Here is a 55,872-nt window from a genome sequence, read left to right as displayed (position 1 = left end):
TGCCGACAGGCGCGCCAGGTTGCGGAACAGCGCGCCGCCCTGCACAAAACCTTCGACCCGGTAGCGCATGAGGTTGGCGCCCGCACTTTCCACCAGGTGGACGAAGGGCAGTTTGTTTTGCAGGGCGATTTCCTGCACGCGCAGGATTTTTTCCAACCCCATGGCCTGCACGGCGCCGGCTTCTATGCCGGAATCGCTGGCCACCACCATGCAGCGCACGCCGCTGACAAAACCTATGCCGGCCACCACACCGCCGCCCGGCACCGACTGGGCGGCATCCGTGCTGTCCTGCAGGTAGCCGGCCAGTGAACACAGCGGCAGCCAGGGCGCACCGGCATCGAGCAGCAAGGCGACGCGTTCGCGCGGCAGCAGCTGGCCGCGCTTGTCAAAGGCCGGCCGGGATTTCGCCGAAGCCGCCGCGCTGCGTTCCTCGAGCTCGCGCAGCGCCGCTATGCGCGCCAGCATGCCTGCGCGTCGCTGCACCGCTTGCGGCGACTGCGCGTTCCAGGCCGACTGGAACAGTGTCATGGCTGAAAGACTTTCGGCGTTGCTGCAAGGTGAAAGCCGTCAAACGGTTGGATCGCCTCACGCTGCAGCGCCTCGGCGTCGGGGCGCTCCATCGGCCAGCCCATGCGCACCTGGGGCCTGGCGCCATCCACGCGCAGCGTCGCGCCGCTGATGAAGTTCGCTGCCTTGCTGAGCAAAAACACGACGGCCGCCGAAGTTTCGCTTTCGGTGCCGAAGCGGCCCAGCGGCACAGTGTGGCGCATCTCGCGCAGCATGGGACCGGCCTCGGGCGGGTAGTGGTCCATGCCGCTGGAAGCAATGTAGCCCGGCGCCACCGCGTTCACACGCACGCCGCTTTTGGCCCACTCGGCGGCGGCGGTTTCGGTAAAGCTCACCATGCCGGCGCGCGCCGCGCCGCTGTGGCCCATGCTGGGCATGGAGCCCCACATGTCGGCCACGATGTTGACGATGCTGCCGCCCTTGCCCTGCATGGCCTGCACATAGCACTCGCGCGCCATGAGGAAGCCGCCGGTCAGGTTGGTGTTGATGACGGCCTCCCAGCCCTTGGCGCTGATGGCCTCCAGCGGCGTGATGTACTGGCCGCCGGCGTTGTTGACCAGGCCGTCGATGCGGCCCTGCGCCACCACGATGGCGGTGATGGTGGTCTTGACGGCTTCTTCCTGGCGTATGTCGCAGGGGTGGAAACTGACACGGCCGCCCTGGGCGACGATTTCGCCCGCCACGTCATGCAGCTTGGCGATCTGCCGGCCTATCAGCACCACGTGGGCGCCCAGGGCGGCAAGTTCATGCGCAACGCAGCGGCCTATGCCCGAGCCGCCGCCGGTGACGACGATGACTTTGCCGGCAAACAGGCCAGGCTGGAAAACCGATTGGTAGCTCATGGCAGGGCCTTTGTTGAGGAGGATTTTTTCCGCACGGGGCCGTGAACGAAAAGCGCCATGGCCGCGTCTGTCAGGTCGTCCAGCGTGGCGGGCTTTTTCGCGTCAAACCACTGCACCGACCAGTTGAGTGCGCCGAACATCAAGAGGCGCGCGAGCTTCACCGGCCCCTTGAGCTGGCCCGCCCCGGCCAGGGCCTGGAGCACAGGCTCCCAGACCGCCTCGTAATCGCTTTTCAGCCTGGCGAGCGACGCGCGCTGCCGGCTGGTGATGGAGCGCGACTGATACAGCATGACGGGGATGAAGTCGCTGCCAGGGCCCAGCAGCACGGCGAAATGGTTGCGAATCAACAGCCGCAGCATGGCCGGCGCGTCGCCGGTGGAGGCGCCGGCCGCCTGCAGCGCATCGGCCTGCCGCTGCAGGGCCGAGCGCATGCCCTCTTCCATCACCGCAAAGAGCAACGCGCCCTTGCTTTTGAAGTGGTAGAAGGGCGATCCGCTGTGCATGCCCACCGCCGCCGCGATGTCGCGTGTGCTGGTGGCGTCAAAGCCTTTTTTGTTGAACAGCCGGGCGGCGGCGTTGATGAGTTCGACCCGGCGGTTGCCGTCATCGCGCTCGTCCGGGGTTTTGCGCGGGCGGCCGCGCGGACGTTTTTCAGCGCGGTCGGGCTGGGTTTTTGAGGGGGCGGTGGCGCGTGCGGCTGAGCGCGAGCGCGCGGCGGGTTGATCCATAAAGACGGACCATAGCAAAACCCGATATTTTTAGCAAGCAAGTGCTTTGTAAAAATACCTGCGGCCGATAGCCCGGATTTGCCCGCAGGCCTACCTGCGGCCGCTGCCCGCCTTCGTGGAAGCCCCCACTTGTGGGTGCGCGCCATGAATATGCGCCGCGTGGCCCCGGTCCTTGTCGGCCGGCGCCTGTTCCCGGCTTTGCCGCAGGGCGGCTTTTTCGAGTTCGCCCAGGATGCCGCAGTCACCGGCCCGGCCGCTGGCGCACTGCTCACGCAGCAGCTTCAGGTCTTTTTCCAGCGCCTTGAGTTCGCGTATGCGCGTGGCGACGTGGTTGATGTGTTCGTCGAGCAAATTATTGACGTCGGCGCAACTGCCGGCAGGCGCATCCTTGAAGTTCAGCAAGGTGCGGATTTCGGCCAGCGTCATGTCCAGCGACCGGCAGTGGCGTATGAAGGCCAGGCGCTGCACATGGCTTTCGTCATAAATGCGGTAGTTCGCGTCGGTGCGCGCTGCCTCGGGCAGCAGGCCCTCGCGTTCGTAGTAACGGATGGTTTCCGTCTGGGTCTGCGCGGTTTTGGCCAGTTCTCCGATTTTCATGAAGACCTCCTTGAACACTGCCCAACATCGCTGTAGGGTCACTTGGCGAGCCGTGTTGACTCTAATGCCGCTACAGGGTTTCCAATTAAGCCATGAAACCAGAAAAAACCCTCGCTTTTGGCCCGGATGCCCCTACCGGCGACTGCTGCGGCAGCGCCCATGTGGCGCATACGCCAACACCTGTAACAAGCAGCGCCGCAGGGCGAACATTCCGCATCGCCACCATGGATTGCAGCGCCGAGGAATCGGACATACGCCGCGCGCTGGAGCCTATTGCCGGCATACGCTCGCTGGGCTTTCAACTCGGCGCACGCACGCTGCGCATAGACGCCAGCGAAGAAGCCTATGCACCCGCCCTGGAGGCGATTCGCAAAGCCGGGTTCGACCCGCAGCCGGCCGGCTCCGCCTCATCGCAAGAGCACAGCCATGAAGGGCATGACCATCGCCATGCGCACGACCACGACGGCGGTTTTGGCGGCGGCGCCACGCGCCTGGTTGCGGCACTGGTGCTGGCCGCGGGCGCCGAAGCCCTAGCCTTCTTCGCTCCTGAGCTGCTGGCCTGGAAGATCGCCGGCATGGCGGTGGCAGCCCTGGCGATCGCGCTGGCCGGCCTGGATACCTACAAAAAAGGCATGGCCGCACTGCTGCGCGGCAAGCTCAATATCAACGCGCTGATGTCGGTGGCCGTCACCGGCGCCTTTCTCATCGGCCAGTGGCCGGAAGCGGCCATGGTGATGGCTCTGTACGCGATTGCCGAACTGATCGAGGCCCGTGCGGTGGACCGCGCCCGCAACGCGATCAAAGGCCTGCTGGCCATGGCGCCGGAGCAGGCGCTGGTGCAAGGCGAAGGGGGCGCCTGGGCCGTCACCCCGGTCGCCGCAGTACCGCTGCAGGCGCTGGTGCGCATACGCCCCGGCGAGCGTGTGCCGCTGGACGGTGTCGTCGTCCAGGGCAGCAGCGCCGTCAGCCAGGCGCCCATCACCGGCGAGAGCATTCCCGTGGACAAGGAGCCCGGCGACGCGGTGTTTGCCGGCACCATCAATGAAACCGGCGAGATCGACATCCGCGTCACCGCCGCAGCCGGCAACACCACGCTGGCGCGCATCATCCATGCCGTGGAACAGGCCCAGGGCAGCCGCGCGCCCACGCAGCGCTTTGTCGACCGCTTCGCCGCCGTCTACACACCCGCCGTCTTCGCCATTGCCGTCGCGGTCGCCGTGCTGATGCCCCTGCTGGCGGGATTGACCTGGCAGGAGTCGCTCTACAAGGCACTCGTGCTGCTGGTGATTGCCTGCCCCTGCGCGCTGGTGATATCCACACCCGTCACCGTCGTCAGCGGCCTGTCGGCTGCCGCGCGGCGCGGCATCCTGGTCAAGGGCGGCACTTATCTTGAACAAGCGCGCCTGCTCAAGGCCGTCGCGCTGGACAAGACCGGCACCATCACCGAAGGCAAACCCAAACTGGTGGACTGGCGCGCCTGGGGCGACGCCGATGAGGCGCGCCTGCCGCAGCTGGCAGCCGGCATGGCCTCACGCTCCGACCATCCGGTGTCCAGGGCGATTGCGGCAGGCTTGAAAGCCGAAGCCGCGCAGGTTCAGGATTTCAAAGCCCTGCCCGGCCGCGGCACATCGGGTACGGCCGGCGGCCAGCGCCTTGTGCTGGGCAACCACCGCCTCGTCCATGAAATGGGCCTGTGCAGCGCGGAACTCGAGGCCGAACTGGCCCGCCATGAACAGCAGGGCCGCACCGTGAGCCTGCTGGCCGGCGAAACCCGTGTGCTGGCGCTGTTTGCGGTGGCCGACACCATCAAGGAAACATCGCGCCAGGCCATCACCGACCTCAAGGCCCTGGGCGTCACGCCGGTGATGCTGACCGGCGACAACGCCGCCACAGCGCAAGCCATCGCCGCCCAGGCCGGCATCCCAGACGCGCGCGGCGACCTGCTGCCCGAAGCCAAGCTCGAAGCGATTCGCGACATGCAGCAGCGCTACGGCGCCACCGGCATGACGGGCGACGGCATCAACGACGCGCCCGCGCTGGCCCAGGCCGATATCGGCTTCGCCATGGGCGGGGCCGGCGCAGACACCGCCATGGAAGCAGCCGACGTGGTCATCATGAACGACAACCTGGAGCGCGTGGCCGAAACGGTGCGCCTGTCACAACGCACACACACCATCCTGTGGCAGAACATCAGCCTGGCGCTGGGCATCAAGAGCATCTTCCTGGTCCTGGCCGTGTTCGGCACAGCCACGATGTGGATGGCGGTGTTTGCCGACATGGGGGCAAGCCTGCTGGTGGTGGGCAACGGCTTGCGGCTGCTGCGCCAGCAACGCAAGAAATCCTGAACAGCCACCCAAAGAAAAACCCGAAGCGGCAAGCCGGCTTCGGGTTTTGTTTTCTCTTCAGCTGCGAATCACGCTGGCCGGGGTGAATTCTCAGCGCTCGACCGTCTTGTTCCAGCGCGCGTTCCAGGCCGGGCGGTTTTCATTGATCGCGTCCCAGTCCACCGTGGTCGCGGTCTTCATGTACTCGTTCATCTGCGCCACCAGCGCGCCGGCCTTGCCACTCGATTTGGTCTTGGGGTTGGACGGGATCTGGTCGCCGAACTCCAGCGCTGCCGCCTGTGCTTCAGGCGAGAGCAGGTACTGGGCCAGCTTGTGGGCCAGCGCGGGTTCGCTGTTCTTGGCGATCACGCATTCACCGACGGTCAGCACGGCCGAGCCTTCCTTGGGCTGCACGTATTCCACGGGAACGCCCTTGTCCTTGAGCACGCCGACGGCCGTGGGCGTGAGCGGGAACATCGCGGCCTCGCCGGTCTGCACCATTTCAGCGAGCTTGGCCGAGCTCGGGATGTACTCCAGCACGTTGGGGCCAATGGTGGTGGGCCAGGCCTTGAAGCCGGGCTCCACGTTCTTGTCGTTGCCACCCTGGATGCGGTTGAACAGCAAAAAGCCGTGCAGGCCGAAGGTCGACGAAGACAGCGACTGGAACACCACTTTGCCCTTGTACTTGGGGTTGGCCATGTCCATCCACGAGGTGGGCGGCGCCCAGCCTTTTTCAGTGAACATCTTCTTGTTGTAGGCGATGCCGGTCATGCCGATGTTGACGCCGGCGGCCATATCGCCCTTGAAGCGCGCGGTGGGGAACAAATCGTTCAGCGCGGGGCTGGCCTGCATTTTTTCGCACAGGCCCATGCCGATGGCGCGGTACATGATGCCGTCGTCCAGGAACATCACGTGCATCTGCGGGTTGTCCTTGTTGGCCTGGGCCTTGGCCAGGATGTCCGAGGAGGTGCCGGGCACGACCACGACCTTGACGTTGTTGGCTTTCTCGAAGGCGCCGAAAACATGCTCGGTATAGGTTTTTTCCATGGTGCCGCCGTTCATGCCTATGTACAGCGTCTTGGTCTGGGCCATGGCATTGCCGCCGGCCAGGCCGGCAAGAATGGCAAGCGACACCGCGGTGGCGCGGGCGGTCAGGAATCGTGGGGAGATGGTCATGGAAAGCTCCTGGTGGCGTGGGTGAAGAAACAAACTAGACAACAGTGGAAGAGGAAGAGGCAGACCCGGTGGTTGCCGCACGCGGTCTGGTTGGCGAAAAGCGTTCAATCGAAAAAGCGTCTATCGGCGTGGCGCTGCGGCCCTCGCAGACCAGGTCGGCCAGCACCGCGCCCACGCCCGGCCCCAGCTGGAAGCCGCCGCCGGCAAAACCGAATGCATGAATCAGGCCCGGTGTGGTGGCGCTGGGGCCCAGCACCGGCAGGCGGTCCGGCAGGTAGCCTTCGGTGCCGCTCCAGGTGCGGATGATGTGGGCGTTCTTCAGCGCCGGCAGCAGCTCGACGGTCTGCTGCATCAGGCCGGCCAGGCCGCTGCGCTGCACGCGGGCGCGCTGGTCGTCCAGCGCATAACCCCGGCCGCCGCCTATGACGCAATTGCCGCGCGCCACCTGACGCGCGTAGACGCCGCCGCCTTCCACGCCCAGGCTCAGGTCCATGAAGACAGGCAGCGGCTCGGTCACCGCCATCTCGGGGTGGCCGGACTCCATGGGCACGGTTTCGCCGAATTGCGCGGCGATGCGGTCCGCCCAGGCGCCGGCGCAATTGAGCAAATGTTTGGCGCGCACTTCCAGCGCATCGCCCGAGCGCAGCACAAAAACCTCCCCGTCGCGCGCGACCTCGTCCACACGGGTCTGCTCGCGGATGTGGGCGCCCAACCTGTGCGCGGCCAGCGCGAAGGCCGGCGACACCAGGCGCGGGTTGGCCTGGCCGTCGCCGGGGCACAGCGAGGCGCCGACGGCGGCCCTGCCCAGCCAGGGGCAGCGCTCGCGCAGCGCTCGCGTGGACAGCATCTGTAAATCCATGCCGAAATCCAGCGTGCGCGCGCGGTAGCCTTCCAGCGATGCCAGGTCGGCCTCGCTGCGCGCGATCTTCAGGTGGCCGGACTGGATGTATTCGCCGTCCGTGCCTATCAGTTCGGGCAGGCGCGCCCACAGACCCTGCGCGCGCTGCGACAGCGGCAGCTGGCTGACCGGCCGGCCCTGGCGGCGCACGCCGCCGTAGTTCACGCCGCTGGAGCGCGAGCCGCAAAGGTCGCGTTCGAGCAGCACCACCGAAAAACCCATGCGGCGCAAAAACAGCGCGGCCGACGCGCCCATGATGCCGCCGCCCACAATCGCCACGTCAGCCGTGATGCGCTCCATCATGCGGCCTCCTGCCTGGGCGCCGGCGCGGCCATGGCTGAAAACGGCAAGGGCTTGATGGGCGACTGACCGCGCAGGCGGCCCACCGCATCGGGCTGTGCGGCGCAGGCCTGCGCAAGAATCTCGGCCGCCGCCACACCGCAGGTGCGGCCCTGGCAACGACCCATGCCGACGCGCGTCAACGCCTTGAGGCGGTTCATCTCGCGTGCGCCGGTGTCGGCCACGCAGCGGCGCAATTGCCCCGCCGTAATTTCCTCGCAGCGGCATACCACCAGCTCGTTCGGCGCGGCCGCGGCCCAGCCGCTCGGAAAGGGAAACGCGCGCTCCAGCCCCCGGCGAAACTCAGCGACGCGCGCCAGGCGCTGCTCCAGCCACAAAGCGCGCGATGTATCGGTGAGCTGCCCGGTGTCGTCCAGCAGAGCCAGTGCCGCGCGCTCGCCGGCCCACTCGGCGGCATCAGCGCCCATGATGCCAGCACCATCGCCGGCCAGGTACACGCCGGCCACGCTGGAACGCCCGGCCGCGTCGCGCTCGGGCAGCGCGCCGCGCTGCAGCTCGTTATAAGCAAAGCGGCAGCCCAGCAGGTCGGCCAGTTGCGTCTCGGAACGCAGCGCGTAGCCAAAACCCACAGCGTCGCAATCAATACGGTGTTCGCGGCCGGCCTTGCGCCAGTGCATGGCCTGCACACGTTCGCCGCCCTCGGCGGCCGCCAGCTCCACCCCCTGGTGCACCGCGACACCGTGCGCGCGCAGCCAGCCCAGGTAGTACATACCCTTGGCCAGCAGCGCCGGCTGACGCAGCATGGCCGGCATGGCGGCGACCTTGCCCGCGAAGCTGGCGGTGTCGAGTACCGCCGCAACTTTTGCGCCGGCCTTGGCATATTGGTAAGCGATCAGGTACAGCAGCGGCCCGGTGCCGGCAAAGACCACGCGCGAGCCGATCGCGCAGCCCTGGAACTTGAGCGCCACCTGCGCGGCGCCCAGTGTGTAAACGCCGGGCAATGTCCAGCCCGGAAAAGGCAGGACACGGTCCGTCGCGCCGGTGGCGACGATGAGGTGGCTGTAGGCCAGCGTGCTCATCATGCCGTTGTGCAGCAAGTCCAGCTTGCCGCCCTCCGCGCTCCAGACCAGGGTGTCGGGACGGTAATCGACCTTGTCCAGGATGGCCGCCATGGCGCCGTGCAGTGCATCGGCGCGCCCGGCTTCAAAACCATAGAGCGCCTCTTTGGGCCGCGTGAAACCCTCGGGCGGCTGGCGGTAGATTTGCCCGCCCCAGCGCGGCGCTTCGTCCACCACCACCGGCCGCAGGCCGTGCGCCACCAGGGCCTGGGCCGCGCGCACGCCGGCCGGGCCGGCGCCCACAATGACGGGCCGCACGCTCATGCCAGCCCCTCCGCACCGGTCACCAGCCGCATGCCTTCTTCGACAAAGGTGCCGCAGGCGCGCAGGCGCTTGCCCGACTCGGTGGCGACCCAGCAATCCTGGCAGGCGCCCATCATGCAAAAACCGGCGCGCGGCTCGCCGCTGAATTCGCTGAAGCGCAGACGCGCGCTGTGTGTGAGCACCGCCGTCAGCACGGTGTCGCCGGCCAGCGCCGTGAGCGGCTGGCCGTTGAGCACAAAGCCCACGGGCTTGCGGCCGCCTTCGGCCACGCGCTGCAGCAGTGCCCTGGGTTTCCCGGCTGCACCGGGGGTTTCGTCGGATGGTTTCATTTGTGCCCCACCAGAATCTTGTCAAGGCCGTAGATGCGGTCCAGCACCAGCATGGCCACTGCGGTCAGCGCCACCATGAGCGCGGAGACCGCCGCCATCAGCGGGTCTATGGACTCGGTCGCGTACATATACATGCGCACCGGAAGCGTCACGGTGGAAGGCGCGGTGACGAAGATGGACATGGTCACCTCGTCAAAGCTGTTGATAAAGGCCAGCAGCCAACCACCGGTGACGCCCGGCAAAATCATGGGCAGCGTGACGCGGGTGAACACCGTGGCCTGGCTTGCGCCCAGCGAGAGGGCCGCCTGCTCGGCGCTGCGGTCGCTGCCTTCCACCGAGGCCAGCACCAAGCGCAGCACATAGGGCGTGATGATGACCACGTGCGCCAGCGCGAGCCAGAAGAAGCTGCCGGTCGCGCCTATCAGCGAGAAGGTGCGCAGCAGGGCCACGCCCAGCACCAGGTGCGGAATGATGAGCGGCGAGAGAAACAGGCCGTTGAGGAAATCACGGCCGGGGAAGGTATGGCGCGCAATCGCCAACCCCGCGGGAACGGCCAGCACAGTCGCCAGCGTGGCCGAAATCGACGCCAGCCAGAGGCTGTTCTTGAAGGACTGCACAAAATCCGAATGCGCGAACACCGCGCGGAACCAGCGCAGGGAAAACTCCGTGGTCGGGATGGCCAGCGTATTGCCGGGCGTGAAAGCCACCACGCAGACAATGACCAGCGGCGCCAGCATGAAGGCGATGACGAGCGCGTTGAAGAGCAGCGCAATGGGGCCGTTTTTGGACATGGTGCGCTCCTTATCCCAGCGACTTCTTGTAGGAACGTTCGAGCACGCGGTTGTAACTCAGCATGATGGCCAGGTTGGCCAGCAGCAAGGTCAGCGCGATGGCCGCGCCCAGCGGCCAGTTGAGCTCGTGCAGGTATTCGTCGTACACAACGGTGGCCACCATCTTCAGGCGCCGACCGCCCAGCAGCCCCGGAATCGCGAAGGCGCTGGCGGAGAGGCCAAACACGATCAGGCTGCCCGAGAGCACACCCGGCAGCACCTGCGGAAAAATGATGCGGCGCAAGGTGGTGAAGTGCGAAGCCTGGAGTGACAGCGCCGCGTCTTCCACGCCCGGGTCCAGCTTTTGCAGCGAGGTCCAGACCGGGATCACCATAAAGGGCAGCATCACGTGCACCAGCGCGATGACCACGGCCGCTTCGGTATAGAGAATGCGCATGGACGGCAGGCCGACGGCGCGCATGAGCTGGTTGACCACGCCCTCGGGGCCCAGCAGCATGCTCCAGCCGAAGGCACGCACCACCACCGACACCAGCAGCGGCGCCAGCACCACCAGCAGCAAAATGGAGCGCCAGGGACTGCGCATGCGGCTCAGCACATAGGCCTCGGGCGCGCCCACCAGCACGCAGATCAGGGTGGTCAGCGCCGAAATCCACAGCGTGCGCCAGAAGATGCCGTGGTAGTAGTCGTCCGTCAGCACGGCGGCGTAATGCGCGAGCGTGAAGCTGTTCTTGACGCCGGTGGCGTGGTCAAAGACCTGGAAGGACAGCACCGCCGTGAGCGCCAGCGGCACCAGCAGCAGGCAGGCGAACAGCGTGAAAGCCGGCGCCGACAGCAGCCAGGGCGCGCGCGAGGCGCTTGCCCGGGGCGCAGCAGCCGCGGCGGCGCCGCTCATGCCGGCACCCCTTGCGCGCCGGGCAGCAGGCGCACCTGCTGCGCGGTCCAGTCCAGGCCCACGTTGGCGCCCTCTTCGGCCGGCGCCGTGCCGTCATTGGGGCAAACCACCGCAAGCTGGCCGGCGGCGGTGGACACCTGGTAAAGCCACTGGCTGCCCAGGAAAAAACGCTCCTTGACCGTGCCGCCCATGCGGCCCTGGGACTCATGTACCAGGCGGATTTTTTCGGGGCGCAGGCTCAGCACCACCGCGTCGCCCTGCGACACGCCGGCGGCCTCCACTTCGATCGGCACATCGCCAGCCACATTCACCGTGGTCCAGGGACCGGTGGCCGCCACACGGCCTTCCAGCAAATTGGCCTTGCCGACAAAGTTCGAGATAAAGCGGGTCTGCGGGTGTTCATAGAGCCGGTGCGGCTGGTCGATCTGCGTCACGCGACCGGCTTCCATGACGACCACGCGGTCGCTGATGGACATGGCCTCGGTCTGGTCGTGCGTGACCATGATGGTGGTAGTGCCGACCTTGCGCTGGATCTGCCGCAGCTCGAACTGCATCTCTTCGCGCAGCTTGGCGTCCAGGTTGGACAGCGGCTCATCCAGCAGCAGCACGGGCGGCGTGATGACCAGCGCGCGCGCCAAGGCCACGCGCTGGCGCTGCCCGCCCGAAAGCTCGCGCGGGTAGCGATGGGCGTGCCCCTCCAGGTGCACCAGGGCCAGCGCGGCCTTCACGCGTTCGGTGCGCTCTTCCTTGGGAACCCGCCGCATCTCCAGGCCAAAGCTCACGTTGTCGTACACGCTCATGTGCGGAAACAGCGCATAGCTCTGGAACACGATGCCCAGGCCGCGCGAATTGGGTTTGGCATGGGTGATGTCGCGGCCATCCAGCGTGACCTGGCCGGACGTCACCTCGCAAAAGCCCGCAATCATCTGCAAGGTGGTGGTCTTGCCGCAGCCCGAGGGCCCCAGCAGCGAGACGAATTCGCCCTTGTCCACCGACAGGTTCATGTCGGCCACGGCACGTGTCGCGCCATAGGACTTGTTCACATTCGCCAGGGTCAAAAAGGACATGGGGAGCACCTCTGCAACAGGGGTGGCCACCGCCGCACGTACCAAACGACGTACAAAACGGTGACACCTTGATGACTTCATGCTATGGCATGTACGAAAAAATCGTCAATAGGTTATTCCGTATAGAGATATCTTTATTTGATTTATTCCGTTTAACGGAATTTCTATACACTTATGCCAATACTGATTCCGCCAAAGGAGAGACTGTGAAAGACGAAGACAATAGCTCCAGCAGCGTGCAGCGCGCTTTTTCCATCATTCGGGCCTTGGCCGCGACACAGGCCAAGGGCGGGCGCATCACCCACATCGCCAAGGCCACGGGCCTGACCCAGGCCACCACCCACCGCATCCTGCAAAGCCTGGTGGCCGAGCGTGTGGTGGAGCAGGAAGCCGGCTCCAAGCTCTACCGTTTGAGCATCGAGTTTTTCGCGCTGGCCGCCCAGGCCGGCAATGCCATGGACCTGCGCGGCCTGTGCCGGCCGTCCATGCTGCGCCTGTGCGCCAGCCTGGGCGACACCATTTTTTTGCTGGTGCGCAGCGGTTTTGACGCGGTCTGCCTGGACCGCAGCGAGGGGCCCTTCCCGATACGCTCCTTCACCGGCGACATCGGCGGACGCGTGGCCCTGGGCATGGGCCAGGGCAGCCTGGCCATCCTGGCCTTCCTGCCCGAAACCGAACGCGAGGAAGTGATCCGCTACAACCTGCCGCGCGTGCGCGAGTTCGGCGTGTATGACGAGGTCTACCTGCGCACCGAGATCGAGCGCGTGCGCGAGCTCGGCTACGCCGGGCGCAACACCAACCTGCTGGACGGCATGGCCGGCGTCGGCGTGCCGGTGCTGGACCGCGACGGCCGCGCCGTCGCCGCCCTCAGCGTGGGCACGATTTCCTCACGCCTGAGCCCGGACCGCCTGCCCACGGTGGTGGAATTGCTCAAGCGCGAGGCTGCGGCCATAGGCGCGCAGATCAACCCTTTTGACAGCACCTTGCGGCGGCCCGCGCAAAGCTTGGCGCCGGCTGACAAGGTGTAACCCACCCCACCCCGTTCGGGCTGAGCTTGTCGAAGCCCTTCGACAGGCTCAGGGCGAACGGGAATTGAATGATCGGTCAGCTTTCACGGCAAAGCACGGCTTACGAGAGAGGCGCCGCCTGCTCGCGCAACCATTCCCGCAACTGCACCAGCGGCCGCCAGCTGGTTTTCTGCGAAGGCCAGACCAGGTAGTAGGCGAAGTCTGAACTCAGCGAGAGTTCAAACGGCACGGCCAGCGTGCCGTCGGCGATGTCGTCGGCCACCAGGAAGCGCGGCAGCACGGCCAGGCCCAGGCCGGCCTTCACGGCTTGCGCGATCATGGAAAACAGCTCGTACTTGGGACCGGTGCCCGCGCCCTGCGCATCGTCGATGCCGGCCAGCTGGAACCAATCGCGCCAGGCGTGCGGCCGGGTGCTCTGGTGGATCAGCGTGAACTTCAATACATCGACCGGCTTGCGCAACTGGCGCTTTTTGACCAGCGCCGGGCTACACACCACCACGCTGTCTTCGCCCATCAGGTATTCCGATTCCGTGCCCGGCCAGTCGGGCCGGCCGTAGTGGATGGCGGCGTCCAGCCCCGTCAATGAAAAATCAAACGGCTGCAGGCGCGTCGCCAGGTTCAGCGTCACATGCGGATGCGCCTTCAGGAAGGAGGGCATGCGCGGGATCAGCCACTTGGTCGCAAAGGTCGGCACCACGCCCAGCTCCAGCGTGCCGCCCTCGCCTTTGGACGAGACCAGGTCCAGCATCGCGGCTTCCAGCGCATCCAGCGCCGGGCTGACCCGCGCCAGCAGCGAACGGCCGGCGTCGGTCAGTTCCAGTTGGCGCGGCAGGCGGCGGAACAGGCTCACGTCCAGCTCCTGCTCCAGCCCCAGGATCTGGTGGCTGACCGCGCTCTGGCTCACCGACAGGTCTTGCGCCGCCAGGGTAAAGCTGCCGCGGTGGGCGGCCGCTTCAAAGGCCAGCAGGGCCTGGGTGGAGGGGATTTTGCGGCGCATCGCATGAATATATCTCATGCATCCATCGAAATTGATCCTTTGTCGCCATGGGCCAAATTGCCGAGAATCCAGCCTTCACCTGCCATAAATACGCCTGAAATGACCCACCTCCAGAAACTGCTTGCCGCCTGCCTTCCGCCCGAAGCCGTTCAAACCATCCATGAACAGATGTACGTTCATCCTGGCCTGCAGCAGGCTGCCTCGGGCAGCGTGAGCCGCGCGGAACTGGCCCAGGCACTCAATATGGCGCTGTTTCACGGCCTGGTGCAGCGGGTACCGGCCGGGCAGGACTACATCGCCAGCGACGTGCTGGGCCAGCAGCGCAAGGTGGTGTTTGACCACGGCGCGCTGCGCACCGTGCGCTGGCCCAGCGGCGCGCTGCCGGCCGGCGAAGCGGCCTTCACGCGTGTGCTGCGCCCGCTGGGTTTTGAACTGCAGGGCACTTACCCGCTGCCGCGCCTGAAGATGACGGGCCGGGCCTACAGCCACCGCGATTTCCCCGAAGAGATCGCGCAGTTTTTTGTCTCCGAGCTGCACCCCGAGCAGTTCTCCGCGCCCTTCCAGTCGGCCGTCACGCGCGTGCTGTCGACTTCGCGCGACCCGCTGGGCCCGCAGGATATTGCCGACCTCGAGCAGCTCACGCGCGACGGCGTGCTGCCGCTGGCGCAGGCGCTGCGCCTGCTGCCGCAGCTGCTGCAATGCTTTGACCGCCAGCACGGTGTGTTCGCGATGGACGATTACGAACTGCTGCTGGCCGAGTCCGCCGAGATGGCCTGGATTTCCACCGAGGGCAATGCCTTTAACCATGCGACCGATCGCGTGGACGACGTGGATGCGGTGGCGACTCGCCAGCGCGCGCTGGGCCGGCCCATCAAAGACAAGGTCGAGGTCTCGGCCAGCGGCCGCGTGCGCCAGACGGCCTTTCGCGCCGCAGGCGTGCAGCGCGACTTCATCACGCCCGAAGGCCGCGTCTCGCGCGAGGTGCCCGGCTCGTTTTACGAATTCATCACGCGCGACGCACTGCAAACCGCCGGCGCGGCCAACGACCCGGTGCAGCCGCGCCTGGACCTGGCTTTTGACGCCGGCAACGCCACCGGCATTTTTGGCATGACGGCCGCCCGCGCATGACCGCCGCGCGCGGGCCGCTGCGTCCGCTCTACGCGCAGGCCAGCGGCTCGCCGATACGTGCCATGCTGGCGCTGGCCGGCCGCGAAGGCATGGTGTCATTGGCCGGCGGCCACCCCGACCCGGCGCTGCTGCCGGCCGAGTGGCTGCGCGAATCGCTGCTCGAGGTAGCGGGCACGCTGCAAGGCCGCAGCCTGCAATACGGCGCGACCGAAGGCCTTGCAGAACTGCGTGAGGCCAGTGCGGCCTTGCTGACGCAACGCGGCCTGGCGGCGCAGGCGGAGGATGTGCTGATCACCACCGGCTCGCAGCAGGCCATAGACCTGCTCGCGCGCGTGCTGGTGGAGCCCGGCGAAGGCGTGGCCGTGGAATCCTTTAACTATCCTGCGGCGCTGCAGGCTTTCCGCTTTGCGGGCGCACGCCTTGTCGAAGTGCCGACCGATGCGCAAGGCATGGATGTCGACAAGCTTGAAGCCCTGCTTCAAGCCCAAAGCCCGCGCGTGCTTTACGTGGTGCCGAATTTCGCGAACCCGACCGGCGCCGTGATGCCGCTGGCGCGCCGCCTGCGCCTTCTGGAACTGGCCGCGCAATACCGCGTGACGTTGCTCGAAGACGACCCCTACGGCGAGCTCTGGTTTGGCGCGCCGCCGCCGCCTTCGCTCGCGCAGTTGAACCAGCAGGCCGGCTCGCCCGCGCAGGTTGCCTATATGACCAGCTATTCCAAAGTGGTGGCCCCGGCGCTGCGCCTGGGTGTGCTGCTTGCGCCGGCCGAGATCGCGCGCGGCGTGGTGCTGGCCAAGCAGGCGGCCGATGTGCACAGCGGCTCGCTGGAGCAATTGACCTTGACGGCCATGCTGGCCTCCGGACGCTTGGCATCGCACCTGGACATGCTGCGCCCGGCTTATGCCGCCAAAGGCGATACGTTGGACCAGGCATTGCGCACGCATTGCGGCGGCCTGCTTGAATTTGACAAGCCGCAAGGCGGCATGTTCATATGGGCAAAGCTCTCCAGCGCACTGCCGCTGCTGCCCACCCAGGCCTGGGTGGACTTCGGCCTGGCCAACCAGGTGCTGGTGGTGCCCGGCGCCGCCTTCAGCATCAGCGGCGCCGCACAGCCCTGGTTGCGCCTGAGTTTTGCCAACCCCGCGCACCAGGCGTTGCGGCAGGGCGCCGAACGCCTGGGCCGCGGCCTGCGCGAGCTCGCCAGCCCACACTGATTTCAAGACACACCAAGAAAGGACTTCATCATGAGTCACGCCAACGACGTTTCATTCCTCTTCAAAGCCCTGGGCCTGAGCGCCGACCTGGCCAGCAAGGCGGCCTCGGCCATCACGGTGGCCACGCCCGTAGACGGCAGCCAGCTGGCCCGCGTGGCCGTGCACAGCGCCGCCGAGGTGGACAGCGCGCTCAACGCCGCCCAGCAGCGCTTTCTCGAATGGCGCAATGTGCCCGCGCCCAAGCGCGGCGAGCTGGTGCGCGCCTTCGGCGAAACCGTGCGCCGCCATAAGGCCGAACTGGGCCAGCTGATCTCGCTGGAGACCGGCAAGATCCTGCAGGAAGGCCTGGGCGAGGTGCAGGAAGTCATAGACATCTGCGAATTCGCGGTCGGCCTCTCGCGCCAGCTTTACGGCCTCACGATTGCCAGCGAGCGCCCCGACCACAAGCTGCTGGAAACCTGGCATCCCGTGGGCGTGGTCGGCATCATCTCGGCCTTTAACTTCCCGATGGCGGTGTTCGCCTGGAATGCCGCGCTGGCCCTGGTCTGCGGCAACACCCTGGCCTGGAAGCCTTCGGAGAAAACACCGCTGTCGGCCATCGCGCTCAACGGCCTGCTGCTGCAGACGGCCAAAGACCTGGGCCTGGCCACCGAGGGCCTGAGCGAGCTGCTGATAGGCGAACGCGCCACCGGCGAGGCGCTGGTGAATCACCCACATGTGAAACTGGTCAGCGCCACCGGCTCCACCGCCATGGGTAAAAACGTAGCGATGGCCTGCGCGGGCCTCTTCAAGCGCTCGCTGCTGGAACTGGGCGGCAACAACGCGGCCATCGTCGCCCCTTCGGCCAACCTGGAACTCGTGGTGCGCGGCGCGGCCTTCGCGGCCGCCGGCACCGCCGGCCAGCGCTGCACCAGCTTGCGCCGCCTGATCGTGCACCGCTCCATCTACCCGGAACTGGTCAAACGCCTGGTCGCCGTGTTTGAACGCCTGCCCATAGGCAACCCGCTCAAAGACGGCACGCTGGTCGGCCCGCTGATAGACGGCCGCGCGTTCGACGCCATGCAGTCTGCCCTGGCCGAAGCCAAAAAGCTGGGCGCCCAAGTGCACTTCGGCGACAAGCAGCCCGGCGAGGGTACGGCCCACTATGTGCGCCCCGCGATTGTGGAACTGAAAGAGCAGGCCGGCCCCATGCTGCACGAGACCTTCGCGCCCATCCTCTACGTGGTGCCTTACGACAGCTTTGAGGACGCGATCGCGATGAACAACGCGGTGGCGCACGGCCTGTCATCGGCCGTCTTCACGCAGGACCTGCGCGAGGCCGAGCTCTTCACCTCGGCGCGCGGTTCGGACTGCGGCATCGCCAACGTCAACATAGGCACCAGCGGCGCCGAGATAGGCGGCGCCTTCGGCGGCGAGAAGGAAACCGGCGGCGGCCGCGAGTCGGGATCGGATTCGTGGAAGGCCTATATGCGCCGCGCGACGAATACCGTCAACTACGGCTCAAGCCTGCCGCTGGCCCAGGGCATACGCTTTGATATCTAGGGCCTGAGAGGGCTGGTATCAGTAGGCCGCGCCGGGCGCGGCCGGCTGCACGGCGCCGGATGGCACAAGATCCGCCGCCAGGCGCCTGGCGGCATTGGCATAGACCAGGACGTCAACGCCGACAGCCACAAACGTGCAGCCCAGCGCGAGGTAACGCCTGGCCAGCGCCGGGTCCGAGGTCAGCGTGCCGGCGGCCTTGCCCGAAGCGATGATGGTTTTCATGGCCTTTTCGATTGCGGCCTGCACCTCGGAGTGGCCGGGCTTGCCGCGGTGGCCCATGGAGGCGGCCAGGTCGGCAGGGCCTATGAAGACGCCGTCCACGCCCTCCACTGCACAAATCGCCTCCAAATTGCCCAGGGCCGTCACGGTTTCCGCCTGCACCAGCAGGCAGACTTCGTCGTCCGCTGCGTCGAGGTAGTCGGTGCGCGCGCTCCAGCGCGAAGCACGCCCCACGGCGCTGCCAACCCCGCGTATACCCAGCGGCGGGTAACGTGTGGCGCTGACCATGGCGCGCGCCTGCTCGGCCGTGTCGACCATGGGGATCAGCAGGTTGTGCGCGCCTATGTCCAGCAATTGCTTGACCAGTGGCACCTCGCCGGCCACCGCGCGCACCACGGGCTGTGCGCGGTAAGGCGCCACGGCCTGGAGCGCAGCCAGCGTGCTGCGCACATCGTTGGGTGCATGTTCGCCGTCGATCAACAGCCAGTCGAAGCCGGCCGTGGCGCTGACCTCGGCAAGGTAGGGATCGGCCATGGAAAGCCACAGACCGACCTGGGGCCGGCGGGCAGCGAGAGCGGTTTTGAAGGGATTGTTGGCGGGCATGGAGGTGTCGGGTCCGGAAATAAAAGGAGCGGCCGGGCCGGCTCAAGCCGCCACGAGGTGATGGGCGGGCAAGGTGCCGGTGGCCAGGTAATCCACGATGTTACGCGCGGTGATGTTCGCCACCTGCAGGGCGGCGTTGCGGGTGACGCCCGCGACATGCGGCGTGAGCAGCACATTGGGCAGGGCCAGCAGCGGGTGGCCGGCAGGCAGCGGCTCGGTGTCAAAGGTATCCAGCCCAGCACCCTCCAGCTGGCCGGACTGCAAGGCCTCCAGCAGCGCGGCTTCGTCCACGACGGGGCCGCGCGCCGTATTGATGAGCAGGCTGCCGCGCCGCATGAGCGACAGTTCGCGCCGGCCTATCAGGCCGCGTGTGCGTTCGGTCAGCGGGCAGTGCAGGCTCAGGATGTCGACCTGCGCCAGAAGGCGGTCCAGGTCGGGCTCCGTGGCATGGCTGTCCGCCTGCCCATGGGGGCGCAGCACCAGCACCCGGGCGCCGAGCGCGGCGGCGAGTCGCGCCGTGCTGCGGCCTATGCTGCCGTAGCCCACGATGCCGACCACGGCACCGCGGAAATCGCGCCCTTGCCAACTGCCGTCGGCCCAGCGGCCGCCGCGCACCATGTTGTCGAGCAAAGGCAATTGCCGTGTGAGCGAGAGCATGAGCGCCAGCGCGTGCTCGGCCACGGCATCGGCATTCGCGGCGGGCGCCACGGCGACGGCAACGCCGCGCTGGCGGGCGGCGGCCAGGTCCACGCCGTCCACGCCCGCGCCGTTCTTGGCGACGATCTTCAGCGCCGGGGCGGCGGCCAGCACGCGCGCCGAAATGGGCTTGGAGCCCCGTAGCACCACAGCCTGCGCGCCTGTGGCCGCCAGCTGAGCCGCCAGTACGTCTTCAGTTACGGGATCGGGCAGAAAAGTGATCTGCCCGCCCGCGCCGCGCACGATGTCTTGCGCGGACGGGGCCCAGTGGGCGGCGGTGACGAGAACCTGGAAGTTGGAATCCATGGGCTCAGTCTATGCGGATGCCGCTGGCGGTAATGAGCTTGCCATAGCGGTCCCATTCGTCCTGGGTAAAGCGGGCCAGGTCTTGCGGCGGGCCGGGCTGGGTCCGCACGCCCAGGTTGCCGAATTTTTCCAGAACGTCGGGCTGTTTGAGCACGGCGACAAGCGTCGCGTTAAGGCGGCTGATGACTTCCTTGCTGGTCTTGGCGGGTGCGTACAGCGCATACCAGGCATTGACCTCAAAGCCGGGGTAGCCCGCCTCCGAAAAAGTGGGGACACCCGGCAGCTCGGGCAGGCGTGAGGGCGCCGCGACGGCCAGGGCCCGGACCTTGCCGCCCTTGATCAGCGGCGCGGCGCTGGTCAGGGTATCCAGGATCATGTCGAGCCGGCCGCCCAACAGGTCCATGGTGTGGGCGTTGCCGCCCTTGTAGGGCACATGGCTGATCTGGATATGCGCGCTCTGCTTGAACAGCTCGGCCGCCAGATGCAGCGGGGAACCGTTGCCGGCGGAACCATAGTTCAGCGTATTCGGCTGGCGCCGCGCGGCTTCGACCAGCGAGCGCAGGTCGGTGTAAGGCGATTCCTTGGCGACGATCAGCACCATGGGCACCACGCCTATGGTGCCCACGGGCGTGAAGTCGGCGATGGCGTCATAACCGGGCTTGGCATAGAGGTGCGGGCTGACGGCGTGGCTCGCCAGCGAGCCCAGCACCAGGGTGTAGCCGTCGGGAGCGGCCTTGGCCGCCGCGGCGGTGCCGATGGTGGTGCCGGCGCCGGGGCGGTTGTCGATGATGACCGGCTGCTTGAGGCTCTCGCTCATCTTTTGCCCCACCAGGCGTGCCACGGCATCGTTGGCGCCGCCGGCGGGGTAAGGCACCAGCAGGGTCAGCGGTTTGTTGGGATAGTCGCTTTGCGCGTGGGCCGCAGGGCCCAGCGCGCAGGCGGCCAGGGCGGCCAGCAGCAGCAGCATGCGGCGGGCGATGCGCCGCACGGCGGGAGTAAGGCTTGGCATGGTCATTGTCTCCTTGTGTATTTTTCAAACAGTCTGGCGCTTCGAGGGCATTTCAGGCGGATCGCCTCGGCCGGCCCTCCGGCCGCTTGCCATGTGCCGCCCCTCGGGCAGCCCCTGGCGGGATGCTTGATGCGCAGTCGACAGCTGTTGTGCCGCTCAGCTGACGATGCCCAGGTGCCAGGGCACAAATTCGTGGTCGCCCAGGCCCAGCGCCTCGCTCTTGGTCGGCTCGCCCGAGGCGTGGCGCAGGATCTCCTCAAAAATCCGCCGGCCCATCTGCGCGACGTCGAGCTCGCCGTCCAGGATGGCGCCGCAGTTGATGTCCATGTCTTCTTCAAGGCGTTTGAACATCGGCGTGTTGCTGGCCAGCTTGATCGTGGGCGCCGGCTTGGAACCGAACATGGAGCCTCGGCCCGTGGTGAAACAAATCAGATTGGCGCCGCTGGCGATCTGGCCGGTCGAGGCCACCGGGTCGTAGCCGGGCGAGTCCATGAAGACAAAGCCGTTCTGGGTGATGGGCTCTGCATATTCATAGACCGCCTGCAGCGGCGTGGTGCCGCCCTTCATGGCCGAGCCCAGCGATTTCTCGAAAATATTGGCCAGCCCGCCGGCCTGGTTGCCGTGCCCCACCACGCCGTTGAACTGCGCGTTGTGGCCCGCCGTGTATTTTTCCCACCAGGCCAGCCGGTCCAGCAGCTTCTGCCCCACTTCGGGCGTGACGGCGCGCCGGGTGAGCATGTATTCGACGCCGTGGATTTCAGGGGTCTCCGACAGGATGGCGGTGCCGCCGTGGCGCACCAGGATGTCCATGGCCGCACCCAGCGCCGGGTTGGCCGTGATACCCGAAAAGCCGTCCGAGCCGCCGCACTCCAGGCCTATCTTCAGGTGGCTTGCCGGCACAGGCTGGCGCCTGGCCGCATTGGCTTCAGGCAGCATCTCGTAGATGGCGGCGATGCCGGCTTCGATCGTCGCGCGGGTGCCGCCGACCTCCTGCATCACCATCGTGCGCATCAGCTTGCTGGTCTCCAGGCCCTGCGACTCCACCAGCGACGAGACCTGGTTGCGCTCGCAGCCCAGGCCGACGATCAGCACACCGGCCAGGTTGGGGTGGCGCGCATAGCCGGCCAGGGTGCGGCGCAGCACGTCGAAATGCTCGCTGGGTGAAGACATGCCGCAGCCGCTGGTCTGCGCGAAGGCCGCCACGCCGTCCACATGCGGAAAGGCCGCCAGCCGCTCTGGCGTGAAGTGGGCCGCGATGTTCTTGATGACGGTCGCCGAGCAATTGACCGAGGACAGGATGCCGATGAAATTGCGGGTGCCCACGCGGCCGTCGGGGCGCACAAAACCCATGAAGCTGGCGCGCTCGGCCTGCGGCACATAGTCCACCGGCCGCACATCCTGCCCGAAGGCCGGATCGCGCTCAAAATCCACCAGCGCYATGTTGTGCGAATGGACGTAGTCGCCCGCCTCGATGTCGCGAGCGGCCACACCGATCACCGTGTCGTACTTCAGGATGCGCTCGCCCTGCGCGATGCGGCGGGCCGCGATCTTGTGTCCCGCCGGCACCTGCGCGCGCACGCGCGCGCCGATTTCCGGCAATTCCTGGCCCAGCGACAGCGCGGTTTTGGCGACCAGCACGTTGTCGTTGGCGTGCAGGCGGATCAGCGGGCTGACGGTGGGTGAAGTAGTGGAAGTGGTGATGGCGGTCATGGTTGCGTTCGGCGTTTGACGCGGAGCTCCTAGCTCTTCATCAATTCCTTGAGCTTGAGCTTGTCGATCAGGGTGGTTTCTTTCTGGTACATGGCGGCCACGTATTTTTCGTAGTCGGGGCCGTCCAGGTACAGCACGGGCGCATCTATCCTGTCGGCCACCTGCTTGAACTCGGGGCTGGCCACGGCCACGCGAAAGGCCTCGCGCAGCTTCATGGCCACGGCCGGGTCCAGGCCTTTGGGCGCGCCTATGCCGTTGGGCGCATCGACCACGACGTTGTAGCCCAGTTCCTTGAGCGTGGGCGCGTCCTTGAACCGCGAAGCGCGGCGTTCGCCCCAGGTGGCCAGCAGCCTGAGCTTGCCCGCCTCGACGTGCGGCGCCCAGGAACTGGAATCGGCCAGCAAGTCCACATGCCCGCCGAGTACAGCCTGCAGCGCCTCGGCGCCGCCCTTGTAGGGAACATGGTTGAACTGGATGCCCGCGGCCAACGCGAACTCTTCCATGCCCACATGCGTGGCGCCGCCGACGCCCGCGTGGGCATAAGTCAGCTTGCCGGGGTTGGCCTTGGCAAAGGCGACGAGCTCCTGCAACGACTTGAAGCGCGATTCCGCGGGGACGGCCATGCCGAAAGTCTGGCCCGAGGTGCGGGCCAGGTAGGTCAAATCCTTGAGTGGGTCCAGTTGCAGGGTGCCCAGCTGCGAAAAGCGCGTGACGGAAATCGGAACCTGGCCGATGGTGTAGCCGTCGGGCTTGGCGGAGGCCATGGCCCGGGTGCCGATCATGCCGGAAGCGCCCACCTTGTTTTCCACCGCGATGGCCTGGCCCAGCACGCGCGAGGCGACCTGGCACAGGGCGCGCATGGACTGGTCGGCGGTGCCGCCCGCAGGCCAGGGGCAGATGAAAGTCAGGGGCCGCTCGGGATAGCCCTGGGCTGCGGCAAGCAAAGGTTTGGTCAGCGCCGCGGCGCCAATCGCGGCACTGCCGATCAACAGGCTGCGGCGCCTGACACTGAATGAAGAAAGGGAAAGCGAAGGGGAAAGCCGGGGGGACGGTTTCATGGGGTTTGTCTGCCTCTGGGTGGACGCTGTCAGCGCGTTGGCGACAGCGATTGCTGCCCCTTGTCGCGTTTTTTTGTTCCCCGATTCTTGTCGGCTTCCTCATAACAATCCAATCGAATTTCAGAATCACTTCATAACCTTTCGGTTAACATGATTCATGACCCAGATAGACCGCGCCCTGCGTTCCAACATCAAGCTGCGCCATTTGCAGCTGCTGGTGGCGCTGGACCAGTTCCGCCACCTGGGCCGGACCGCCGAGTTCCTGTCGGTCAGCCAGCCCGCCGTCTCAAAAATGCTCTCCGAGGTCGAGAGCATGCTCGAGCTCACCCTGTTCGACCGCTCTACCCGAGGGACTGAACCGACTTCCAGCGGCCAGGCGCTGATCCGGTTTGCCCGCTCGGTGCTGGCCGAATACGAGCACACGCGCGACGAGATTGCCGCCGTGGCCAGCGGCGCGGCCGGACGCACACGTGTGGGCGCCATGGTGGTGGCCATGCCGGTGCTGCTGGCGGGCGCCGTCAAGCTGCTCAAGCAGCGTTCAACCCTGGCGACCGTGCTGGTCGAGGAAGGTGACCTGACGCGGCTGTTGCCCCGGCTGCGCATGGGCGAGCTGGACCTGTTCGTCGGCCGCCTGGAGCCCGGCTACGCCGCCCCCGACCTGGTGACGGAGGCGCTGTTCGACGAGCCCATGGTGGCCGTGGTCAAACACGGCCACGCGCTCATGCGCCAGAAAAAAACGGGCTGGAACGACCTGGCCGGCATGCCCTGCGTGCTGCCACCGCCCTGGGCATCGCTGCGCGTGAAGCTCGAACAGACTTTCTTTCGCCACGGCCTGAACCCGCCCAGCGACATCATCGAGACATCGTCCTTCCTGGCGCTCAGCACCTTTGTGCAGCAGCGCGACGCGGCCGGATTCCTGGCGCGCTCGGTCGCCCTGCACTTCCAGCGGGAAGGTTTGTTCGACGTCCCGGCTATCGAGGTTCCGATCGAACTGCCGCCCATAGGGCTCATCACCGTGCGGGGCCGGCGCTTGACGCCCAGCAGCGAGCAGTTGATGGCCTGCCTGCGCCTGACCGCGGAATCCATCCGGCAATCCGATCCGCAGGCCAAGGCTCGCGGGAACCGCAAACCGATGCGGGTCCGTGTGACTCCTTCCCCCGCTGGGGGAAGGTAGGGATGGGGGCCTGCGGCGGATGATTCATCGCAGCCCCAAATAAGGCCGAGGCCCCCATCCCAGCCTTCCCCCAGCGGGGGAAGGAGCAAGATTCAGACTTCGCTGAAATCCGGCTTGCGCTTGCCCAGGAAAGCCGAAAACGCCTCGCGCGCAGCCGGCTCACCCAGCATGCGGCCGAAACTCGCGCCCTCTTCGGCCATGCGCTCGGCGACCAGGGTGGCATTGCCCTTTTTCATGAGGCGCTTGGTTTCCATTAGCGCGCTCAGCGGCTTGGCCACCAGTTTTTGCGCCTGCCTTTGGGCCAGCGCATTGGCTTCGGTGGGCGGCACGATGCGGTTGATCAAGCCGATTTCGAGCGCAGTCTCGGCCATGAAGGGCTCGCCCAGCAGCAGCGCCTCGGCCGCGCGCGGGTAACCCATGAGCTGCGGCACCAGCAAGCTGGACGCCGCCTCGGGGCACAGGCCCAGGTTGACAAAAGGCATGGAGAACGCGGCGTTGTCGCCCGCATACACCAGGTCGCAATGCAGCAGCAGCGTGGTGCCAATGCCGACAGCCGGGCCGCATACAGAAGCCACCAGCGGCTTGGGAAAGCTGCTGATGCCGCGCAGGAAGCGGAATACCGGCGAGTCCTGCGTTGCGGGCGGCTTGTTCAGGAAATCGGCAATGTCGTTGCCGGCCGAAAAAATCGTCTCATGGCCCTGGATCACCACGGCGCGCACCGCTGCGTCATGCTGCGCGGATTCAAGCGCGTCGGCCATGGCGCCGTACATGGCGGAGGTGATGGAGTTCTTTTTGTCCAGGCGGTTCAGCGTGATGGTCATCACACCGGCGTCGACGTGGCTCAGGATTTCAGGGATAGGGGTGGAAGTGGTCATGGTGTTTTCCGTTGAGACGCCAAGTGTAGGGGCCTGAGAAGTCGCAGTTATTCTTTGTAGTAGACGACCTGCGTGCTCGTGGCGAGCAGCACGCCGGCTTCGCTCCACAGCTGCGCGCTCTGGTCAAAAAAGCCGTTGCGAAAGACCTGCGCTTTGGCCTGGCCCAGCAAAAAGCCATCGCCGCATTCGGCAAGCTGCCGGCTATCCGCATGGAAGTAAGTCGTGATGGAGACCGTGCCGGCCGGCACGCGCGTGGCGCGGCGCAGCCAGACGCGCGGGTAGAACACATCGGACATGGCAGCCAGCGCCGGAAAGTCCAGCGGGCGCGGCGGGTCGTCGCGCACCCAGAGCTGGGTCAGGCTGTCCACGCCGCTGCCGTCCCAGACTTGTGGGATCGCGCCGCGCACCGGTCGCATGTCGTAGCGATTCGTCCAGGCCGATGTGGCAAAGCGCAGGCGGCCTGTCGCATCGGCCAGGGCCACCGCGGGCATGGGCGTGTCGTTAAGGCTCCAGGTTTCGCGGCGCACGGCCGTGACCGCCGTGGCCGTCATCACGGCGCCGGCGGCATCGCCATCCTGCGACAGCTCCACCGTCCAGTGCTGGGTGGAGCGGTTGGTGCGCGCCGGCCTGGCCGTCACGCTGAAAGGCCCCTCGGCCATGGCCGCCGCGTAGTTCACCGTGAGCGCCACCGGCTCGCCCAGCAGCGCCGGGTGCAGCAGGATGGCGCGCAAGGCCGTGGCTGCGGTGGTGCCGCCGAAAGGCCCCACCATGTTCCAGTACTCGGGGCTGCTGTGGCCCAGCCAGGTGTCAGGCCGGTCGGCGCCGGCGGGTTCAAGCCGCAGCGCCTGGTCAAAAGAATGCATGCTTGTCATGCCGGCAAGTTTGCACGAACTTCGCGGCTCAGGCCGTCGTCCTGGCGACGCCAGCCATGCCCTCGATGATTTGCTGGGCACGCGGCCACAGGGTGTTGTTGAACTGCTCGCGGAAGAAACCAAAATGGCCTATGCGCTTGACCTTCAAGTCCGCCGGCGCGATGCGCTCAAAGGTGCGCGGCGCATTGGCATAGAGGTTGATCAGGTTTTGTGTGCCGCGCCAGGTCATCAGCTCATCATCGGTGATGGACAGCGCCGTGACCGGGAAGCTGACCTGGCCGTAACTCAGGCGCGCGCTTTCGCCCTCGGCGCCCACGCTGTACTGCGGGTTCAAACACCACTTGCGCCACTGCAGCATCACGCCGGCCGGCAGGTCGCCCACCTTGCGCAGCGTGCGGCCCGGGAAGTAGCCAAAGAGCCGCGTCGCCAGCGGCACCAGCACGTACCAGAAATACAGAATCATGCGCCGCAGCTGCGGCGCGTTGTCGCGCCAGTAGCCGCTGCCGGCCGCGATGCTGACCAGGCCCGCGACCTTGTGCTGATTCTTCAGAAAGCCCGGCAGTTGCGCGCCCAGGCTGTGGCCCAGCAAATAGAGCGGCGCATCGGGCAAGGCTGCCTTGGCCGCATCGACCACGGCCTCGTAGTCGTCGGCCCAATCGAGCAGGTCGGCCTTGAAACCACGCAGGCTGCCACTGGCTGTGGCCGGCAGCGAGTCGCCCGAGCCGCGGTAGTCAAAGGTCGTGACACGAAAACCCTGGCTGGACAGCCACTGCGCAAACGGTGCGTAGTAGTGCTGCCGCACGCCCATGGCCCCGCCAATCACCACACTGGTGTGGGCGGCTTGCGTGACGTCGTAGACCCGCAGCGAGAGCTGCGCGGAGCCGGTGGACAGAGTCTGGATTTGCATAAAACCTCCAAAAAGATCAGCAATCACCGTTCACACACTGACCCTAACATTACGGCCTCAAGGGCGTAGCGAGCGGGATGAGATGCAAGGCGGACGGAGCGGACCCACCGGAACGTACTTCGGGTACGTGAGGATGGGGAGCACCGGACCAACGCCGCAGATCGCCCGCGCAGTAGCCCCACGCTACACGCGCTCGAAGATGCCGGCTGCGCCCTGTCCCATGCCTACGCACATGGTCACCATACCGTATTTCAGTTGGTGCCTGTGCAATGCATGAATCACGGTCGCGGCCCGGATCGCGCCCGTCGCACCCAGCGGATGGCCCAGCGCAATCGCGCCGCCCATGCGGTTGACCTTGGCCGGGTCCAGCTTGAGCGTGTTGATCACGGCCAGCGACTGCGCGGCAAAGGCCTCGTTCAATTCGATCCAGTCCATATCGTCCTGGCTCAGGCCGGCATAACGCAGCGCGGCGGGAATCGCCTCGATGGGGCCAATGCCCATGATTTCAGGCGGCACGCCCTTGGCGGCGTAGCTCACAAAACGCGCGAGCGGCTTGAGGCCGAACTGCTTGACCGCTTTTTCGCTGGCCAACACCAGCGCGCCTGCGCCGTCGGAAGTCTGCGAACTGTTGCCGGCAGTGACCGAGCCGCGTGCGGCAAACACCGTCTTGAGCTTGGCCAGTCCTTCGAGCGAGGTGTCGGGGCGCGGGCCTTCGTCCAGGCTCACGGTGCGGGTCTTGGCGACCACCTCGCCGGTCTCCAGGTTGGCCGTGCGGTCGGTCACTTCGACGGGCGTGATCTCATTGCTGAACTCGCCGGCCTGCTGGGCCTTGATGGCCTTGAGGTGGGACTCCAGCGCGAACTGGTCCTGCGCCTCGCGCGAGACCTTCCACTGCTGCGCCACCTTCTCGGCCGTCAAGCCCATGCCGTAGGCGATGCCGACGTTCTCGTCGTTCATGAACATATTGGGCGACAGCGAAGGCGAGTTGCCCGACATGGGCACCATGCTCATGCTTTCGGTGCCGGCCGCGACCATCACGTCGGCCTCACCCACGCGGATGCGGTCGGCCGCCATCTGGATGGCCGACAGGCCCGAGGCGCAAAAACGGTTGACGGTGATGCCGCCCACGCTGGTCGGCAGGCCCGCCAGCACCGCGCCTATGCGCGCCACGTTCAGGCCTTGCGGACCTTCGGGAATCGCGCAGCCGCAAATAATGTCCTCAATCGCTTTCGGGTCCAGCGAGGGCACTTGCGCGAGCGCGGCCTGCAGCGCCTTGACCAACAGGTCGTCGGGCCGCGTGTTGCGGAAATAGCCCCTGTGCGAGCGCCCTATGGGCGTGCGCGTGGCGGCAACGATGTAGGCTTCCTGGACTTGTTTGGCCATGATGGTTTCCTTCAATTTTTCGGTTAACTTTTCCGCGGGCCGGAGGGAATCCAGGCCCAGACAAATTCGCATTCCACCGGGTTCACGCCGGCTTCATCGGTCACGACGACCGGTACCTTGACTTCACCCTTGTCGCTGGCCTGCATGGCCGCGCGCTGTTCGTCGCTCAGCGTGGCCACGGCGCGCAGGGCGCCTGTGGCGCGCTTTTTGAACGCCATCTTGAGTTCCTTGGCCAGCGGGATGCAGTCGTCGCGCACATTCATGCCCACCACCATGCCGGTGGCGGTTTCCGCCAGCAGGTTCATGGCCGAGGCGTGCACGCCGCCTATGTGGTTTTGCACCTTCTTCTCGTTCTTGATGCCGATCTCGACCCGGCCCGTGCCCATTTCGAGGAAGTCCAGGCCGGCGGTGCCGGTAAACGGCACGGCACGGCGCAGCACCACGCTGCGAAACCAGGGGCGTGCAAAGGCCGGCACTTCGTCGAGCCGCTGCAGTTGCCGCGCCAGGCGGTTGGGTGGCTGGTCGCTCATCAGTTACGAACCGGTTTTCCGGTGCTCATCATTCCCATGATCCGCTCTTGCGTCTTGGGATGTTCGAGCAAGGAGCAGAAAGCCTTGCGCTCCAGCGTCATCAAATACTCTTCCGTCACCAGCGTGCCGGCATCCACGTCGCCGCCGCAGACCACACCCGCGATCAGGCCGGCGATGTGAAAGTCGTGCGCGCTGATAAAACCGCCGTCGCGCATATTGACCAGCTGGCCCTTGATGGTGGCCAGGCCGTTGCGGCCCACCACCGGGAACTGGCGTTTGTGCGGCGCGCGGTAGCCCGAGTTGAACAGCGCGCGCGCCTCGTTGAGCGCGACAAACAGCAGCTCGTCCTTGTTCGGCACGATCACGTCGCTGTCGAGCAGGTAACCGATCTTGCGGCTTTCAATCGCGCTGGTGCCGACCTTGGCCATGGCCGCGGCAGTGAAGCCTTCGGTCAGGAAAGGCAGGATGTCCTTGTTGGTCGAGGTGCTGGCGTTTTCTGCCGCGCGGCGCGCGATGTAAGCCAAGCCGCCCGCGCCGGGCACCAGGCCCACGCCGACTTCGACCAGGCCGATGTAGCTTTCCATTGCGGCCACACGTTTGGCCGAGTGCACCGCCATTTCGCAGCCGCCGCCGAGTGCGATGCCGCGAATCGCCGACACCACGGGCACAGCCGCGTAACGCAGCTTGAGCATCACGTTCTGCAGCTCGGCCTCGGCCCCCTCGATCGCCTTGGCGCCGCCCATCATGAAGGCGGGCAGCATGGCCTGCAGGTCGGCGCCGGCCGAGAACATCTCGTCGTTGGACCAGATGACCATGCCCTTGTAGCTTTTCTCGGCCAGGTCCACGCCCATGGCCAGGCCCTCCGCCACGTCGGGGCTGATGGCGTGCATCTTGGTTTTGATGCTGGCGATCAGCACGTCGGCGTTCGCGCCGTCCAGCGTCCAGAGGCGTATCGCATCGTCTTCATGCAAGGTGGTGCCGGCCGTCTCGAACGCGGGCGCCTTCGAGCCCAGCACGTCTTCGGGGAAGAACTGGCGCTCGTACACCGGCAGCTTGCGGCGCGGGATAAATTTTTTGGCCGCGGGACTCCACGAGCCTTCCGCCGTGTGCACGCCGCCGGCCTCGGCCACCGGGCCCTTGAACACCCACTCGGGCAGCGGCGCTTTGGACAGGGCCTTGCCGGCGTCAATGTCTTCCTGGATCCAGGTGGCGACCTGCTTCCAGCCGGCCTGCTGCCAGAGCTCAAACGGGCCCTGCTTGGAGCCAAAGCCCCAGCGCATCGCGAAGTCGATGTCGCGCGCGGTTTCGGCAATGCTTTCCAGGTGCACGGCGGCGTAGTGGAACTGGTCGCGGAGAATGGCCCAGAGGAAGCGCGCTTCGGCGCCCTCGGCTTCGCGCAAGAGCTTCAGGCGCTCGCCCGCGGGCTTTTTGAGCATGCGGCCGACAACTTCATTGGCCTTGGCGCCGGCGGGCACGTACTCCATGCTCTCCGGGTCCAGGCGCAGGATGTCGCGACCCTGCTTTTTGTAAAAGCCGGCGCCGGTCTTCTGGCCCAGGCTTTTGGATTCCAGCAGCTTGGCCAGCACCGGCGGCGTGCCGTAGATATCGGAGAACGGGTCTTCCACCTTGCCGGGGCCCAGGTTGTCCTGCAGCGTCTTGATGACGTGGGCCATGGTGTCCAGGCCCACCACGTCGGCGGTGCGGAAGGTGCCCGAGCTCGCGCGGCCCAGCTTCTTGCCGGTCAGGTCGTCGACCACGTCGTAGGTGAGCTTGAAGGCTTCGGCTTCCTTGATGGTGGCCAGCATGCTGGCGATGCCCACGCGGTTGGCGATGAAGTTGGGCGTGTCGTGGGCGCGTATCACGCCCTTGCCCAGCGCGCTGGTGACAAAGGCCTCCAGGTCGTCCAGCACCTTGGGTTCGGTGGTCGGCGTGTTGATCAGCTCGACCAGCGTCATGTAGCGCGGCGGGTTGAAGAAGTGGATGCCGCAAAAACGCGGCTTGATGGATTCGGGCAGCGCCTCGCTGAGCTTGGTGATCGACAGGCCCGAGGTGTTGCTGGCGACGATGGCGCCTTCGGCGATGAAGGGCGCGATCTTGTGGTACAGGTCGGTCTTCCAGTCCATGCGCTCGGCAATCGCCTCGATGATGAGGTCGCATTCGCGCAGCAGCTCCATGTTCTCTTCGTAGTTGGCCTGCTGGATCAGCGCCGCGTCTTCCGGCACGCCCAGCGGGGCCGGCTTGAGCTTCTTGAGGCCTTCGACCGCCTTGATGACGATGCCGTTCTTGGGACCTTCCTTGGCGGGCAGGTCGAACAGCACCACCGGCACCTTGACGTTGACCAGGTGGGCGGCGATCTGCGCGCCCATGACGCCGGCGCCGAGCACGGCGACTTTTTTGACTTGGAATCGTGACATGGTTAAGACCTTGTTGGGGATGACTGGTTGAAAAATTCGAGCACCGCGTTCCAGTAGCGCTGCGGCTCATCGCGCATGCCGTGGGTGTGCTCAGCCTTGTCGAGGATCACGCGTCGGATGCGCTCGGGCCTCGAGGCGGCCTGTTGCAGGGCATCGCCGAAATGCACCGGGGTCCAGCGGTCGGCCCGGCTGTGGATCAGCAACACGTCCACGTCGCGCATATTGGCCAGGTGATGCACGGGCCGCAGGTGCAGCTCACCTTGCGGACTGATGCGCCGGCTGATGTTGAGCACCGCATGGGCAAAGGGGTAAGCTTTCCAGAAATCGGGCAGCGTGGGCGGGCAGCCTTCAGCCACCACTTTGTCGTAAGGGAAATCCGCCTCGGCAATCGCGCTCAGCGTGTTGATCGCGCCGAAGGATGCCGTCAACGCATGCACCGGCAGGCCGGCAAAAGCGCCGCGCGCCCAGCGACCCACCGATAACGCGTCGCCGGGAAAGTCGAAATTGGTCGACGGGCTTTCACCGAAGCCGTTGAAGTCGAAAGCCACCACGTGAAAGCCGGCATCGAGCAGCGCCTGGGCATGGCCGTGGCGCAGCCAGAAACCTTTGCAGGCATAACCCATGGGATGGGCGCAGACCACGACGCCGCGCGGAGGCAGCGTCGTGCGCGCCACGATGGCTTCAAGCCGGCTGGTGCTGCGGCTGGCAATGCGCACCCGCTCCCAGCCTTCCTGCGGCACGTCGGCGGGCCAGCGCCAGGGTTTCATGAAGCGGCCGAAAAACGGCTTCTTGAGCAGGTGATGGCCATACCAGCGGCGCGCGGCCGGCGGGGTGCTTGCAGCCTCGCCAAAAGTCATGGACCGCAGGCGGGAAATTGCTTCACCCATGGCAGGCCCTCCGTTCCGTGAAGTTCATTGCAGGCGTGTCCAGGTCTGGGTGCGGCCGAAAGGGCCGATGGAGCCGCGCACTTCCATCTTCTTGCCACCCTCAATAGGTGTCATCTTGAGGGTGTAGCTTTTGCCGTTATCAGGATCGAGGATCTTGCCGCCCTCCCAGACGTCGCCGTCGGGCGACTTCTTGGCGCCGCGGATGATTTCCAGGCCCAGCCGGGGTTTGTCCTTGCGGTCGTCCTTGCATTCGGTGCAGATATCGTCGGGCTTGGCATCGGGGGAGGTGCGCTTTTCAACCTTGCCGTTCAATACACCGCCGGTGTCCGTGATGCGGACCTCGAATCGGGGATCACCGGTTTTTTCATCGAAGCCGCGCCAGAGGCCCACCGGCGTGTTCTGTGCCAAGGCCGAGAAGGAAACCAGGCCTAAGGCCATTGCCAGTAATTTGCGTTTCATGGTGTCTCCCCTTTGTCTGGTCAAAACTCAGGCCAGCGCTTCGTCGGTTTCCATCAGCGCCTTGCTGCCGGCACGTGCCGTGCGCATCAGCGTTGCGGTTTCGGGGAACAGCTTGGCGAAGTAAAAACGCGCGGTCTGCAGCTTGGCCACATAAAACTTGTCGGTGTTGCCGGCGGCGATTTCGCGCAGCGCGGTCTGCGCCATCAGGGCCCAGAAGTAGCCGAACACCAGGTGGCCGGCCACGCGCAGGTAGTCGACGGCGGCGGCGCCCACTTCGTCGGGGTTCTGAAAGCCCTTGAAACCCAGTTCGGTGGTGAACTTGGTCATCTGGTCGGCCAGGTAGGCCAGCGGGTTGATGAACTCGGCCATCTTCTCGTTGACGCCTTCCTCGGCGATGAGCGCGGCGATCAGCTTGCCGAACTTCTTCAGCGTGGCGCCGTTGTTGCCCAGAATCTTGCGGCCCAGCAGGTCCAGCGACTGGATGGTGTTGGTGCCTTCGTAAATCATGTTGATGCGGTTGTCGCGCACGAACTGCTCCATGCCCCATTCCTTGATGAAGCCGTGGCCGCCGAAGACCTGCATGCAGGCATTGGTGGCGATGTGGCCGTTGTCGGTCAGGAAGGCTTTGACGATGGGCGTGAGCAGGGCGACGATTTCGCCGGAGTCCTTGCGCACCTTCTCGTCGGGATGGTTCAGTTCCTTGTCGAGCAGCAGCGTGCAGTAAATCGCCAGGGCACGGCCGCCTTCGGCATAGGCCTTGGCCGTCAGCAGCATCTTGCGCACATCGGGGTGCACGATGATGGGGTCGGCAGGCTTGTCCTTGGCCTTGACGCCGGACAGCGAACGCATCTGGATGCGGTCCTTGGCGTAGGCCAGCGCGTTCTGGTAAGCCACTTCGGTCAGGCCCAGCGACTGGTTGCCCACGCCCAGGCGGGCGGCGTTCATCATCACGAACATCGCGGCCAGGCCCTTGTTGGGCGCGCCCACCATGGTGCCCACGGCGCCTTCGAGCACCATCTGCGCGGTCGCATTGCCGTGGATGCCCATCTTGTGTTCCAGGCCACCGCAATAGATGCCGTTGCGCGAACCGATGGTGCCGTCCTTGCCGACGTTGAACTTGGGCACGGCGAACAGGCTGATGCCCTTGCTACCCTGGGGCGCGTCCGGCAGGCGGGCCAGCACCAGGTGCACGATGTTGGCGGCCATGTCATGTTCACCGGCACTGATGAAGATCTTGTTGCCGGTCAGGCGGTAGGTGCCGTCGGGCTGCGGCTCGGCCTTGGTGCGCAGCAGGCCCAGGTCGGTGCCGCAGTGCGGCTCGGTCAGGCACATGGTGCCGGTCCATTCGCCGCTGGTCAGCTTGGGCAGGTAGAGTTTTTTCTGTTCGTCGGTGCCGTGGGCGTGCAGGGCCTCGTAGGCGCCGTGCGACAGGCCCGGGTACATGGTCCAGGCCTGATTGGCCGAGTTGAGCATTTCGTACAAGCACTGGTTCACCACAAAAGGCAGGCCCTGGCCGCCGTATTCGGGGTCGCAGCTCAGCGCGGCCCAGCCGCCTTCAACGTACTTGGCATAGGCCTCCTTGAAGCCCTTGGGTGGCGTGACTTCGTGGGTGGCCTTGTCGAGCTTGCAGCCCTCTTCGTCGCCGCTGATGTTCAGCGGGAAGGTCACTTCGGCGGCGAACTTGCCGGCTTCCTCGAGCACCGCGTTGATGGTGTCCGCATCGACCTCCGCATGCTTGGGGATGGCCTTGAATTCATCGGTGACCTTGAGCACTTCGTGCATGACGAATTGCATGTCGCGCAGGGGCGGGCTGTACTGGGGCATTGTGGAGGTCCTTTAGCGTTAAATTGGTTTGGAAGGGGAGGCTTTGCCCGAAGATTTCTTCGGGGCGGCGGAAGTAGAAGGCGCGGCGGCATCGCTGCCGTAGCGCAAGAGGATGTTGGCGAAACCCGTGTGGGCGCGGTCCATGGAGCCCGGCGTCTTCAGGAAGCGGGCCTCGTAATGCAACGCCAGGATCAGGCCGTGGATTTCAAAGGCCATCTGGTGCTCGTCAGCATCGGGCCGCAGATGGCCGGCCTCCTTGGCCTGCACCACGGCGCGGTACATGGCTGCCAGCCAGGTGCGCACCGAACCTGCCAGCGCGTCGCGCACCGGGCCCGGCCTGTCGTCGAACTCAACCGCGCCGCTGATGTAAAGGCAACCTGAGTCGATCTCCAGCGAGGTGCGCTTCATCCAGTTGTGGAACAGCGCCGCCAGGCGCGGCAGGCCACGCGGCTGCTGCAGGGCCGGGAAGAAGACCTCTTCCTCGAAACGCACGTGGTATTCGCGGATCACCGAGATCTGCAATTCCTCGCGCGAGCCGAAATGGGCGAACACGCCGGACTTGCTCATGCGCATGACCTCGGCCAACGCGCCTATGCTCAGGCCCTCCAGCCCGATCTGCGTGGCCAGGCCCAGGGCCGCATCCACAATGGCCGCCTTGGTCTGCTGGCCTTTTTGCTGGCTTTTGGCCATGGCGCTGCCCACGGCTGGGGCGCGGGAGGCTTTGGCGGAAAGTTCTGTGACGGGCATGGGGTGCTACAAAATAAAACGAACGGTCGTTCTATTTTGCAACACTTTGATGACCATGGGCAAGCCGGGGTTGTTGGGCCCTTGCTTATAGGGACCCCGTTCTAACCTTGAGCAGGGTAAACCCCAGTCAACGCTCTGCGTTGGGGTTCTGCCCCTACCCCGTTCGGGCTGAGCTTGTCGAAGCCCTCTGTGCGAACCGGCCCTTCGACAGGCTCAGGGCGAACGGGAGTTACTCGTGCGCCTGAACACCAACGCCCCTCGGGATGAGTTCTTCCTGAGAGTCATCCCCTCCGTTCGGGCTGAGCTTGTCGAAGCCCTGAGTGCGAACCAAGCCCTTCGACGGGCTCTGGGCGAACGGAGTTACCCGTGCGCCTGAACACCAACGCCCCCCGGGGATTTACTTCTTGAACGCGACCACGACCTGGTGTTGCTCGCCCAAACCTTCAATCCCCAGCGACATCGTGTCGCCCTTCTTCAGGAAGACCGGCGGCTTCATGCCCAGGCCCACGCCGGGCGGTGTGCCGGTGGTGATCACGTCGCCGGGCTCCAGGGTCATGAACTGGCTCACGTAGCTGATGATCTTGGCGACGCTGAAGATCATGGTTTTTGTGCTGCCGTTCTGCACGCGCTTGTCGTTGACTTCCAGCCACATCGACAATTTTTGCGGGTTCGGCACTTCGTCGCGCGTGACCAGCCAGGGGCCCAGGGGGCCGAAAGTGTCGCAGCCCTTGCCCTTGTCCCAGGTGCCGCCGCGCTCGATCTGGAATTCGCGTTCGCTGACGTCGTTGATGGTGCAGTAGCCGGCCACATGGTTGAGCGCCTCTTTTTGCGAGACGTAACGCGCCTGCTTGCCGATGATCACGCCGAGCTCGACCTCCCAGTCGGTCTTGACCGAATTCTTGGGCAGCATGATGGGGTCGTTGGGTCCCTGGATGCAGCTGGTGGCCTTCATGAAGACGACGGGTTCGGCCGGGATCGGCAAACCGGATTCAGCGGCATGGTCGGCGTAGTTCAAGCCTATGGCGATGAATTTTCGCGTGCCGGTGATGGGGCTGCCGTAGCGCGGCGAGCCCTTGACCAGCGGCAGCTTGTCGGTCTTGAGTTTGGCCAGTTTGGCCAGCGCGGCATCGCCGAGCTGGTCGGGTCCGATATCCTTGATGACGCTGCTGAGGTCGCGCAGCTTGCCATTGGCATCGATGAGGCCGGGTTTTTCCTTGCCGGGGTTGCCATAACGAACGAGTTTCATGGTTTTCCTTTTTGAGTGAATCGGTGAAGTCAGTAAGTGGAGCGGCCGCCCGAAAGGTCGAACACCGCGCCTGTCGAAAAAGAGCAATCCTCGGTGCACAGCCAGCTGACCATGGCGGCCACCTCATCGGGCGTGCCGAAGCGGCCCATGGGGATTTTCGAGAGCATGAACTGGATGAACTCGGGTGTCATCTGCTCAAAAATCGGGGTTTTCACCGCGGCCGGCGTCACGCAGTTGACGCGCACACCGGTGTCGGCAAGTTCCTTGCCCAGCGATTTTGTCAGCGCGATCACCGCCGCCTTGCTGGCGCTGTAGGCGCTGGCGTTGGGGTTGCCCTCCTTGCCGGCGACCGAGGCGATGTTGACGATGCGCCCGTAGTTGCGCGCGCGCATAAGCGGCACGATTTCGCGGCAGCAGAAGAACAGGCCGTTGAGGTTGACCTGCTGCACCTGCATCCACTGCTCGGGCGGGTAGTCCCAAAGCTTGACGTTGGGGCCGGTGATGCCGGCCGAGTTGACCAGCGCGTCTATTACCGGGTTGTGCGCGACCGTCTTCTTCACCGCCTCCACCACGCTGGCATGGCTGCTGACATCCACCGTCACGGTGTGGACGTCCTCACCCAGGCTGGACTTCGCCTTCTGCAGCGCCTCGGGGTTGACGTCCCACAAGGTGACGGTGCCACCCGAGGCCAGCATGCGCTGGGCAATCGCAAAACCCAAGCCGACCGCGCCACCCGTGATCACCGCGTGCCGACCCTTCAGGTCGAGCTGGTTCATATGGTGATGCCGCCGTCGATGTTGTAGGCCTGGCCTGTCACAAAGGCGGATTCGTCGCTGGCCAGGAAAGTCACCAGCGGCGCTATTTCATGCGCCTGGGCCAGGCGCCCCAGCGGCTGGCGCGCGATGAATGCCTTGCGTGCTTCCACCGGGTCGGCATTGGCGTTGATGCGGTCCTGCAACGAAGGCGTATCGACGGTGCCGGGGCAGATGGCGTTGCAACGCACGCCGTCGGCCACAAAGTCGGCCGCCACGCTCTTGGTGAGGCCAATCACCGCGGCCTTGGTCGTGCCGTAAATAAAACGGTTGGGCAGGCCCTTGATGCTGCTGCAGACACTGGCCATGTTGATGATGCTGCCGCGCTTTTGGGCCTGCATTTTCGGCAGCACCGCCTGGATCATCCAGAACTGCGCGCGCACATTGAGCCGGAAGGCGAAGTCAAGGTCTTCGTCCGTGGCCTGCAGCGCCGTGCCGCCGTGCACAAAGCCCGCGCAGTTGAACAGCACGTCGAGCGCCGGCAGCCCGCCCACCAGCTTGTGGATGGCCGCCTTGTCGAGCACGTCCAGCGGCAGCGCGGTGATATTGGCCACGCCCTGGTAGCTTTCCAGCAGCTTGGGGTTCAGGTCGGTGGCCCAGACCTGCGCGCCTTCGGCCGCCAGTGCCAGCGCGCTGGCGCGCCCGATGCCCTGGCCGGCCGCGGTGACCAGTGCCTTCTTTCCTTCAAGTCTCATCAGTGCTCCTACAGGGTTTTGCCGGATGTTGTCCCGGGGGTTTCATGGGATTATCAATTGGTCTGACCACTTGTCCAATTCTGGCTAACCCTTAAGCCGCCCCACCGCCTTTCCCTGATCTCTCCCCCATGCCCCTGCAGACCGTCGAACCGCAACGCCTGTACCGCCAGATCGCCGAGCAGCTGCGAACGCTGATTTCCGCCGGCGAATGGCCTGTGGGCTCCCGCCTGCCCGCCGAGCGCGACCTGGCGCGGCAGCTGGGCGTGAGCCGCCCTTCGGTGCGCGAGGCGCTGATCGCGATGGAAGTCGAGGGCTGGGTGGAAGTGCGCACCGGCTCCGGCGTCTATGTGCTGGACCGCAGCGGCGCGCCCAGTACCGGCAACGGCCGGGCCGGGGAGATACCACCCGATGAATGGGGCCCGCTGGAATTGATACGCGCCCGCCGCGTGGTGGAGGGCGAAGTCGCCGCCATGGCCGCCACCCAGGCCAAGCGCAAACACCTGGAGGCTATGGACAAGGCCATCGCCAGCATGCAAGCCGATGCCGACCGCGGCGTGCTGCCGCTGGAAGGCGACCGGGCTTTTCACACTGCCATCGTCGAGTCTTGCGGCAATGTGGTGCTGATCGAAACCGTACAGCGCTTCTGGGATTCGCGCCGCGGCCCGCTGTTCGAACGTTTGGGCGGCCATTTTGAAACCGTGGAATCCTGGCGCTCGGCCATCGCGGAGCACCAGGCCATTTATGAGGCGGTGCGCAACCACGACCCCGACGCCGCGCGCGCGGCCATGCATGAACACATGGACCATTCGCACAAGCGCTTCAGCGTGAGCTGGCGCCGGACCACGCAACAGAAGACACCCAAAAAATAAGAAGAAACATTTCGCATCCGGAGATTTCCCTCAACCGCAACTTGGCACTACAAAAAAGAAAGCGAGACAAGCATGAACTTCCTGACCCACACCAAGCGGCTGGCCACGGCCCTGCTGCTGTCCACGGGCCTGTGCGCCGTTGCCACGGCCCAGCCCTACCCGAACAAGCCGATTGAAGTGATGGTGGCCTTCCAGCCCGGCGGCGGCACCGATTCGCTGGCACGCGCCTATGCCGAAGCGGCCAAAAAATACACCACCCAGCCGCTGGTCGTCTACAACAAGGCAGGTGCCAGCGGCGCGATAGGCCTGGCCGACGTGGCGAACGCCAAGCCCGACGGCTACAAGATCGCCATGCTTTTCGTCGAAGTGACCATCCTCCCGCACCTGGGCATCACCAAGATCACCCAGGACGACTTCATCCCGATTGCCCGCCTCAACGCCGACCCGGCCGCCATTACCGTGCGCGCCGACTCACCCTACAACACGATTGAGGACTTCCTCGCCGCCGCCAAAAAACCCGGCAGCGACGTGAAGGTGGGCAATGCCGGCAACGGCTCCATCTGGCATTTGGCCGCCGCTTCGCTCGAAGAAAAAACCGGCGCCAAGTTCAGCCACATCCCCTTCCAGGGCGCGGGCCCCGCCGTGCTGGCGCTGCTGGGCGGCCATGTGGACGCCGTGGGCGTGAGCCCGGCCGAGGTCGCGGTGCACGTGGCCGCCGGCAAGCTCAAGATCCTGGGCGTGATGGCCGACCAGCGCGTCAAGGGCTTTGACAACGTACCCACGCTCAAGGAGCGCAAGATTGACCTGTCGATCGGCACCTGGCGCGGCCTGGGCGTGGCCAAGGGCACGCCGCCCGAAATCGTCGAGTACATCCGCGCCATGACCAAGAAGGCCGCCGAAGAACCCATCATGAAAGAGGTGATGGACAAGCTCAACCTCGGCTATGCCTATGCCGACGGCCCCGCCTTCAAGGCGCAGATGGTGCGCGACAACGACACCTTCAAGCAACTCGTGACCAAGCTCAACCTGAAGAACTGAAGCAACAAGGAGGCAACGGGGCGGCAGACCCCGGCTTCACGGCCCGCGCGCTGGCGCGCACGGCCGGTTTTCCTTTCATGCCAGCAAACCCTTTGAGGAGACAAACCATGAACGCAATCCACAACAAACGATTCGCCGTCAAAGCCATTGCCGCCTGCGCGCTGATGGCGGGCGCCCTGGGCTTTTCCGGCATCGCCTCGGCGCAAACGAAGCTGAAATGGGCGCACGTCTACGAGACGTCCGAACCCTTCCACAAATGGTCGGTCTGGGCCGGCGACGAGATCAAGAAGCGCACCAACGGCAAGTACGAGATCCAGGTGTTCCCGGCCTCCACGCTGGGCAAGGAGGCCGACATCAACCAGGGCCTGACCCTGGGCACGGTGGACATCATCCTCACCGGCGCGAGTTTTGCCGGCCGCACCTACCAGCCGCTGGCCATCGGCTACTTCCCCTTCATCTTCCGCGACGCCGAGCACCAGCTCAAGTTCGCCAACAGCGATGTGTTCAGGGAACTGGCCGCCGGCTACGACCAGAAGAGCGGCAACCACATCACCGCGCTCAACTACTACGGCGCGCGCCATGTGACCTCCAGCGCGGCACGCCCCATCACCAAGCCGGAAGACATGAAAGGCCTGAAGATCCGCGTGCCCGACGCACCGGCCTATATGGCTTTTCCCAAGGCGCTGGGCGCCAACCCGACGCCGATTGCCTTTGCCGAGGTCTACCTGGCGCTGCAAAACGGCACGGTGGACGCGCAGGAGAATCCGCTGCCGACCATAGAAGCCAAGAAGTTCTATGAAGTGCAGAAGAACATCTCGCTGACCGGCCACATCGTCGATTCGCTGCTGACCGTGGTCTCGGGCCAGCTGTGGAACAAGCTCAGCGCGGATGAGAAAAAGATTTTCAGCGACGTGATGCTGGAAGCCGCCGAAAAAACCGGTCGCGAGATCATCGCCTCCGAGGCACGGCTGGTTGATGAGTTCAAAAAGAAGGGCAACAACGTGATCACGGTCGACAAGAATGCCTTCCGGGCGGCGGTGCTCAAGAGCACCACGCCTGCGGACCAGGGGTACCGCCAGGCAGATTACGACCGCATCATCAACCTTCGGTAGCCACCCGCAAAGCTACTGCGCGGCCAGATCTCGCACCTGCGATGCTCGCCGTACTGGAGTACGGCTGCGCTTCTCGGCGCGACCTCTGGCCGCTCGCTACGCTTTTCGGGCGACTACCGGCGCCGCGTGGGTAAAGATTAAAGAGGAAACACGATGACCGAAAAAATCATCAGCGACGACGGTTCATTCCACACCGAGGACGAGGCGGTGGACCTGTCCACCACCACGACCGAGGGCTGGGTGGCCCTGGCGTTTTTCTGGATATTGGGCGCCACGGTGCTTTACCAGTTCGTCACGCGCTATGTTTTCAACGACTCGGCCGCGTGGACCGAGGAGATCGCGCGTTATGAGTTGATTGCCGTGGTCTTCATAGGCGCGGCCATAGGCGTGGCCAAGAACAACCACATCCAGGTGGATTTCTTCTACCGCCATATGCCGGCAAAGATGGGACGCGTGATGTCCACGCTGACGGATGTGCTGCGCATCGGTTTTTTCGGCGCCGCCGTGGTCATGACGCTGCAAATGATGGAAAAAATCGGCAACCAGACGCGCATGACCATCGTGGACCTTCCCATGAACATCGTCTACGGCGTGTGCCTGCTGGGCTTCGCCGCCATGCTGTTTCGCTCGCTGCGGGTTGCGCTGATCCACTACCGCCGCGGCTACAGCGTGCTGGAACGCCCCGACTCCACCATGGAAGACCGCTGAACGCGAGAGATCCTCACCATCATGCTCAAACTATTTTTCCTGATCTTCATGGGCGCCGGCATACCGGTCGCCATCGCCATGGCGGGCGCCTCGCTGGTGTATATCCTGGTCACCGGCAACCTGCCGCCTTTTGTAGTGATACACCGCATGGTGTCGGGCATAGACAGCTTTCCGCTGCTGGCCGTGCCTTTCTTCATCCTGGCCGGCAACCTGATGAACAACGCCGGCATCACCACACGCATCTACAACTTCGCACTGGCCCTGGTCGGCTGGCTCAAGGGCGGCCTGGGCCACGTCAACGTGCTGGGCTCGGTCATTTTTGCCGGCATGAGCGGCACGGCGATTGCCGACGCGGCCGGCCTGGGCACCATCGAAATCAAGGCCATGAAGGAGCACGGCTATTCGTCGGAATTCGCGGTCGGCGTGACGGCCGCCTCGGCCACGCTGGGCCCCATCATCCCGCCCAGCCTGCCTTTTGTGATTTACGGAATGATGGCCAATGTGTCGATTGGCGCGCTGTTCCTGGCCGGGCTGCTGCCGGGCCTGTTGATGGCGGTGCTGATGATGCTGACCGTGGCCTATTACGCCCACAAAAACAAATGGGGCGCCGACATCAAGTTCTCGGGCAGCAGGCTGGCCAAGGCCCTGATTGAGCTGGGTGTGGTGACTGCCTGGCCGCTGGTGCTGTGGCTGCTGATCGACAAGGCCGGCGCACCGGCACAGATCACCGTCATCCTGGGCCTTGTGGCGTTGTTCGTGCTCGACAAGATATTCAGGTTCGAGGCCGTGCTGCCCATCATGACGCCGGTGCTGCTGATAGGCGGCATGACGACCGGCCTGTTCACGCCTACCGAAGGTGCGATCGCGGCCTGTGTCTGGGCCATGGTGCTGGGCTTCTGGTGGTACAAGGCGCTCAAGTTCAAGATGTTCGTCAAAGTCTGCCTGGACACGGTGGAAACCACTTCGACCGTGCTGTTTATCGTGGCGGCCGCCTCCATCTTCGGCTGGATGCTGACGGCCACCGGCGTGACCACGGCGATTGCCGCCTGGGTGCTGGGCTTTACCCAGAGCCCCTGGGTGTTTTTGCTGCTGGCCAACCTGCTGATGCTGTTTGTCGGCTGCTTCCTGGAGCCCACCGCCGCCATCACCATCCTGGTGCCCATCCTGCTGCCCATCACTGCACAGCTGGGCATAGACCCGGTGCATTTCGGCCTGGTGATGGTGCTCAACCTGATGATCGGCCTGCTGCACCCGCCCATGGGCATGGTGCTGTTCGTGCTGGCGCGCGTGGCCCATCTCTCGGTGGAACGCACCACGGTCGCCATATTGCCCTGGCTGGTGCCGTTGCTTTTAAGCCTGGGCATCATCACTTACTTCCCGAAAGCGGTACTCTGGCTGCCGAAATTGTTCTATTAAATATTCCCCGAAGCCTTCAACAAGCTCAGGACAGGCCAAGGCCGGTTCCGCGCTGGCACCTGATTGAAACCACAGAGACTCTCATGACACCGTTTATTCGCCTCCACCCTGCCGATGATGTGTTGATTGCCCGCGCCCAGCTGGTGGGCGGCACGCAGCTGGAAAACATCACTGTGCGCGGCCTGATCCCCGCCGGCCACAAAATCGCCACCCGTGCGCTGGCCGAGGGGGAGCCGGTGCGGCGCTACAACCAGATCATCGGCTTTGCGAGCAAGGCGATTGCGCCCGGGGAGCATGTGCACTCGCACAACCTCAACATGGGCCCTGACAAGGGTGATTTCACACGCGACTACGCCTTTGGCGCCGATGTGAAGCCGGCGCCCGCCAAACGCGAAGCCACCTTCATGGGCATCAAGCGGCCCGACGGCCGCGTGGCTACGCGAAACTACATCGGCATTCTCTCCAGCGTGAACTGCTCGGCCACGGCGGCGCGCGCGATTGCCGACCATTTTTCGCGGCAGAACAACCCGTCGGCGCTCAAAGATTTTCCCAACGTCGACGGCGTGGTGGCGCTCACGCACGGCACCGGCTGCGGCATGGACTCCGACGGCCTGGGCCTGCAGATCCTGCAGCGCACGCTGACGGGTTATGCCACGCATCCCAACTTCGCAGGCGTGCTGGTGGTGGGCCTGGGCTGCGAGTCCAACCAGATCAACGCGTGGCTGGCCCACGGCAGCCTGCGCGAGGGCGAGACCCTGCGCGTCTTCAGCATCCAGGACACGGGCGGCACGGCCAAAACCGTGGCCAAGGGCATCGCCATGATCAAGGAGATGCTGCCGCAGGCCAACGCCGTCAAGCGCGAGCCCTGCAGCGCCTCGCACATCACGATCGGCCTGCAGTGCGGCGGCTCCGACGGCTATTCGGGCATCAGCGCCAACCCGGCGCTGGGCGCGGCGGTGGACCTGCTGGTGGCGCACGGCGGCACCGCCATCCTCAGCGAAACGCCCGAGATCTACGGCGCCGAGCATTTGCTCACGCGGCGCGCGGTGCGGCCCGAGATTGCCGAAAAACTGATCTCGCGCATCAAGTGGTGGGAGCACTACACCGAGATCAACGACGGCGAGATGAACAACAACCCCTCGCCCGGCAACAAGGCCGGTGGCTTGACCACCATCCTCGAAAAATCGCTGGGCGCGGTGGCCAAGGGCGGCACTTCCAACCTCGAGGCCGTGTATGAATACGCCGAGCCCGTGAAAGACCACGGTTTTGTCTATATGGACACGCCGGGCTACGACCCGGTCAGCGCCACGGGCCAGGTGGCCGGCGGCGCCAACATCATCTGCTTTACCACCGGCCGCGGCTCGGCCTACGGCTGCGCGCCCTCGCCTTCGCTCAAGCTGGCCACCAACTCGGCGCTGTGGCAGCGGCAGGAAGAAGACATGGACATCAACTGCGGCGAAATCATCGACGGCGGCGTGTCAGTGCAGGAAATGGGGCAACGCATCTTCGAGATGGTGCTGGCCACCGCCTCGGGCGAGCCCAGCAAGAGCGAAAAACACGGCTACGGCCAGAATGAGTTCGTGCCCTGGCAAGTCGGCGCCGTGATGTAAACCTCACCCTCATCCTCCAAGGTCCATGCAAAAAAACATCCAAGCCTCAGCCCTGCGGGCCCACTGCGCCCGCATCCTCGTCGCCGCCGGCAGCTCGGCACAAGAAGCCGACAAAGTCGCCTCCAACCTGGTCATGGCCAACCTCAGCGGCCACGACTCGCACGGTGTGGGCATGCTCCCGCGTTATGTGGATGCGGTGCTCGAAGGCGGCCTCACGCCCAATGCGCAGGTCAAGACCGTGCTCGACGCCGGGGCGCTGCTCAGCCTCAACGGCCAGCGCGGCTACGGCCAGGTGGTCGGCGAGCAGGCCATGTTGTTGGGCATGGCCCGCGCCAAAGAACAAGGCAGCTGCATCCTGGCGCTGGCCGAATCGCACCACCTGGGGCGCATAGGCCACTTCGCCGAAATGGCGGTGGCGCAGGGCCTGGTGTCGCTGCATTTTGTCAACGTCATGACCCGGCCCGTGGTCGCGCCCTGGGGCGGTGCCGACGGCCGCTACGGCACGAATCCCTGCTGCATAGGGGTGCCGCTCAAGGACGCCCCGCCCTTTGTATTGGACTTCGCCACCAGCCGCGTGGCCCAGGGCAAGATGCGCGTGGCGCACAACCAGGGCAAGTCCGTGCCGCCCGGCCTGCTGATCGACGAACACGGCCAGCCGACCACCGACCCCGGCGTGGTGGTGGTGCCGCAGGCCAATGGTTTTTTCGGTGCGCTCATGCCTTTCGGCGAGCACAAGGGCTACGGTCTGGCCGTGGCCTGCGAGCTGCTGGGCGGCGCGCTGACCGGCGGCGGCACCTGGCACCACCCGACGGTAGGCACACGCGCCGTCTACAACAGCATGCTGACCATCCTGATAGACCCGGGCAAGCTGGGCACGCAATCGGCCATGGAAACCGAGGCCATGGCTTTTGTGGAGTGGCTGCGCAAAAGCCCGCCGGCCGACGGCGAACACGGCGTGCAGATTGCCGGCGAGCCCGAACGCCGCGCGCGCGTGGAGCGCGAGCGTGACGGCATAGACATTGATGCCAGCACCTGGGAAGAAATTGAGGGCGCCGCCGGCAAGGTGGGGCTCAGCCTCTAGCGGTCAGGAAAAACGCCAAGCAGGGGCCGCGGAACGGGCTTTGCCCGGCCGCAGGCGCCGTCCCCTGGAAGGGGCAAAGGCACGACACGAAGTGCGTGTCCGATAGGGGTGATTCTTTTTCCAGTGGGGGCCGGGGTCCGGCTTTGCCGGCCCCAAGGCGCCCGTCCCCTGTAAGGGGAAAAGGTGTGACACGAAGTGCACACCGATAGGGGTCAGCCCAATATAGTGGCCAAGCTGGCTTCGAGGTGCTCGGACGGCAGGCGCTTGAAGCCCGAGCGGGCAAACCGCTGCAGGCGGCCCACCATGAAAGCCACGATGACCGAAGCGCGGACCTGGGCGTCCACCGTGGGGGTGGCGGCGCCGTCGGCGGCGGCTGCGTCGCGCAGGCTTTGCTTGAGGCTGGATTCCAGTTTGTCGAAGAACTGGTTCATGCGCTCCTGCAGGCGCTCGTTTTCAAACACCAGGGCGTCGCCGACCATGACGCGGGTCATGCCGGGATTCTTTTCAGCGAATTGCAGCACCATGACCACCAGCTTGCGGGTGCGGGCGGCATGGTCGGGCTCGCGCTCGCCGATCTGGTTGATGAGGGTAAAGACGGTTTGCTCGATGAACTCGATCAGGCCCTCGAACATCTGGGCCTTGCTGGCGAAATGGCGGTACAGCGCCGCTTCGCTGACTTCCAGCCTGGCCGCCAGGGCCGAGGTGGTGATGCGCTCGGCGCCCGGCTGCTCCAGCATGGTGGCCAGCGCCTGCAGGATCTGGACCCGCCGCTCCCCGGGTTTGGGGCGCTTGCGCACCGCGGTCTCGGCGGACGCTGGTGCGGCCTGGTGGCTCAGTTCGGTTTCAGGCGCGAGGTCGGACATAGGCGAAGAGTGAAAAATGTTTCAAAAAACCGGATATCGTTTCAATTCATTCTCGCACAGGGAAGTGACGGTTCATTGCTTGAAGTGCCCCGGTTTTACGACGTGAGGCGTAGCTACAACGTTCTCTTTCGTAACAGCGAGCGCTCACTGTGGCGGGCGGACTACAAACTCAGGCGGACCCGCAATCCACGCGGCCCGGAGGCCGCAGTGCCGCCGTCACCGAGTTCCAGCTCGGAATGGTGGACACGGGCAATTTCACTGGCGATGGCCAGGCCCAGGCCGTTGCCCTCACCCTCCGTGCCCTGAACCCGGTAAAAGCGCTGCAAGGCCTTGGCGCGCTCATCGGGCGCAATGCCCGGACCGTCGTCCTCGACTTCCAGGAATACCCCCCAGCGCGGATGCTCAGGGTCGCCGCCGGCGTCCGGCGGCGGCGACCCGGCACTGACACCGCAGCGCAGGGTGACAGTGCCGCCGGCAGGTGTGTACTTGACGGCGTTGTCCACCAGATTACCCAGCAGTTCGCGCAGCAGCCACTCGTAGCCCGTGGTCTGGGCGGGCTCGGCTTCCAGCCCCAGGTCTATGCCCTTGCGGGCGGCGGCGTCCAGGTGCAGCGGCAGTATGGACTCACACAGGTCCTTGAGGTCCACCCGCTGCATGGGCTGGGCGGCCGCGGCCGTGGCGTCGGCGCGCGATAGCGCCAGCAGCTGGTTGGCCAGCTGCGAGGTGCGGCGGGTCGCGTTGCGCAGCTTGGTAATTTTCTCGGCCGAGAGCGTGACGGCGCCGTCCGAACCCGCGGCCTGCGCCACCCGGGCCGCCTGGGCCCAGGCCTCCACTTGGGCCTGCAGCCCGGCCAGCGGCGTGCGCAGCTGGTGCGCGGCATCGGCCACAAAACGGCGCTGGCCCTCGGCCTGGTCGTTCACCAGACTGAACAGCCGGTTCAGCGCGCTGACCAGCGGCTGGACCTCGGCGGGCGTGGTCTGCGGGTCGATCGCGCTCAGGTCGCGCGGGCTGCGGCGCTCCACCGCGTCCTTCAATTCGATCAGCGGCTTGAGGGCGCGCGTGACGGCCCAGTTGAGCGCAAAACCCGCGGCCATCACCAAAATGAGATTGGGCAGGATCACCTTGAGCAGCACGGAGCGCACCCACTGCTGGCGCGGGTCCGAGCCGTCGGCCAACTGCACGATCAGCTCGCCGGCGGCCGTGTTGGCACGCTGGGCCGCGATGCGGTAGGTCACGCCCTTGTGTTCGATGCTGTGGAACTCGGTCTCATGCGTGGCCGGCAGGAGTTCGGGGATCCATTCCTCCCCCGCCATGAATTCACCCTGGACATCGGAAATCCGGAACCCGGCGGAACCTATGCGGCCCTTGAGGAAGTCGTCCACGGGGGGTGCCAGCAGCAGCAAGGGTTCACGCCCGCCAGGCGTGATGCCGGGCCCGACCACGGAATCGGCCAGCAAGGGGATCAGCCGCGCCAGTTGCTGGTCTTTCTGCAGCGCGACGTTGCCGGCGGTCTGGTAGTCAAAGTAAACACTCACCAGCGCAAAAATCCCCAGCGGCACCAGCAGCAACAGCAGCAAGCGGCGCTGCAGGCCGGACTTCATGGCGGGTGGCATCAGGCGGCTGTTGCCTGTTCGTACGGCCAGGTCGGCCGCGCGGGCCTTGAGGCGGTCGGCCCAGGAGCGGCCGGGGGCGTCCATGCGCGGTGCTTACTCGGCGCCCGCGCCCGGCATGCCGGTCGTGGTTTCCGTCAGTTCGAGGCGGTAGCCAAAACCGCGAATCGATCGCACGGCGATGCCGTGCGGCTCGAGCTTGCCGCGCAGGCGCGAGATGTAGACCTCGATGGCGTTGGGCGTGATCTCCTTGTCCCAGCCGGTCATGGCCTGCAAAAGCTTGTCCTTGCTGGCAGGCTTGGGCGCATTGATCAGCAGGTATTCCATCACCGTCCACTCGCGCGGGCCGAGCTCTATCAGCTGGCCGTTGGCCCGCGCCTCGCGGTTGGCGGTATCCAGCTCCAGCGCGCCGAAGCTCAGGGTGGCGCTGGTGGCGGCCTGCGAGCGGCGCAGCAGCGCACGCAGGCGCGCCAGCAGTTCGGGCAGCTCAAAAGGCTTGACCATGTAGTCGTCGGCACCCAGGTCCAGGCCCTGGACGCGGTCCTGCAGGGCGTCGCGCGCGGTGAGGATCAGCACCGGCATGGCCATGCCGCCGCGGCGCAGGCGCCGGGTCAGTTCCAGCCCGTCAATGCGCGGCAGGCCGATGTCGATGATGGCGGCGTCGAAAGTCTCGCCCTGAAGGACCTCCTCGGCCCGCTCGGCGCTGCCGACCCAGTCGACCGCGTAACCGGCGTCGCTAAGCCCCAGCTTGATGCCGCTGGCCACCATCACGTCGTCTTCCACTAAAAGTAAACGCATTTCAAGGCCCTCAGCAATACGATGGGGTCTCCTACGAGTGCCAGCGCGGAACCGGCTTTGCCGGGCCGCAGGTGGCGCCCCCTCGGGGGGAGGCGCCGAAGGCGCTTCGGGGGGGTATCAATGACTTCGGATCATGGTGCCGTAGGCCTGGTCGGTCAGGATCTCCAGCAACATGGCGTGCGGCACCCGGCCGTCAATGATGTGCACCGAGTTCACGCCGCTCTTGGCCGCGTCCAGCGCGCCTTCGATCTTGGGCAGCATGCCGCCGGAAATCGTCCCGTCGGCGAACAACTCGTCGATTTCGCGGGCGCTCAGGTCGGTGAGCAGCTCGCCGGCCTTGTTGAGCACGCCGGGGGTGTTGGTCAGCAGCACCAGCTTCTCGGCCTTGAGCACCGTGGCCAGCTTGCCGGCCACCACGTCGGCGTTGATGTTGTAGCTTTCGTTTTCCTCACCGAAGCCGATCGGGCTGATCACGGGGATGAAAGCATCGTCCTGCAGGGCTTTGACCACGCTGGGGTCAATGCTGACGATGTCGCCGACAAAACCGATGTCGTGTTCTTTGGAGGCGTCATCCTTGTCCAGCATCTTGAGCTTTTGCGCGCGGATGAGCCCGCCGTCGCGCCCGGTCAGGCCCACGGCCTTGCCGCCGGCCTGGTTGATCAGTCCCACGATGTCCTGCTGCACCTGGCCGGCCAGCACCCATTCGACGACTTCCATGGTCTCCTCATCGGTCACGCGCATGCCCTGGATGAAGTGGCCCTTCTTGCCCAGGCGGTTGAGCGCGGTCTCGATCTGCGGGCCGCCGCCGTGCACCACCACCGGGTTCATGCCCACCAGCTTGAGCAGCACCACGTCTTCGGCGAAGTCGGCCTGCAGGGCCGGGTCCGTCATGGCGTTGCCGCCGTATTTGATGACCAGGGTCTTGCCGTGGAACTTGCGGATGTAAGGCAGGGCCTGGGCCAGGATTTCGGCCTTGTCGCGCGGGCCGACGTGGGAGAGGTCAGGATCAGTCATGGAGGTGTCGCTCATGGCCAAAAGTCAAAAAAGGGAGGGGATGGCGCGATTGTGCAGCATAGCCGGCGTTCCGCGGCCGCAGCCGGTCGGTCAGCGCAGCGTGGTCAGGTAGGCCGGATCGAAGCGGCCCGGCCGGTAGCCGAAGTCGCGCGTCGCGTCCTGGTGGTCGAACACCAGGTCGGCCTGCATGCGCAGGGCCATGTCGGCCGTCAGGTGCGAAAAGCGCGGATGCAACCGCGCCAGCCGCACCGCGATACGGAAGGCCCAGATCGGGACGGGAATGAAAACCGGCTTGCGGCCCAGGGTTTCAAACACGCGCCGCACCATGTCGACATACGCGAGCGTCTCGCCACCGCTGAGGTTGTAGGCCTTGTTGAAGCTTGCCGGCGCGTCCAGGCTTTGCACACAGGCCAACGCCAGGTCTCGCGCATTCACCGGCTGCCGGCGGCCGAGGGCTTGGCCAAAGCGCGGGAAAAACCCGAAGCGGCGTATCAGCCGCGCGATGTCGGCGACATTGCGGTCCCCGCCGGCGCCGCCGTAAATCAGCGTCGGCCGAAAGATCGTCCAGGCCAGGCCCAGGCGCTCGCACTCGGCCGCCAGGTGCTCTTCGGCGGCAATGAGTTTGTTGACCACTTCCAGCTCATAGGGGCTGGCCGAGGCGAGCTTGGTGAAACGGCTGGTCGAGCTGAAAGCAATCACGCGCCGCACGCCGCGCGCATGGAATTTTTCGAGCCAGCCTGGGAGCAGCCAGAGGCTTGCGGTGTGGATGAGGGTGCCGGCGTGGGTATGGGGCAGCTCCGCGCTGTGGTCGGCCAGATCGAGGCGAAGCCAGGCGTCACCTGCCGGGCCCACGGGCCGTTTTCTCCCGAGCGCGACAGCAGGAACCGCCCGCTCATCCAGCATCGGCATCAGCAAGGACCCGATGGTGCTGGTTGCCCCGGTCACAAAAACAGCCTTCACGCCCTGGCCCATGGCTTATTCATCCCTCAGTTGCCGGGCGGTTTTCCGGAGCGCCTCGTCCACGGAAAGCGGCGGGTTCCAGCCCAGCAGGCGCCGTGTTTTTCCGATGTCGACTTGCAGCGTATCGCAAAGCCGCTGCACGACTGCCTCCTTGCCCAACAGGCGTCCGCCAATCCGCAGCAGAACCATAGGCACAGGCAACAGCCTTGCGGGCCTGCCGAGCGCCGCCCCGGTCCGCCGCAGCAGGTCCGATACGGTCAGGTCTTCCCCATCGCTCACGAGGAAGACCTGGTTGGCCGCTTTCGGATGGCGCAGGCAAACGGAAATCAGGTCGACCACATTGTCGATGGCGACAAAACTTCGCTGGTTATCCAGCGCACCCAGGGGCAAAGGCACCCCCTTGAACACCCAGCGCATCATTTCATGAAAGTTGGCCTTGACACCCGGGCCGTACACCAGCACAGGACGCACGATCACAATCTCCATCCCGGTTTCCGCGCCCAGCTGGATCAAGGCCTGCTCCGCTTCAAACTTGGAGATGCCGTATGCATCGATCGGCTTGGGCACATCGTCCGCGGTGAAAGGCTGGCCGACCACGGTTGCCTCTCCGTTGACCTTGACCGAGCTCACGAAAACAAAGCGCCGCACACCCGCCTCGGCCGCCTGGCGCGCGAGCTTGAGGGTGAGCGCCGAATTCACCCGGCGAAATTCAGCGAGCGGGTCCGCAGCCGTGTCGCGCATCTGATGTACGCGGGCAGCGAGATGGACGACGCTGTCCATACCGGAAAGCGCGGGCGCCCAGTCGGTGTGCTCCCCCACTTCGCCCATGGCCCGGTAATCCGACACCCCGGCTTGCCCGTTCGCGCTCTTTTTCCGGACCACTCCGCGCACGCTGCACCCCTGCGACGACAAGGCCACGCACAGCGCCTGGCCGATGAACCCATTGGCCCCCGTCACGAGCACCCGATGCCCCGCCGCGGCGGGTTGCGGCATGGCAGCGGCGGCAGGGGCTTTGGGCTCGGCCGAAGGCCTGCTGCTGAAAATGCCACCCCACTTGCGCCAATAGAGCCAGCCGGACCTGGCCGTACCGAGCTTGGCCGCCAGCGAACGATGGGTGTCCCGGGCCCACTGATGGATAACGCTGACAGTGGGCACATAGACAACACGGGCGACCTGCAGCAGGCGCCGGCCGATGTCCGCATCCTCGTAATGGAGGAAAAAATCCGGATCAAAACCGCCGATCTTCTGCAACGGCGCCGTGCGAAAAAACATGAAGCAGCCGGTTGGGTATTCCACCGGGTGAATCGGTTTTTCATAATCGCAATCGCGCATCTCGAACTCGTGGTTGACGAACTCCAGCTTGCGTTGCAGCCAGCGGGGTGAAAAGCTGCGCAAAAACATGATGAGCAGGGTCGGATGGCGCTTGCAGAGGTAGTGGCGTTGGCCGTCTTCACCGAAAACAGCGGGGGTCAGCAGCCCGACCTCGCCATGCCCTTCCATAAACCGTACGGCCTCCAGCAGCGCATTCGCATCCACGAAAAGGTCGGGGTTGACGACGATGTGGTAGTCGGACCTGGCGTTGCCTATGACCAGGTTGTTGCCTCGGCCGTACCCGATATTGCCCGGCGAGCGCACCAATTCCAGCGTCCAGTCCGGGGCCGCCGCCCGAAAACCCTCCAGCCAGGCCGAGACCTGGCCGTGCACCTGGGCGTCGTCGGAGTTGTCGACCAGGGTCAGGCCCAGTTGCAACGGGCAGTGCTGCCTGGCAAGCCGGCCGGCCTCCTGCAGCGCGCGCAGCGTGCGCTCTACCGTCGCGAGATCCGGCTTGAAGAGAACCAGCGAGGCACTGATAACGATCGGGTTCATGTCAGCTGTTCCCGCCCTGGTCTCGCGGCTGGCGATCCACAATGGTCGCGGGAACTCCCACGGCGAGCGCATGCGCCGGCACGTCGCGCAACACCACGGCGTTGGCGCCTATCCGGGCATGGTCGCCGACCATGACACGCCCGATGACCTTGGCCCCTGCGCCTATCAGCACCTCGTTGCCGATCACGGGTCGCTCTGACACGGTGAAGCCCATGTCGGGCTCGCTCGTTCCCAGGGTCACACCCTGCAGGATGGTGCAGTTCTCGCCTATGCGCTCCGCGCCGATGACAGTGCCCACCGTGTGAGGCAGGAACAAGCCCCCGCCAATCTGCACCTGCGGGGACACCTCAATCCCGAAGACAAGGACGTTCAGCATCGAGAAAAGTTTGGCGAACACGCCGAGGCGGCGCGTGTGGAAGAACTCCGCCAGGCGAAGCAGTACCACCGGCGCCATGCGCGGATTCAGGCAGCCCCGCAGCAGCATTGAAGTGGACACGGCGCCCACATGGCCCCGCATGCCGTAATAACGCGCGATGTCCAATTGCAATTTTTTCACGGAGTGACCTTCTTGTAGGCGAGAAGTGCCGCGGCGCCCGCGCACAACCCGACCGCCGCAGCCAGCCCGCCCGCGAACCCGGCGAAGGCCCATTGCGAAGCGGAATGGGCCAGGGCGAAATAGAACAGGGGCAACGCCCCGCCCAGCAGCAGCGGCCAGATGTCGCGCCGTCGCATGAGCGGGTTATAAAAACACGCATATTCCACCACGAATACCAGATAAAGAAAATTCGGCAACACGAAAGCCCAGCTCAAAGCCTGCAGCGATCCGAAACTGTCAAGCGCGTAGCGCGTGGAGGCGAGCAGCAGCAGGTTCAGGGCCACGTCGGAAACAACCAGCACACGCGACTTTCGCGTCGCAAGGATCAGGGTTCCGTAAACCCACGAAACGCCGCGGAACAATACGGCGATCACCAGCACCGTGAGCACCTCGCCCGACGCATGGAACTGCGGACTGTAAAGCAGGCTGATCAGCGGCTCCTTCAGCAAGACCATCGCGTGGCAGGCGAGGATACCGACCCCCAGCACAAGGTAGGCCGTTTTGAGCATGCAGGCCCTGCGGTCCTCCGGCCGCACCGCGGCGGTGAGCCGTGGAAGGTAAATGGCGCTGCAAGCCGTCAGGAACAGGGTTGTGTAGTTGAAGGTGAGAGTCCAGCCCGCGTCGAACAACCCGGAGAAAGCCAGCCCCTTGGACTCAATCACCCAGGAGCGGATCAGCAGCAGCGCCACCGTGGTCGACAGCGCGGCCACAAGGTTGGACACGGCAAACCGGGCAAAGGCCCTGCTTTGCGCGCGGGGCAAGGTGCCCAGCCGCAATCCCCCCGCAAGCCCCGGCAAACGCGACACGCCAAAGGCGCCCACAAGGCAGGTGACGCCGAAGCACAGCACAAACGCGGCGGACAGGAGCAACGGATCCGGCGGCAGATGCCACCAGCCGGCGGCGCCCAGCAGCATGACCAGCGCGGCCGGCCCGGCGACTTGCGCCACCGCCAGAAAGGGGTAGGACCGGTAGCCGTTCAACACTGCGAGGGCGTAGGTTCCCGCCACGTTGAGCAGCACCGCCAGCGCGATCCAGCGCACGGTGGCCACGATATCCGCCGCGCTTGAGGCCAGAAAAAATGAGGCCAGCCAGGGCGCCGCAACAGCGATGACCAGCACCACAAGCAGGCCCGAGATGCCGATCAGGCGCGCGGCCGTCGCACGGAACCGCCGGCGCTCGGCTTCGTCCTGGCGCTCGGCGAGCCCCTGGACCACAGAATTCGTGCCGCCGAATGTGGCGCCCACCGTGGCCGCCTGCGCCATTTGCCGCAGTTGGGAAAAAAGTCCGACGCCCTCCGGCCCCATCCAGAAGGCAACCGCCTTGAAGCTGAGCAACCACAGAAAAGCCGAGCCGAACACACCGGCCGTGCTTGCCAGGACCCCGCCGCGAAGGCTTGCCGGAAGTGCGCGCATGCCGTGGCGTTGCTAGGCGTCCAGCCTGCCAACCGGCGCGGGGCGCAGGYGCGCCAGCAGCAAACCCCACAGGAAGTAGGCAAAAATTCCCGGGTAAGGTTGCCTCAGCGTGACCTTGAAATTGCTGTCGACCAGCACCAGAAAAGCCACCAACGCCACCAGCCACCAGGTCTGGCCCGGGAGGGTCGCGCGGCGCCGCCAGACGAGCTGCGCGGTAAAAACAACCAGGGCCAGCATAGGCAGGAGCGAAACCAGGCCGAAGTTGTAGGTGAAATCGAGATACCAATTGTGAGCGCTCGTCTTGACCGCGCGCGGCAAAGGCTCGACGTGCCCGAAGGCCATGGTGCGGGCGTTTTCGGTGATCCCATTGAGGAACAACGCCCAATCGCCAAGGCGGTCACGGATATTCACGGGCATCTTGCCCTCTGCCAGCATTTCGAATTTCCCGACGTAAAGCCCGTTGTTATCGGCGACGCTCGTATTGGTTTTGGCCAGGCTGTAATACACGCCCACAGCCATCACCGCCACAACGATGCCACCGGCGAATGCGGCAAAACTGACGAGGCGAGCCTTCCTGAGCCCGAGCATTTTTCGTGAGAAAAACAGCACCACAAAGCCGCCGTAAAGGCCGACCGTGAGAAACGACGCGCTGGCGATCGCATAAATACCCATAAAAACGGTCAGGCAGCGAA

General features: G+C 65.4%; 52 protein-coding genes (2 of these 52 running past the window's edge). 13 read left to right on the top strand and 39 right to left on the bottom strand.

Annotated features, from left to right (window positions below; translation table 11 throughout):
• The 4 genes from AC1DXS_RS10535 to cadR form a co-directional block, all read right to left on the bottom strand.
• Positions 1-528, bottom strand: the 5' portion of a protein-coding gene (locus tag AC1DXS_RS10535; protein WP_477737460.1) for an acyl-CoA carboxylase subunit beta. Its footprint begins 1,083 nt before the window's first position; the window shows 528 of its 1,611 coding nt (coding positions 1-528); it begins with the start codon at positions 526-528; the stop codon falls past the left edge of the window.
• Complete coding sequence (locus AC1DXS_RS10530; protein WP_477737459.1) at positions 525-1,409, bottom strand: SDR family oxidoreductase; 885 nt, start codon at positions 1,407-1,409, stop codon at positions 525-527. Before AC1DXS_RS10530 ends, AC1DXS_RS10535 begins: the two co-directional genes overlap by 4 nt.
• Complete coding sequence (locus AC1DXS_RS10525; protein ID WP_477737458.1) at positions 1,406-2,137, bottom strand: TetR/AcrR family transcriptional regulator; 732 nt, start codon at positions 2,135-2,137, stop codon at positions 1,406-1,408. Before AC1DXS_RS10525 ends, AC1DXS_RS10530 begins: the two co-directional genes overlap by 4 nt.
• A 90-nt stretch (positions 2,138-2,227) precedes the next feature.
• The gene (gene cadR / locus AC1DXS_RS10520) at positions 2,228-2,734 is read right to left on the bottom strand and encodes a Cd(II)/Pb(II)-responsive transcriptional regulator (protein ID WP_477737457.1); all 507 of its coding nucleotides are present in this window, start codon (positions 2,732-2,734) and stop codon (positions 2,228-2,230) included.
• 92 nt (positions 2,735-2,826) lie between these two features.
• Here cadR and AC1DXS_RS10515 point away from each other — a divergent pair, with 92 nt between their 5' ends.
• The gene (locus AC1DXS_RS10515) at positions 2,827-5,079 is read left to right on the top strand and encodes a heavy metal translocating P-type ATPase (RefSeq protein WP_477737456.1); all 2,253 of its coding nucleotides are present in this window, start codon (positions 2,827-2,829) and stop codon (positions 5,077-5,079) included.
• 90 nt (positions 5,080-5,169) lie between these two features.
• On the opposite strand, the gene AC1DXS_RS10510 is transcribed toward AC1DXS_RS10515, so the two are convergent.
• The 7 genes from AC1DXS_RS10510 to AC1DXS_RS10480 are packed head-to-tail and all read right to left on the bottom strand — an operon-like array spanning position 5,170 to position 11,893.
• Entirely contained in the window at positions 5,170-6,234 is a 1,065-nt protein-coding gene (locus AC1DXS_RS10510) for an ABC transporter substrate-binding protein (protein WP_477737455.1), read from the bottom strand.
• Positions 6,235-6,268: 34 nt separating this feature from the next.
• A complete protein-coding gene (locus AC1DXS_RS10505; protein ID WP_477737454.1) occupies positions 6,269-7,435 on the bottom strand; it encodes an NAD(P)/FAD-dependent oxidoreductase in 1,167 nt (388 codons plus the stop codon).
• Positions 7,432-8,814: an FAD/NAD(P)-dependent oxidoreductase gene (locus AC1DXS_RS10500; protein ID WP_477737453.1), complete on the bottom strand. Its 1,383-nt coding sequence runs from the start codon at positions 8,812-8,814 to the stop codon at positions 7,432-7,434. The genes AC1DXS_RS10505 and AC1DXS_RS10500 overlap by 4 nt, the downstream gene beginning before the upstream one ends.
• Positions 8,811-9,143, bottom strand: coding sequence for a (2Fe-2S)-binding protein (locus AC1DXS_RS10495; protein ID WP_477737452.1), 333 nt, complete (start codon positions 9,141-9,143; stop codon positions 8,811-8,813). Before AC1DXS_RS10495 ends, AC1DXS_RS10500 begins: the two co-directional genes overlap by 4 nt.
• Positions 9,140-9,934 carry an ABC transporter permease gene (locus tag AC1DXS_RS10490; RefSeq protein WP_477737451.1) on the bottom strand — a complete coding sequence of 265 codons (795 nt, stop codon included), beginning with the start codon at positions 9,932-9,934 and terminating at the stop codon, positions 9,140-9,142. Before AC1DXS_RS10490 ends, AC1DXS_RS10495 begins: the two co-directional genes overlap by 4 nt.
• 10 nt (positions 9,935-9,944) lie before the next feature.
• Positions 9,945-10,826, bottom strand: a complete 882-nt coding sequence (locus tag AC1DXS_RS10485) for an ABC transporter permease (RefSeq protein WP_477712497.1) — start codon at positions 10,824-10,826, stop codon at positions 9,945-9,947.
• Positions 10,823-11,893, bottom strand: a complete 1,071-nt coding sequence (locus tag AC1DXS_RS10480; protein ID WP_477737450.1) for an ABC transporter ATP-binding protein — start codon at positions 11,891-11,893, stop codon at positions 10,823-10,825. Before AC1DXS_RS10480 ends, AC1DXS_RS10485 begins: the two co-directional genes overlap by 4 nt.
• A gap of 206 nt (positions 11,894-12,099) precedes the next feature.
• On the opposite strand from AC1DXS_RS10480, the gene AC1DXS_RS10475 reads away from it, so the two are divergent.
• Positions 12,100-12,921 (top strand): IclR family transcriptional regulator, encoded by an 822-nt coding sequence (locus AC1DXS_RS10475; RefSeq protein ID WP_477737449.1) that lies wholly within the window; start codon positions 12,100-12,102, stop codon positions 12,919-12,921.
• Between the two features lie 100 nt (positions 12,922-13,021).
• Here AC1DXS_RS10475 and AC1DXS_RS10470 read toward each other — a convergent pair whose 3' ends face one another.
• Positions 13,022-13,918: a LysR family transcriptional regulator gene (locus AC1DXS_RS10470; protein ID WP_477737448.1), complete on the bottom strand. Its 897-nt coding sequence runs from the start codon at positions 13,916-13,918 to the stop codon at positions 13,022-13,024.
• Positions 13,919-14,017: 99 nt separating this feature from the next.
• Between AC1DXS_RS10470 and AC1DXS_RS10465 the strand changes: the two genes are divergently transcribed.
• Genes AC1DXS_RS10465 through amaB form a run of 3 tightly spaced genes read left to right on the top strand, consistent with a single transcriptional unit; the run spans position 14,018 to position 17,802 of the window.
• Entirely contained in the window at positions 14,018-15,046 is a 1,029-nt protein-coding gene (locus AC1DXS_RS10465) for a 2-oxoadipate dioxygenase/decarboxylase family protein (protein WP_477737447.1), read from the top strand.
• Positions 15,043-16,260: an aminotransferase-like domain-containing protein gene (locus tag AC1DXS_RS10460; protein WP_477737446.1), complete on the top strand. Its 1,218-nt coding sequence runs from the start codon at positions 15,043-15,045 to the stop codon at positions 16,258-16,260. Before AC1DXS_RS10465 ends, AC1DXS_RS10460 begins: the two co-directional genes overlap by 4 nt.
• 30 nt (positions 16,261-16,290) lie before the next feature.
• Positions 16,291-17,802 (top strand): L-piperidine-6-carboxylate dehydrogenase, encoded by a 1,512-nt coding sequence (gene amaB / locus AC1DXS_RS10455; protein WP_477737445.1) that lies wholly within the window; start codon positions 16,291-16,293, stop codon positions 17,800-17,802.
• 18 nt (positions 17,803-17,820) lie between these two features.
• Here amaB and hpaI read toward each other — a convergent pair whose 3' ends face one another.
• The 5 genes from hpaI to AC1DXS_RS10430 all read right to left on the bottom strand — a co-directional run bounded on the left by hpaI (position 17,821) and on the right by AC1DXS_RS10430 (position 23,403).
• Positions 17,821-18,624, bottom strand: coding sequence for a 4-hydroxy-2-oxoheptanedioate aldolase (hpaI, locus tag AC1DXS_RS10450; RefSeq protein ID WP_477737444.1), 804 nt, complete (start codon positions 18,622-18,624; stop codon positions 17,821-17,823).
• Between the two features lie 42 nt (positions 18,625-18,666).
• Positions 18,667-19,626, bottom strand: coding sequence for an NAD(P)-dependent oxidoreductase (locus AC1DXS_RS10445; protein ID WP_477737443.1), 960 nt, complete (start codon positions 19,624-19,626; stop codon positions 18,667-18,669).
• Positions 19,627-19,630: 4 nt separating this feature from the next.
• Positions 19,631-20,635 (bottom strand): Bug family tripartite tricarboxylate transporter substrate binding protein, encoded by a 1,005-nt coding sequence (locus AC1DXS_RS10440; RefSeq protein WP_477737442.1) that lies wholly within the window; start codon positions 20,633-20,635, stop codon positions 19,631-19,633.
• Between the two features lie 156 nt (positions 20,636-20,791).
• Positions 20,792-22,345: a UxaA family hydrolase gene (locus AC1DXS_RS10435; RefSeq protein ID WP_477737441.1), complete on the bottom strand. Its 1,554-nt coding sequence runs from the start codon at positions 22,343-22,345 to the stop codon at positions 20,792-20,794.
• 29 nt (positions 22,346-22,374) lie between these two features.
• A complete protein-coding gene (locus AC1DXS_RS10430) occupies positions 22,375-23,403 on the bottom strand; it encodes a tripartite tricarboxylate transporter substrate binding protein (RefSeq protein ID WP_477737440.1) in 1,029 nt (342 codons plus the stop codon).
• Positions 23,404-23,560: 157 nt separating this feature from the next.
• On the opposite strand from AC1DXS_RS10430, the gene AC1DXS_RS10425 reads away from it, so the two are divergent.
• Positions 23,561-24,577 (top strand): LysR substrate-binding domain-containing protein, encoded by a 1,017-nt coding sequence (locus AC1DXS_RS10425; protein WP_477737439.1) that lies wholly within the window; start codon positions 23,561-23,563, stop codon positions 24,575-24,577.
• Positions 24,578-24,669: 92 nt separating this feature from the next.
• Here AC1DXS_RS10425 and AC1DXS_RS10420 read toward each other — a convergent pair whose 3' ends face one another.
• The 13 genes from AC1DXS_RS10420 to AC1DXS_RS10360 all read right to left on the bottom strand — a co-directional run bounded on the left by AC1DXS_RS10420 (position 24,670) and on the right by AC1DXS_RS10360 (position 38,228).
• The gene (locus AC1DXS_RS10420) at positions 24,670-25,452 is read right to left on the bottom strand and encodes an enoyl-CoA hydratase (RefSeq protein WP_477737438.1); all 783 of its coding nucleotides are present in this window, start codon (positions 25,450-25,452) and stop codon (positions 24,670-24,672) included.
• Positions 25,453-25,499: 47 nt separating this feature from the next.
• On the bottom strand, positions 25,500-26,324 hold the full coding sequence (locus AC1DXS_RS10415; RefSeq protein WP_477737437.1) for an acyl-CoA thioesterase: 825 nt from the start codon (positions 26,322-26,324) through the stop codon (positions 25,500-25,502).
• A 28-nt stretch (positions 26,325-26,352) separates the two neighbouring features.
• Positions 26,353-27,231: an alpha/beta hydrolase family protein gene (locus AC1DXS_RS10410; protein WP_477737436.1), complete on the bottom strand. Its 879-nt coding sequence runs from the start codon at positions 27,229-27,231 to the stop codon at positions 26,353-26,355.
• Between the two features lie 183 nt (positions 27,232-27,414).
• Positions 27,415-28,614 carry an acetyl-CoA C-acyltransferase gene (locus AC1DXS_RS10405; protein WP_477737435.1) on the bottom strand — a complete coding sequence of 400 codons (1,200 nt, stop codon included), beginning with the start codon at positions 28,612-28,614 and terminating at the stop codon, positions 27,415-27,417.
• A 23-nt stretch (positions 28,615-28,637) separates the two neighbouring features.
• A complete protein-coding gene (locus AC1DXS_RS10400) occupies positions 28,638-29,144 on the bottom strand; it encodes a DUF4442 domain-containing protein (protein WP_477737434.1) in 507 nt (168 codons plus the stop codon).
• The gene (locus tag AC1DXS_RS10395) at positions 29,144-31,558 is read right to left on the bottom strand and encodes a 3-hydroxyacyl-CoA dehydrogenase/enoyl-CoA hydratase family protein (protein ID WP_477737433.1); all 2,415 of its coding nucleotides are present in this window, start codon (positions 31,556-31,558) and stop codon (positions 29,144-29,146) included. The genes AC1DXS_RS10400 and AC1DXS_RS10395 overlap by 1 nt, the downstream gene beginning before the upstream one ends.
• Positions 31,559-31,560: 2 nt before the next feature.
• Positions 31,561-32,445, bottom strand: coding sequence for an alpha/beta hydrolase (locus AC1DXS_RS10390; protein WP_477737432.1), 885 nt, complete (start codon positions 32,443-32,445; stop codon positions 31,561-31,563).
• Between the two features lie 24 nt (positions 32,446-32,469).
• A complete protein-coding gene (locus AC1DXS_RS10385) occupies positions 32,470-32,904 on the bottom strand; it encodes a DUF2147 domain-containing protein (protein ID WP_477737431.1) in 435 nt (144 codons plus the stop codon).
• Between the two features lie 27 nt (positions 32,905-32,931).
• Positions 32,932-34,728, bottom strand: coding sequence for an acyl-CoA dehydrogenase C-terminal domain-containing protein (locus AC1DXS_RS10380; RefSeq protein WP_477737430.1), 1,797 nt, complete (start codon positions 34,726-34,728; stop codon positions 32,932-32,934).
• 18 nt (positions 34,729-34,746) lie between these two features.
• Positions 34,747-35,475 (bottom strand): TetR/AcrR family transcriptional regulator, encoded by a 729-nt coding sequence (locus tag AC1DXS_RS10375; RefSeq protein ID WP_477737429.1) that lies wholly within the window; start codon positions 35,473-35,475, stop codon positions 34,747-34,749.
• Positions 35,476-35,872: 397 nt separating this feature from the next.
• Entirely contained in the window at positions 35,873-36,721 is an 849-nt protein-coding gene (locus AC1DXS_RS10370) for a fumarylacetoacetate hydrolase family protein (RefSeq protein WP_477737428.1), read from the bottom strand.
• A gap of 29 nt (positions 36,722-36,750) precedes the next feature.
• On the bottom strand, positions 36,751-37,497 hold the full coding sequence (locus tag AC1DXS_RS10365) for an SDR family NAD(P)-dependent oxidoreductase (RefSeq protein ID WP_477737427.1): 747 nt from the start codon (positions 37,495-37,497) through the stop codon (positions 36,751-36,753).
• Positions 37,494-38,228 (bottom strand): SDR family oxidoreductase, encoded by a 735-nt coding sequence (locus tag AC1DXS_RS10360; RefSeq protein ID WP_477737426.1) that lies wholly within the window; start codon positions 38,226-38,228, stop codon positions 37,494-37,496. Before AC1DXS_RS10360 ends, AC1DXS_RS10365 begins: the two co-directional genes overlap by 4 nt.
• 128 nt (positions 38,229-38,356) lie before the next feature.
• Between AC1DXS_RS10360 and AC1DXS_RS10355 the strand changes: the two genes are divergently transcribed.
• The 7 genes from AC1DXS_RS10355 to AC1DXS_RS10325 all read left to right on the top strand — a co-directional run bounded on the left by AC1DXS_RS10355 (position 38,357) and on the right by AC1DXS_RS10325 (position 46,062).
• Positions 38,357-39,097: a FadR/GntR family transcriptional regulator gene (locus AC1DXS_RS10355; protein WP_477737425.1), complete on the top strand. Its 741-nt coding sequence runs from the start codon at positions 38,357-38,359 to the stop codon at positions 39,095-39,097.
• Positions 39,098-39,169: 72 nt separating this feature from the next.
• Complete coding sequence (locus tag AC1DXS_RS10350; RefSeq protein WP_477737424.1) at positions 39,170-40,135, top strand: tripartite tricarboxylate transporter substrate binding protein; 966 nt, start codon at positions 39,170-39,172, stop codon at positions 40,133-40,135.
• Between the two features lie 107 nt (positions 40,136-40,242).
• Positions 40,243-41,247, top strand: coding sequence for a sialic acid TRAP transporter substrate-binding protein SiaP (locus AC1DXS_RS10345; protein ID WP_477737423.1), 1,005 nt, complete (start codon positions 40,243-40,245; stop codon positions 41,245-41,247).
• Between the two features lie 153 nt (positions 41,248-41,400).
• A complete protein-coding gene (locus AC1DXS_RS10340; protein ID WP_477737422.1) occupies positions 41,401-41,955 on the top strand; it encodes a TRAP transporter small permease in 555 nt (184 codons plus the stop codon).
• 21 nt (positions 41,956-41,976) lie between these two features.
• Positions 41,977-43,371: a TRAP transporter large permease gene (locus AC1DXS_RS10335; protein ID WP_477737421.1), complete on the top strand. Its 1,395-nt coding sequence runs from the start codon at positions 41,977-41,979 to the stop codon at positions 43,369-43,371.
• An 83-nt stretch (positions 43,372-43,454) separates the two neighbouring features.
• A complete protein-coding gene (locus AC1DXS_RS10330) occupies positions 43,455-44,981 on the top strand; it encodes a UxaA family hydrolase (protein ID WP_477737420.1) in 1,527 nt (508 codons plus the stop codon).
• A 25-nt stretch (positions 44,982-45,006) separates the two neighbouring features.
• On the top strand, positions 45,007-46,062 hold the full coding sequence (locus AC1DXS_RS10325; RefSeq protein ID WP_477737419.1) for a malate/lactate/ureidoglycolate dehydrogenase: 1,056 nt from the start codon (positions 45,007-45,009) through the stop codon (positions 46,060-46,062).
• Positions 46,063-46,274: 212 nt separating this feature from the next.
• Here AC1DXS_RS10325 and slmA read toward each other — a convergent pair whose 3' ends face one another.
• From slmA to AC1DXS_RS10280, 9 genes are all read right to left on the bottom strand, one after another.
• A complete protein-coding gene (gene slmA / locus AC1DXS_RS10320; RefSeq protein ID WP_477737418.1) occupies positions 46,275-46,925 on the bottom strand; it encodes a nucleoid occlusion factor SlmA in 651 nt (216 codons plus the stop codon).
• 161 nt (positions 46,926-47,086) lie between these two features.
• On the bottom strand, positions 47,087-48,526 hold the full coding sequence (locus AC1DXS_RS10315; protein WP_477737465.1) for an ATP-binding protein: 1,440 nt from the start codon (positions 48,524-48,526) through the stop codon (positions 47,087-47,089).
• Positions 48,527-48,631: 105 nt separating this feature from the next.
• Positions 48,632-49,333, bottom strand: coding sequence for a response regulator (locus AC1DXS_RS10310; protein ID WP_477737417.1), 702 nt, complete (start codon positions 49,331-49,333; stop codon positions 48,632-48,634).
• A 117-nt stretch (positions 49,334-49,450) separates the two neighbouring features.
• The gene (gene argB / locus AC1DXS_RS10305) at positions 49,451-50,347 is read right to left on the bottom strand and encodes an acetylglutamate kinase (protein WP_007862415.1); all 897 of its coding nucleotides are present in this window, start codon (positions 50,345-50,347) and stop codon (positions 49,451-49,453) included.
• A 90-nt stretch (positions 50,348-50,437) separates the two neighbouring features.
• Positions 50,438-51,292, bottom strand: a complete 855-nt coding sequence (locus AC1DXS_RS10300) for an NAD-dependent epimerase/dehydratase family protein (protein WP_477737416.1) — start codon at positions 51,290-51,292, stop codon at positions 50,438-50,440.
• 30 nt (positions 51,293-51,322) lie between these two features.
• Positions 51,323-53,215, bottom strand: coding sequence for an NAD-dependent epimerase/dehydratase family protein (locus AC1DXS_RS10295; RefSeq protein WP_477737415.1), 1,893 nt, complete (start codon positions 53,213-53,215; stop codon positions 51,323-51,325).
• The gene (locus tag AC1DXS_RS10290; protein ID WP_477737414.1) at positions 53,175-53,729 is read right to left on the bottom strand and encodes a serine O-acetyltransferase; all 555 of its coding nucleotides are present in this window, start codon (positions 53,727-53,729) and stop codon (positions 53,175-53,177) included. Before AC1DXS_RS10290 ends, AC1DXS_RS10295 begins: the two co-directional genes overlap by 41 nt.
• A complete protein-coding gene (locus tag AC1DXS_RS10285; protein ID WP_477737413.1) occupies positions 53,726-55,102 on the bottom strand; it encodes an MATE family efflux transporter in 1,377 nt (458 codons plus the stop codon). The genes AC1DXS_RS10290 and AC1DXS_RS10285 overlap by 4 nt, the downstream gene beginning before the upstream one ends.
• 90 nt (positions 55,103-55,192) lie before the next feature.
• Positions 55,193-55,872, bottom strand: the 3' portion of a protein-coding gene (locus AC1DXS_RS10280; protein ID WP_477737412.1) for a hypothetical protein. 577 nt of this gene lie beyond the right edge of the window; the window shows 680 of its 1,257 coding nt (coding positions 578-1,257); the start codon falls outside the window, past its right edge — the gene reads right to left on this strand; the stop codon is at positions 55,193-55,195.

It is taken from the genome of Polaromonas sp. P3_B1, assembly GCF_056402935.1.
This window is presented reverse-complemented; position numbering and strand designations above follow the sequence as displayed.

What these genes read in the sequence shown, in the direction of transcription:
- AC1DXS_RS10415 (WP_477737437.1), bottom strand. Translation starts at nt 26,324, where the DNA reads ATGACAAGCATGCATTCTTTTGACCAGGCGCTGCGGCTTGAACCCGCC.
- AC1DXS_RS10490 (WP_477737451.1), bottom strand. Translation starts at nt 9,934, where the DNA reads ATGTCCAAAAACGGCCCCATTGCGCTGCTCTTCAACGCGCTCGTCATC.
- argB (WP_007862415.1), bottom strand. Translation starts at nt 50,347, where the DNA reads ATGACTGATCCTGACCTCTCCCACGTCGGCCCGCGCGACAAGGCCGAA.
- AC1DXS_RS10410 (WP_477737436.1), bottom strand. Translation starts at nt 27,231, where the DNA reads ATGCAAATCCAGACTCTGTCCACCGGCTCCGCGCAGCTCTCGCTGCGG.
- AC1DXS_RS10380 (WP_477737430.1), bottom strand. Translation starts at nt 34,728, where the DNA reads ATGCCCCAGTACAGCCCGCCCCTGCGCGACATGCAATTCGTCATGCAC.
- AC1DXS_RS10425 (WP_477737439.1), top strand. Translation starts at nt 23,561, where the DNA reads ATGACCCAGATAGACCGCGCCCTGCGTTCCAACATCAAGCTGCGCCAT.
- AC1DXS_RS10480 (WP_477737450.1), bottom strand. Translation starts at nt 11,893, where the DNA reads ATGTCCTTTTTGACCCTGGCGAATGTGAACAAGTCCTATGGCGCGACA.
- cadR (WP_477737457.1), bottom strand. Translation starts at nt 2,734, where the DNA reads ATGAAAATCGGAGAACTGGCCAAAACCGCGCAGACCCAGACGGAAACC.
- AC1DXS_RS10400 (WP_477737434.1), bottom strand. Translation starts at nt 29,144, where the DNA reads ATGAGCGACCAGCCACCCAACCGCCTGGCGCGGCAACTGCAGCGGCTC.
- AC1DXS_RS10525 (WP_477737458.1), bottom strand. Translation starts at nt 2,137, where the DNA reads ATGGATCAACCCGCCGCGCGCTCGCGCTCAGCCGCACGCGCCACCGCC.
- AC1DXS_RS10340 (WP_477737422.1), top strand. Translation starts at nt 41,401, where the DNA reads ATGACCGAAAAAATCATCAGCGACGACGGTTCATTCCACACCGAGGAC.
- AC1DXS_RS10510 (WP_477737455.1), bottom strand. Translation starts at nt 6,234, where the DNA reads ATGACCATCTCCCCACGATTCCTGACCGCCCGCGCCACCGCGGTGTCG.
- AC1DXS_RS10515 (WP_477737456.1), top strand. Translation starts at nt 2,827, where the DNA reads ATGAAACCAGAAAAAACCCTCGCTTTTGGCCCGGATGCCCCTACCGGC.
- slmA (WP_477737418.1), bottom strand. Translation starts at nt 46,925, where the DNA reads ATGTCCGACCTCGCGCCTGAAACCGAACTGAGCCACCAGGCCGCACCA.
- AC1DXS_RS10390 (WP_477737432.1), bottom strand. Translation starts at nt 32,445, where the DNA reads ATGGGTGAAGCAATTTCCCGCCTGCGGTCCATGACTTTTGGCGAGGCT.
- AC1DXS_RS10325 (WP_477737419.1), top strand. Translation starts at nt 45,007, where the DNA reads ATGCAAAAAAACATCCAAGCCTCAGCCCTGCGGGCCCACTGCGCCCGC.
- AC1DXS_RS10365 (WP_477737427.1), bottom strand. Translation starts at nt 37,497, where the DNA reads ATGAACCAGCTCGACCTGAAGGGTCGGCACGCGGTGATCACGGGTGGC.
- AC1DXS_RS10345 (WP_477737423.1), top strand. Translation starts at nt 40,243, where the DNA reads ATGAACGCAATCCACAACAAACGATTCGCCGTCAAAGCCATTGCCGCC.
- AC1DXS_RS10370 (WP_477737428.1), bottom strand. Translation starts at nt 36,721, where the DNA reads ATGAAACTCGTTCGTTATGGCAACCCCGGCAAGGAAAAACCCGGCCTC.
- AC1DXS_RS10405 (WP_477737435.1), bottom strand. Translation starts at nt 28,614, where the DNA reads ATGGCCAAACAAGTCCAGGAAGCCTACATCGTTGCCGCCACGCGCACG.
- AC1DXS_RS10530 (WP_477737459.1), bottom strand. Translation starts at nt 1,409, where the DNA reads ATGAGCTACCAATCGGTTTTCCAGCCTGGCCTGTTTGCCGGCAAAGTC.
- AC1DXS_RS10485 (WP_477712497.1), bottom strand. Translation starts at nt 10,826, where the DNA reads ATGAGCGGCGCCGCCGCGGCTGCTGCGCCCCGGGCAAGCGCCTCGCGC.
- amaB (WP_477737445.1), top strand. Translation starts at nt 16,291, where the DNA reads ATGAGTCACGCCAACGACGTTTCATTCCTCTTCAAAGCCCTGGGCCTG.
- hpaI (WP_477737444.1), bottom strand. Translation starts at nt 18,624, where the DNA reads ATGCCCGCCAACAATCCCTTCAAAACCGCTCTCGCTGCCCGCCGGCCC.
- AC1DXS_RS10420 (WP_477737438.1), bottom strand. Translation starts at nt 25,452, where the DNA reads ATGACCACTTCCACCCCTATCCCTGAAATCCTGAGCCACGTCGACGCC.
- AC1DXS_RS10440 (WP_477737442.1), bottom strand. Translation starts at nt 20,635, where the DNA reads ATGCCAAGCCTTACTCCCGCCGTGCGGCGCATCGCCCGCCGCATGCTG.
- AC1DXS_RS10335 (WP_477737421.1), top strand. Translation starts at nt 41,977, where the DNA reads ATGCTCAAACTATTTTTCCTGATCTTCATGGGCGCCGGCATACCGGTC.
- AC1DXS_RS10395 (WP_477737433.1), bottom strand. Translation starts at nt 31,558, where the DNA reads ATGTCACGATTCCAAGTCAAAAAAGTCGCCGTGCTCGGCGCCGGCGTC.
- AC1DXS_RS10430 (WP_477737440.1), bottom strand. Translation starts at nt 23,403, where the DNA reads ATGAAACCGTCCCCCCGGCTTTCCCCTTCGCTTTCCCTTTCTTCATTC.
- AC1DXS_RS10350 (WP_477737424.1), top strand. Translation starts at nt 39,170, where the DNA reads ATGAACTTCCTGACCCACACCAAGCGGCTGGCCACGGCCCTGCTGCTG.
- AC1DXS_RS10505 (WP_477737454.1), bottom strand. Translation starts at nt 7,435, where the DNA reads ATGATGGAGCGCATCACGGCTGACGTGGCGATTGTGGGCGGCGGCATC.
- AC1DXS_RS10460 (WP_477737446.1), top strand. Translation starts at nt 15,043, where the DNA reads ATGACCGCCGCGCGCGGGCCGCTGCGTCCGCTCTACGCGCAGGCCAGC.
- AC1DXS_RS10500 (WP_477737453.1), bottom strand. Translation starts at nt 8,814, where the DNA reads ATGAGCGTGCGGCCCGTCATTGTGGGCGCCGGCCCGGCCGGCGTGCGC.
- AC1DXS_RS10315 (WP_477737465.1), bottom strand. Translation starts at nt 48,526, where the DNA reads ATGAAGTCCGGCCTGCAGCGCCGCTTGCTGCTGTTGCTGCTGGTGCCG.
- AC1DXS_RS10330 (WP_477737420.1), top strand. Translation starts at nt 43,455, where the DNA reads ATGACACCGTTTATTCGCCTCCACCCTGCCGATGATGTGTTGATTGCC.
- AC1DXS_RS10445 (WP_477737443.1), bottom strand. Translation starts at nt 19,626, where the DNA reads ATGGATTCCAACTTCCAGGTTCTCGTCACCGCCGCCCACTGGGCCCCG.
- AC1DXS_RS10375 (WP_477737429.1), bottom strand. Translation starts at nt 35,475, where the DNA reads ATGCCCGTCACAGAACTTTCCGCCAAAGCCTCCCGCGCCCCAGCCGTG.
- AC1DXS_RS10385 (WP_477737431.1), bottom strand. Translation starts at nt 32,904, where the DNA reads ATGAAACGCAAATTACTGGCAATGGCCTTAGGCCTGGTTTCCTTCTCG.
- AC1DXS_RS10360 (WP_477737426.1), bottom strand. Translation starts at nt 38,228, where the DNA reads ATGAGACTTGAAGGAAAGAAGGCACTGGTCACCGCGGCCGGCCAGGGC.
- AC1DXS_RS10495 (WP_477737452.1), bottom strand. Translation starts at nt 9,143, where the DNA reads ATGAAACCATCCGACGAAACCCCCGGTGCAGCCGGGAAACCCAGGGCA.
- AC1DXS_RS10470 (WP_477737448.1), bottom strand. Translation starts at nt 13,918, where the DNA reads ATGCGCCGCAAAATCCCCTCCACCCAGGCCCTGCTGGCCTTTGAAGCG.
- AC1DXS_RS10310 (WP_477737417.1), bottom strand. Translation starts at nt 49,333, where the DNA reads ATGCGTTTACTTTTAGTGGAAGACGACGTGATGGTGGCCAGCGGCATC.
- AC1DXS_RS10355 (WP_477737425.1), top strand. Translation starts at nt 38,357, where the DNA reads ATGCCCCTGCAGACCGTCGAACCGCAACGCCTGTACCGCCAGATCGCC.
- AC1DXS_RS10465 (WP_477737447.1), top strand. Translation starts at nt 14,018, where the DNA reads ATGACCCACCTCCAGAAACTGCTTGCCGCCTGCCTTCCGCCCGAAGCC.